Origin of the sequence: Achromobacter sp. 413638, from assembly GCF_043119405.1 — a bacterium.
Taxonomy (GTDB): Bacteria; Pseudomonadota; Gammaproteobacteria; order Burkholderiales; family Burkholderiaceae_B; genus Achromobacter.
On the sequence record NZ_JBICCO010000014.1, the window covers coordinates 56,438 to 101,304 of the forward strand.

44 protein-coding genes and 1 pseudogene (1 of these 45 cut by a window edge) are annotated in these 44,867 nt (G+C 68.7%); 27 read left to right on the plus strand and 18 right to left on the minus strand.

What is annotated here, in order from left to right:
- The 22 genes and pseudogenes from ACEU5R_RS08345 to ACEU5R_RS08450 all read left to right on the plus strand — a co-directional run.
- On the plus strand, positions 1-406 hold the final stretch of the coding sequence (locus ACEU5R_RS08345) for an amidohydrolase family protein (RefSeq protein ID WP_392409803.1). 596 nt of this gene lie to the left of the window's left edge; only the last 406 of its 1,002 coding nucleotides appear in the window; its start codon lies beyond the left edge, outside the window; the stop codon is at positions 404-406.
- Positions 407-457: 51 nt separating this feature from the next.
- Positions 458-1,633: an ABC transporter substrate-binding protein gene (locus ACEU5R_RS08350; RefSeq protein ID WP_392409804.1), complete on the plus strand. Its 1,176-nt coding sequence runs from the start codon at positions 458-460 to the stop codon at positions 1,631-1,633.
- A gap of 34 nt (positions 1,634-1,667) precedes the next feature.
- Positions 1,668-2,588 carry a branched-chain amino acid ABC transporter permease gene (locus ACEU5R_RS08355; protein WP_392409805.1) on the plus strand — a complete coding sequence of 307 codons (921 nt, stop codon included), beginning with the start codon at positions 1,668-1,670 and terminating at the stop codon, positions 2,586-2,588.
- 11 nt (positions 2,589-2,599) lie between these two features.
- Positions 2,600-3,586 (plus strand): branched-chain amino acid ABC transporter permease, encoded by a 987-nt coding sequence (locus tag ACEU5R_RS08360; protein ID WP_392409806.1) that lies wholly within the window; start codon positions 2,600-2,602, stop codon positions 3,584-3,586.
- Between the two features lie 62 nt (positions 3,587-3,648).
- Positions 3,649-4,095, plus strand: a pseudogene (locus tag ACEU5R_RS08365) (ABC transporter ATP-binding protein); the annotation flags it as partial.
- Positions 4,096-4,194: 99 nt separating this feature from the next.
- On the plus strand, positions 4,195-4,362 hold the full coding sequence (locus ACEU5R_RS08370) for a hypothetical protein (RefSeq protein ID WP_392409834.1): 168 nt from the start codon (positions 4,195-4,197) through the stop codon (positions 4,360-4,362).
- Positions 4,359-5,069 carry an ABC transporter ATP-binding protein gene (locus ACEU5R_RS08375; RefSeq protein ID WP_392409808.1) on the plus strand — a complete coding sequence of 237 codons (711 nt, stop codon included), beginning with the start codon at positions 4,359-4,361 and terminating at the stop codon, positions 5,067-5,069. The genes ACEU5R_RS08370 and ACEU5R_RS08375 overlap by 4 nt, the downstream gene beginning before the upstream one ends.
- Before the next feature lie 120 nt (positions 5,070-5,189).
- Positions 5,190-5,567, plus strand: coding sequence for an ArsR/SmtB family transcription factor (locus ACEU5R_RS08380; RefSeq protein ID WP_392409809.1), 378 nt, complete (start codon positions 5,190-5,192; stop codon positions 5,565-5,567).
- Positions 5,568-5,587: 20 nt separating this feature from the next.
- Complete coding sequence (arsH, locus tag ACEU5R_RS08385) at positions 5,588-6,310, plus strand: arsenical resistance protein ArsH (protein ID WP_103275628.1); 723 nt, start codon at positions 5,588-5,590, stop codon at positions 6,308-6,310.
- Between the two features lie 308 nt (positions 6,311-6,618).
- Entirely contained in the window at positions 6,619-8,898 is a 2,280-nt protein-coding gene (nrdA, locus tag ACEU5R_RS08390) for a class 1a ribonucleoside-diphosphate reductase subunit alpha (protein WP_392409810.1), read from the plus strand.
- 16 nt (positions 8,899-8,914) lie between these two features.
- On the plus strand, positions 8,915-10,048 hold the full coding sequence (nrdB, locus tag ACEU5R_RS08395) for a class Ia ribonucleoside-diphosphate reductase subunit beta (protein WP_103275629.1): 1,134 nt from the start codon (positions 8,915-8,917) through the stop codon (positions 10,046-10,048).
- Positions 10,045-10,335: a class I ribonucleotide reductase maintenance protein YfaE gene (gene yfaE / locus ACEU5R_RS08400; RefSeq protein ID WP_392409811.1), complete on the plus strand. Its 291-nt coding sequence runs from the start codon at positions 10,045-10,047 to the stop codon at positions 10,333-10,335. The genes nrdB and yfaE overlap by 4 nt, the downstream gene beginning before the upstream one ends.
- Positions 10,336-10,749: 414 nt before the next feature.
- Positions 10,750-11,721 carry a phytanoyl-CoA dioxygenase family protein gene (locus ACEU5R_RS08405; protein ID WP_158658480.1) on the plus strand — a complete coding sequence of 324 codons (972 nt, stop codon included), beginning with the start codon at positions 10,750-10,752 and terminating at the stop codon, positions 11,719-11,721.
- An 89-nt stretch (positions 11,722-11,810) separates the two neighbouring features.
- Entirely contained in the window at positions 11,811-12,830 is a 1,020-nt protein-coding gene (locus ACEU5R_RS08410) for a 2-ketoarginine methyltransferase (RefSeq protein WP_392409812.1), read from the plus strand.
- A 1-nt stretch (position 12,831) separates the two neighbouring features.
- The gene (locus ACEU5R_RS08415; RefSeq protein WP_158658481.1) at positions 12,832-13,983 is read left to right on the plus strand and encodes an aminotransferase class I/II-fold pyridoxal phosphate-dependent enzyme; all 1,152 of its coding nucleotides are present in this window, start codon (positions 12,832-12,834) and stop codon (positions 13,981-13,983) included.
- A gap of 1 nt (position 13,984) precedes the next feature.
- On the plus strand, positions 13,985-15,190 hold the full coding sequence (gene rocD, locus ACEU5R_RS08420) for an ornithine--oxo-acid transaminase (protein ID WP_103275634.1): 1,206 nt from the start codon (positions 13,985-13,987) through the stop codon (positions 15,188-15,190).
- The gene (locus ACEU5R_RS08425) at positions 15,159-16,091 is read left to right on the plus strand and encodes an arginase (RefSeq protein ID WP_392409813.1); all 933 of its coding nucleotides are present in this window, start codon (positions 15,159-15,161) and stop codon (positions 16,089-16,091) included. Before rocD ends, ACEU5R_RS08425 begins: the two co-directional genes overlap by 32 nt.
- Positions 16,088-17,287, plus strand: coding sequence for an MFS transporter (locus ACEU5R_RS08430; RefSeq protein ID WP_392409814.1), 1,200 nt, complete (start codon positions 16,088-16,090; stop codon positions 17,285-17,287). The genes ACEU5R_RS08425 and ACEU5R_RS08430 overlap by 4 nt, the downstream gene beginning before the upstream one ends.
- Positions 17,271-17,999 carry a class I SAM-dependent methyltransferase gene (locus ACEU5R_RS08435; RefSeq protein ID WP_392409816.1) on the plus strand — a complete coding sequence of 243 codons (729 nt, stop codon included), beginning with the start codon at positions 17,271-17,273 and terminating at the stop codon, positions 17,997-17,999. The genes ACEU5R_RS08430 and ACEU5R_RS08435 overlap by 17 nt, the downstream gene beginning before the upstream one ends.
- Complete coding sequence (locus ACEU5R_RS08440; protein WP_392409817.1) at positions 17,996-19,336, plus strand: NAD(P)/FAD-dependent oxidoreductase; 1,341 nt, start codon at positions 17,996-17,998, stop codon at positions 19,334-19,336. The genes ACEU5R_RS08435 and ACEU5R_RS08440 overlap by 4 nt, the downstream gene beginning before the upstream one ends.
- The gene (locus ACEU5R_RS08445; RefSeq protein WP_392409818.1) at positions 19,326-20,114 is read left to right on the plus strand and encodes a pyrroline-5-carboxylate reductase family protein; all 789 of its coding nucleotides are present in this window, start codon (positions 19,326-19,328) and stop codon (positions 20,112-20,114) included. The genes ACEU5R_RS08440 and ACEU5R_RS08445 overlap by 11 nt, the downstream gene beginning before the upstream one ends.
- Positions 20,115-20,249: 135 nt before the next feature.
- Positions 20,250-20,690 carry a VOC family protein gene (locus tag ACEU5R_RS08450; protein ID WP_103275639.1) on the plus strand — a complete coding sequence of 147 codons (441 nt, stop codon included), beginning with the start codon at positions 20,250-20,252 and terminating at the stop codon, positions 20,688-20,690.
- 67 nt (positions 20,691-20,757) lie between these two features.
- Here the strand turns inward: ACEU5R_RS08450 and ACEU5R_RS08455 are convergent, their stop codons facing one another.
- A complete protein-coding gene (locus tag ACEU5R_RS08455) occupies positions 20,758-21,063 on the minus strand; it encodes a hypothetical protein (RefSeq protein ID WP_392409819.1) in 306 nt (101 codons plus the stop codon).
- Between the two features lie 277 nt (positions 21,064-21,340).
- Here ACEU5R_RS08455 and ACEU5R_RS08460 point away from each other — a divergent pair, with 277 nt between their 5' ends.
- Positions 21,341-23,539 (plus strand): mechanosensitive ion channel family protein, encoded by a 2,199-nt coding sequence (locus ACEU5R_RS08460; protein ID WP_392409820.1) that lies wholly within the window; start codon positions 21,341-21,343, stop codon positions 23,537-23,539.
- A 10-nt stretch (positions 23,540-23,549) separates the two neighbouring features.
- On the opposite strand, the gene ACEU5R_RS08465 is transcribed toward ACEU5R_RS08460, so the two are convergent.
- The 7 genes from ACEU5R_RS08465 to ACEU5R_RS08495 form a co-directional block, all read right to left on the minus strand.
- Positions 23,550-24,242 (minus strand): winged helix-turn-helix domain-containing protein, encoded by a 693-nt coding sequence (locus tag ACEU5R_RS08465; RefSeq protein ID WP_392409821.1) that lies wholly within the window; start codon positions 24,240-24,242, stop codon positions 23,550-23,552.
- Between the two features lie 14 nt (positions 24,243-24,256).
- Positions 24,257-24,889: a hypothetical protein gene (locus tag ACEU5R_RS08470; RefSeq protein ID WP_392409822.1), complete on the minus strand. Its 633-nt coding sequence runs from the start codon at positions 24,887-24,889 to the stop codon at positions 24,257-24,259.
- Position 24,890: 1 nt separating this feature from the next.
- The gene (locus ACEU5R_RS08475) at positions 24,891-25,628 is read right to left on the minus strand and encodes a TetR family transcriptional regulator (RefSeq protein WP_392409823.1); all 738 of its coding nucleotides are present in this window, start codon (positions 25,626-25,628) and stop codon (positions 24,891-24,893) included.
- 16 nt (positions 25,629-25,644) lie between these two features.
- Positions 25,645-27,120 (minus strand): efflux transporter outer membrane subunit, encoded by a 1,476-nt coding sequence (locus ACEU5R_RS08480; protein WP_103275645.1) that lies wholly within the window; start codon positions 27,118-27,120, stop codon positions 25,645-25,647.
- 3 nt (positions 27,121-27,123) lie between these two features.
- Positions 27,124-27,300, minus strand: coding sequence for a hypothetical protein (locus ACEU5R_RS08485; protein ID WP_158658486.1), 177 nt, complete (start codon positions 27,298-27,300; stop codon positions 27,124-27,126).
- Complete coding sequence (locus ACEU5R_RS08490) at positions 27,297-30,431, minus strand: multidrug efflux RND transporter permease subunit (protein WP_103275646.1); 3,135 nt, start codon at positions 30,429-30,431, stop codon at positions 27,297-27,299. Before ACEU5R_RS08490 ends, ACEU5R_RS08485 begins: the two co-directional genes overlap by 4 nt.
- A gap of 68 nt (positions 30,432-30,499) precedes the next feature.
- The gene (locus ACEU5R_RS08495) at positions 30,500-31,633 is read right to left on the minus strand and encodes an efflux RND transporter periplasmic adaptor subunit (protein WP_103276605.1); all 1,134 of its coding nucleotides are present in this window, start codon (positions 31,631-31,633) and stop codon (positions 30,500-30,502) included.
- A 210-nt stretch (positions 31,634-31,843) separates the two neighbouring features.
- On the opposite strand from ACEU5R_RS08495, the gene ACEU5R_RS08500 reads away from it, so the two are divergent.
- The 4 genes from ACEU5R_RS08500 (at position 31,844) to ACEU5R_RS08515 (ending at position 35,890) form a co-directional block, all read left to right on the plus strand.
- Positions 31,844-32,410 (plus strand): TetR/AcrR family transcriptional regulator, encoded by a 567-nt coding sequence (locus ACEU5R_RS08500; protein WP_392409824.1) that lies wholly within the window; start codon positions 31,844-31,846, stop codon positions 32,408-32,410.
- A 134-nt stretch (positions 32,411-32,544) separates the two neighbouring features.
- Positions 32,545-33,921 carry an aspartate aminotransferase family protein gene (locus ACEU5R_RS08505; RefSeq protein WP_103275648.1) on the plus strand — a complete coding sequence of 459 codons (1,377 nt, stop codon included), beginning with the start codon at positions 32,545-32,547 and terminating at the stop codon, positions 33,919-33,921.
- On the plus strand, positions 33,921-34,982 hold the full coding sequence (locus tag ACEU5R_RS08510; protein ID WP_392409825.1) for a peptidogalycan biosysnthesis protein: 1,062 nt from the start codon (positions 33,921-33,923) through the stop codon (positions 34,980-34,982). The genes ACEU5R_RS08505 and ACEU5R_RS08510 overlap by 1 nt, the downstream gene beginning before the upstream one ends.
- Positions 34,967-35,890, plus strand: a complete 924-nt coding sequence (locus tag ACEU5R_RS08515) for a hypothetical protein (protein ID WP_392409826.1) — start codon at positions 34,967-34,969, stop codon at positions 35,888-35,890. The genes ACEU5R_RS08510 and ACEU5R_RS08515 overlap by 16 nt, the downstream gene beginning before the upstream one ends.
- Positions 35,891-35,992: 102 nt before the next feature.
- Here the strand turns inward: ACEU5R_RS08515 and ACEU5R_RS08520 are convergent, their stop codons facing one another.
- From ACEU5R_RS08520 to ACEU5R_RS08565, 10 genes are all read right to left on the minus strand, one after another.
- Positions 35,993-36,409, minus strand: coding sequence for a multidrug efflux SMR transporter (locus ACEU5R_RS08520; RefSeq protein ID WP_103275651.1), 417 nt, complete (start codon positions 36,407-36,409; stop codon positions 35,993-35,995).
- A gap of 4 nt (positions 36,410-36,413) precedes the next feature.
- Positions 36,414-36,773: an EamA family transporter gene (locus ACEU5R_RS08525; protein WP_103275652.1), complete on the minus strand. Its 360-nt coding sequence runs from the start codon at positions 36,771-36,773 to the stop codon at positions 36,414-36,416.
- A 4-nt stretch (positions 36,774-36,777) separates the two neighbouring features.
- The gene (locus ACEU5R_RS08530) at positions 36,778-37,716 is read right to left on the minus strand and encodes an alpha/beta hydrolase (RefSeq protein ID WP_369869710.1); all 939 of its coding nucleotides are present in this window, start codon (positions 37,714-37,716) and stop codon (positions 36,778-36,780) included.
- Complete coding sequence (locus ACEU5R_RS08535; protein ID WP_392409827.1) at positions 37,713-38,432, minus strand: MtnX-like HAD-IB family phosphatase; 720 nt, start codon at positions 38,430-38,432, stop codon at positions 37,713-37,715. The genes ACEU5R_RS08530 and ACEU5R_RS08535 overlap by 4 nt, the downstream gene beginning before the upstream one ends.
- Entirely contained in the window at positions 38,425-39,342 is a 918-nt protein-coding gene (locus ACEU5R_RS08540; RefSeq protein ID WP_103275654.1) for an HlyD family secretion protein, read from the minus strand. The genes ACEU5R_RS08535 and ACEU5R_RS08540 overlap by 8 nt, the downstream gene beginning before the upstream one ends.
- A complete protein-coding gene (locus ACEU5R_RS08545; protein ID WP_392409828.1) occupies positions 39,339-40,094 on the minus strand; it encodes an ABC transporter ATP-binding protein in 756 nt (251 codons plus the stop codon). The genes ACEU5R_RS08540 and ACEU5R_RS08545 overlap by 4 nt, the downstream gene beginning before the upstream one ends.
- Before the next feature lie 11 nt (positions 40,095-40,105).
- Entirely contained in the window at positions 40,106-41,242 is a 1,137-nt protein-coding gene (locus ACEU5R_RS08550) for an ABC transporter permease (RefSeq protein WP_392409829.1), read from the minus strand.
- The gene (locus ACEU5R_RS08555; RefSeq protein WP_392409830.1) at positions 41,239-42,699 is read right to left on the minus strand and encodes a TolC family protein; all 1,461 of its coding nucleotides are present in this window, start codon (positions 42,697-42,699) and stop codon (positions 41,239-41,241) included. Before ACEU5R_RS08555 ends, ACEU5R_RS08550 begins: the two co-directional genes overlap by 4 nt.
- A 126-nt stretch (positions 42,700-42,825) precedes the next feature.
- Positions 42,826-44,022 carry an ATP-binding protein gene (locus tag ACEU5R_RS08560; RefSeq protein ID WP_392409831.1) on the minus strand — a complete coding sequence of 399 codons (1,197 nt, stop codon included), beginning with the start codon at positions 44,020-44,022 and terminating at the stop codon, positions 42,826-42,828.
- Positions 44,007-44,660: a response regulator gene (locus ACEU5R_RS08565; RefSeq protein WP_392409835.1), complete on the minus strand. Its 654-nt coding sequence runs from the start codon at positions 44,658-44,660 to the stop codon at positions 44,007-44,009. Before ACEU5R_RS08565 ends, ACEU5R_RS08560 begins: the two co-directional genes overlap by 16 nt.
- Between the last annotated feature and the right edge of the window lie 207 nt (positions 44,661-44,867).

Genomic DNA, 44,867 nt, shown 5'->3' on the forward strand with positions numbered 1-44,867 from the left:
CGAGACCCAGCTCGGCATCCTGTCGCTGATCCTGTCCGGCGCCTTCGAGCGCATTCCGCGCAGCCTCAAGCTCTGCTTCGCCCATGGCGGCGGCAGCTTCGCCTTCCTGCTGGGCCGGGTCGACAACGCCTGGCGCCACCGCGACATCGTGCGCCAGGACTGCCCCCAGCTGCCTTCGTCCTACACCGACCGCTTCTATGTCGACAGCGCCGTGTTCGATCCGCGTTCGCTGCGCCTCCTGATCGACGTGATGGGCGAGGACCGCGTGCTGCTCGGCTCCGATTACCCCTATCCGCTGGGCGAGCAGGAAGTCGGCCGGCTGGTGTCCAACGCCGACCTGCTGCCCGCCGTGCAGCAGAAGATCCTGTCGGGCAATACGCAAACGTTCTTCGGACTGGACCGCTGACGTCCCGCCGCCAACCATGACCGTGAGACACGGCAACGCAAGGGGATACACATGAAACGCATCTATCTGCTGGCCGCCGCCGCGGCCCTGGGACTGGCCCCCGGCGCCGCCGCCTGGGCCGAGGTCAAGATCGGCCTGCTGACCACGCTGACCGGCCCCGGCTCGGTGCTGGGGCAGGACCAGCTGGACGGCTTCATGCTGGCCGTCGAGCAGGGCGGCGGCAAGCTGGGCGGCGTGCCGGTGCAGGTCATCAAGGAAGACGACCAGTTCAAGCCCGAGGTAGGCGTGCAGGCCGCGCGCAAGCTGGTGCAGAGCGACAAGGTCGCCATCATCACGGGCGTGGTGTATTCCAACGTCATGCTGGCCGTGGCGCGGCCGGTGACCAGCGCGGGCGTGTTCCTGGTGGGCTCGAACGCCGGGCCCACCAACCTGGCCGGCAAGGACTGTACGCCGTTCTTCTTCTCGACTTCGTGGAACAACACCCAGCGCCACGAAGGCAGCGGCGAGATGGCCAACCAGATGGGCTTCAAGAAGGTCTACCTGCTGGCGCCCAACTACCAGGCCGGCAAGGACGCCATGGCCGGCTTCAAGCGCTTCTTCAAGGGCGAGGTGGTCAACGAGGTGTTCACCCAGGTCAACCAGCCCGACTACTCGGTCGAGCTGGCCGCGCTGGCCGACGCCAGGCCCGACGCCGCCTATGTGTTCTTCCCCGGCGGCATGGGCGTGAACTTCGTCAAGCAGTACCGCCAGGCCGGCCTGTTCGACAAGATCCCGCTGCTGTCGGTGGACACCATCGACGGCGCCACCCTGCCGGCCCTGCAGAAGGACGCGCTGGGCGCGGTCACCAACGTGCCGTATTCGCCCGATCTGGACAACGCCGCCAACAAGGCCTTCGCCGCCGCCTTCCGCCAGAAGTACGGCCGCGAGCCGTCCAGCTACGCGGCCCAGTCCTGGGACGCGGCGCAGCTGATCGGCTCGGCGCTCAAGCGCACCGGCGGCAAGGTCGACGACAAGGACGCGCTGCGCAAGGCGCTGGAGGCAGCCGACTTCGCCTCGGTGCGCGGCGAATTCCGCTACCAGCCCAATCACTTCCCGGCGGCCGGCTTCTTCCGCGCCGACGTGGCGGCGGCCGCGGACGGCAAGGTCGGCTTCGTCAACAAGGGGCCGATCTTCGCCGACCTGTCCAAGGTCTCCGACCAATACGCCGCGCAATGCGCGATGAAGTGACGCCGCCCCACAGGCAAGAACGAGGTAAGGCGCCATGTCCGCGACGCTGCTGCTGGTGCAGGCCCTGAACGGCCTGCAGCTGGGTATCCTGCTTTTCCTGCTGGCCGCCGGCCTGACGCTGGTGTTCGGCATCATGAACTTCATCAACCTGGCGCACGGCTCGCTGTACATGATGGGCGCCTTCATCGCGGCCACCGTGTTCCGCCACAGCGGCTCCTTCCTGCTGGCCGCGGCGGCGGTGGTGGCCGGCATGGCGCTGCTCGGGCTGCTGCTGGACCGAGTCGCGCTGGCGCGGCTCTATCCGCGCGAGCACCTGGACCAGGTGCTGGCCACCTTCGGCTTCATCCTGTTCTTCAACGAGCTGACGCGCATCATCTGGGGCCCGGCGCCCATCAGCATGGGGCTGCCGTCCTGGCTGTCCGGCACCATCGACCTGCTCGGCGTGACCTATCCGCTATACCGCTTCCTCATCATCGTGGCGGGACTGGCGGTGGCGGCCGGCTGCTACGCGCTGATCCACCGCACGCGGCTCGGCATGCTGATCCGCGCCGGCTCCACCGACCGCATGATGGTGGGCGCGCTGGGCGTGAACATCGCGCGGCTGAACACGCTGCTGTTCGTGCTGGGCGCGGTGCTGGCCGGCGTGGCGGGGCTGATGGCGGGCCCGATCCTGTCGGCGCAGACCGGCATGGGCGAGCCGATCCTGATCCTGACGCTGGTGGTGATCGTCATCGGCGGCATCGGCTCGGTGCGCGGCGCCTTCCTGGCGGCGCTGATGGTGGGCCTGGTCGACACGCTGGGCCGCGCGCTGCTGCCGGCCCTGCTGCGCGCGGCGCTGCCGCCGGCGGCGGCCAACGCGGCCGGCCCGGCGATCGCCTCGATGCTGATCTATGTCGTCATGGCGCTGGTGCTGGCGCTGCGGCCGCAGGGCCTGTTCCCCGTGCGGCACGGATAGGAGACCTCGGCATGCTTCGATTCTCTCCCCGCGCGCTGGCTGCCGGTTCGCTGCTGCTGGTGCTGGCGCTGGTGCCGCTGTATGCGCAGTGGCAGGGCGAACCCTTCCTGCTGGCGCTGTTCGGCCGGGTGCTGGTGTACGGCATCGCCGCGCTGGCCCTGAACCTGCTGCTCGGTTACGGCGGCATGGTCAGCTTCGGCCATGCGCTGTACCTGGGCCTGGGCGCCTACGCCGTGGGCGTGCTGAGCCACCACGGCATCGAGAACGGCTGGCTGCACCTGGCGGCCGCGCTCGGCGCCTGCGCCCTGGTCGGCCTGGTCAGCGGCTACGTGGCGCTGCGCACCTCCGGCATCGCCTTCATCATGATCACGCTGGCTTTCGCGCAGATGTTCTATTTCCTGGCCACCGGGCTGGAAGGCTACGGCGGCGACGACGGCATGTCGCTGTTCGCCGGCAGCGACTTCAGCCTGTTCCGGCTCGACACGCCGCTGGCGCTGTACTACGCGGCGTTCGGCGTGCTGCTGCTGGCGCTGGCCGCGCTGCACCGGCTGATCCATGCCCCCTTCGGCATGGCGCTGCGCGGCTGCCAGGCCAATGAGCGGCGCATGCGCGCGCTGGGCTACGCCACGCTGCGCTACCGGCTGGCGGCCTATGTGCTGTCGGCGATGCTGTGCGGCGTGGCGGGCGTGCTGCTGGCCAATCTGACGCTGTATGTCTCGCCCTCGTACCTGGCCTGGACCACCTCCGGCGAACTGATCGTGATGGTGGCGCTGGGCGGCATGGGCACGCTGTTCGGCCCGGTCGCCGGCGCCCTGGCCTTCCTGCTGCTGGAGGAAGGGCTCAAGCTGCTGACCGACCACTGGATGCTGCCGATGGGCCTGCTGATCGTGGGCGTGGTGCTGCTGTCGCGGCGCGGCCTGTACGGCGCCTTGCCGGAAACGCCCTGGCGTCCGGCCGCCGCGCGCGCCCTGCCCTGCCCCACCGGAGAACCGCGATGAGCGCGCTGCGCGTCGAACACCTGCTCAAGCGCTACGGCGGCCTGACCGTCACGGACGATCTGTCGCTGGAGGTGCGGCCGGGCGAGCTGCACGCCGTGATCGGCCCCAACGGCGCGGGCAAGACCACGCTGATCGGCCAGCTCAGCGGCGAGCTGCGGCCGGACGGCGGCCGGGTGCTGCTGGACGGCGTGGACGTGACCCGCATGCCCATCGAACGGCGCGTGCGGCGCGGGCTGGCGCGCTCGTACCAGATCACCTCGGTGTTCAAGCCCTTCACCGCGCTGGAGAACGTGGCCATGGCGGTGCAGGCGCGGCGCGGCCACAGCTTCCGCTTCTGGCGGCCGGCGCGCACGACGCCGGCGCTGCGGGAACCGGCCCGCGCGGCGCTGGAACTGGCCGGCCTGGGCCGCCGCGCCGATGTGCCGGCCGGCGCGCTGGCGCATGGCGAGCTGCGCCAGCTGGAGCTGGCCATGGTGCTGGCCTGCCGCCCGACCCTGCTGCTGCTGGATGAACCCATGGCGGGCATGAGCCAGCACGAATCCGAGGCCATGACCGCGCTGCTGCACGGGCTGCGCCGGCAATACAGCATCCTGCTGGTGGAGCACGACATGCAGGCGGTGTTCGCCCTGTCCGACCGCGTCACCGTGCTGGTGTACGGCCGCGTCCTGGCCTGCGGCAGCGCGGACGAGATCCGCAACGATCCCCAGGTGCGCGAATGCTATCTGGGCAGCGAACGCCGGCGCGCGGACCGCCGCCCGCAGGGAGTCGCGGCATGAGCGCGCTGCTGTCGCTGCGCGGCGTCACCGCGCACTATGGCGCCAGCCAGGCGCTGTTCGGGATCGACCTGGAGATCGGAGCTGGCGAATTCGTCTCGCTGCTGGGCCGCAACGGCATGGGCAAGTCCACCACGGTCAAGGCCATCATGGGCCTGAACCGCGCCAGCCGGGGCGAGATCCGCTTCGACGGGCGCGACATCGGCGCGCTGCCGGCCTACCAGGTGGCGCAGTGCGGCATCGGCCTGGTGCCCGAGGGCCGGCATATTTTCCCCAATCTGTCGGTGCGCGAGAACCTGGTCGCCACCGCGCACAACCGCCAGCGGCTGACGCAGCCCTGGACGCTGGAGCGCGTCTACGCGCTGTTCCCCCGGCTGGCCGAACGCGCCCTCCACCTGGGCAGCCACCTGTCCGGCGGCGAGCAGCAGATGCTGGCCATCGGCCGCGCGCTGCTGACCAATCCGCGCCTGCTGATCCTGGACGAGGCCACCGAGGGCCTGGCGCCGGTGGTGCGCGAGGAAATCTGGCGGGCGCTGGAAGGCCTGAAGCGCACGGGGCTGGCGGTGCTGTGCATCGACAAGAACCTCGAACCGCTGCTGGCGGCGGCCGACCGCCACGCCATCATCGAGACGGGCCGGGTGGCCTGGAGCGGCGATTCCCAGGCCTTCATCGACGACGAGGCGCGCCTGCTGCGGTATCTGTCGGTATAGCGGCGCGGCGCCGCACGAGCTATTGACTCTCAGGCACGCCGCCGGACAGGCCGGGACGGCCCGCGCGCCATCGAGCGCCGACCGGGCCAAATAATTCAATAATCGTTGTATGATTGAATAATGAACGAAGACCAGACCGTCGCCGCCCTCGGCGCCCTCGCCCATGCCCAGCGCCTGCGCGTGTTCCGCGCCCTGGTGGTCGCCGGCCCGGACGGCCTCACGCCCAGCGTCATGGCCGGGCAACTCGACGTCGCCCGCAATGCGCTGTCCTTCCACCTGAAGGAGCTGTCGCATGCCGGACTGGTCAGCGTCGAACAGCAGGGCCGCAACCTGATCTACCGCGCCGACTTCGCGCGCATGAGCGGCCTGCTGGGCTATCTGACCGAGCACTGCTGCCAGGGCGCGGTCTGCGAGGTCGCCAGCGTCCCGCCGCCCGGCCCCGCCAAGACGGCGAAACATCCGCTATCGACGGCGCGCAAGTCGCAAGCAAGAAATTGAGCAATAAGTGAGCAAAAAGCATGTCTGAGATCCCCGCCGATCTGCCCAACCTCGATTCCACGCTGTTCCAGCGGCCGGATCCGGCCGCGCTGTTCGCCCCCGCGCGGGCCACGCATCCGCCGCGCTTCCTGCTGCTGTACGGCTCCCTGCGCGAGCGCTCGTACAGCCGCCTGGCCGCCGAGGAAGCCGCGCGCCTGATCCAGGCGCTGGGCGGCGAAACCCGCCTGTACAATCCGTCCGGCCTGCCGCTGGTCGATGACGCTGGCGAGGACCACCCCAAGGTGCGCGAGCTGCACGCGCTGGTGCAATGGGCGGAAGGCATGGTCTGGAGCTCGCCGGAACGCCATGGCGCGATGACCGGCCTGATGAAGACGCAGATCGACTGGATTCCGCTCTCGGTGGGCGCCGTGCGCCCGACGCAGGGCAAGACGCTGGCCGTCATGCAGGTGTCGGGAGGCTCGCAGTCCTTCAACGCCGTCAACCAGATGCGGGTGCTGGGGCGCTGGATGCGCATGCTGACGATCCCCAACCAGTCCTCGGTGGCCAAGGCTTACCAGGAGTTCGACGAGGACGGGCGCATGAAGCCCTCGCCGTACTACGACCGGATCGTCGACGTGGTCGAGGAACTGGTCAAGTTCACCCTGCTCACGCGCGACGCGGCCCCCTATCTGGTGGACCGCTACAGCGAGCGCAAGGAAACCGCCGCCGCCCTGTCGCGGCGGATGCGGCAGGCGGCCCTCTGAATCGCCCGGAACCCCTGCCGGGCGGCCGGAGGGTACGCGTTTCCGGCCCGATCCACCCGTATATCCCTACAAATGCACGGGTCTTGATAAAGCACAAGATCTAGTCGACCCAAACCAGTGATACACTACCTATAGTGTTGTCACTCCAGCCGCCTCGATAGCCCCGCCGCCATCCGGCACGGGCTTCCGAGCGACGGCACATGCCCCGCCAGCCCTGGCGGTCGGCCCCAATCTCGAACCCGAACATTCCGATCACTCGGAAGGACGTCGCTCGTCCTTTCCCAGCCGCAGGAGCTATGCAGTCCGCCATGGAAAAACAAGCAGCAATGATGGTCACCAAGCGTGATGGGCGTATGGAGCCCATCGATCTGGACAAGATCCACCGCGTCATCGACTGGGCCGCCAACGGCCTGGAGAACGTCTCGGTGTCGCAGGTGGAAATGCGTTCGCATATCCAGTTCTACGACGGCATCCGCACCGACGCCATCCACGAGACCATCATCAAGTCCGCCGCGGACCTGATTTCCGAGGAAACGCCCAACTACCAGTACCTGGCCGCGCGCCTGGCGATCTTCCACCTGCGCAAGATCGCCTACGGCCAGTTCGAGCCGCCGCACCTGTACGACCATGTGCGCAACCTGACCGAACAGGGCAAGTACGACGCGCACCTGCTGGCCGACTACAGCCGCGAGGAATTCGACGAGCTGAACGGCTACATCAACCACTGGCGCGACATGAACTTCGCCTACGCCGCTGTCAAGCAGATGGAGGGCAAGTACCTGATCCAGAACCGCGTCACCAAGCGCATCTACGAAAGCCCGCAGTTCCTGTACCTGCTGGTGGCGATGTGCCTGTTCGCGAAGTACCCCGCGCAGACGCGCCTGGGCTACGTCAAGCGTTTCTACGACGCGGTGTCGCGCTTCAAGATCTCGCTGCCCACGCCCATCATGGCGGGCGTGCGCACGCCGATGCGCCAGTTCAGCTCCTGCGTGCTGATCGAATGCGACGACGATCTGGACAGCGTCAACGCCACCACCAGCGCCATCGTCAAGTACGTGTCGCAGCGCGCCGGCATCGGCATCAACGGCGGCCGCATCCGCGCCCTGGGCAGCGAGATCCGTGGCGGCGAAGCGCTGCACACCGGCTGCCTGCCCTTCTTCAAGATGTTCCAGGCGGCGGTCAAGTCGTGCTCGCAAGGCGGCGTGCGCGGCGGCGCGGCCACCCTGTTCTACCCGCTGTGGCACCTGGAAGTCGAATCGCTGCTGGTGCTCAAGAACAACCGCGGCGTCGAGGAAAACCGCATCCGTCACCTGGACTACGGCGTACAGGTCAACCGCCTGCTGTACCAGCGCCTGATCAAGTCGCAGGACATCACGCTGTTCTCGCCGCACGACACCCCGGGCCTGTACGAAGCCTTCTTCGCCGACCAGGACGAGTTCGAGCGCCTGTACCTGCAATACGAGCAGGATCCCGCCATCCGCAAGCGCAGCCTGCCGGCCGTGGAACTGTTCTCGCTGATGATGCAGGAGCGCGCCAGCACCGGCCGCATCTACATCCAGAACGTCGACCACTGCAACACGCACAGCCCGTTCGATCCCCAGGTCGCGCCGGTGCGCCAGTCGAACCTGTGCATGGAAATCGCGCTGCCGACCAAGGCGCTGAGCGATGTCAACGGCCCGGACGGCGAAATCGCGCTGTGCACGCTGTCGGCCTTCAACCTGGGCGCGCTGGAAACGCTGGACGAACTGGAAGGCCTGGCCGACCTGGCCGTGCGCGCGCTCGACGCGCTGCTCGACTACCAGGGCTACCCGATCCCGGCGGCGCGCGCCGCCACCATGAAGCGCCGCCCGCTGGGCGTGGGCGTGATCAACTACGCCTACTACCTGGCCAAGCACAGCACGCGTTATTCCGAACCGGCCGCGCTGGGCCTGACGCACCGCACCTTCGAAGCCATCCAGTACTACCTGCTGAAGGCCTCGTCGCAGCTGGCGCGCGAGTTCGGCCCCTGCTCGGGTTTCAACGAAACCACCTACAGCGCCGGCGTGCTGCCGATCGACAGCTACAAGAAGGACGTGGACGGCATCTGCGCCGAACCGCTGCGCCTGGACTGGGAAGCGCTGCGCGCCGACATCCGCGAGCACGGCCTGCGCAACTCCACGCTGACGGCGCTGATGCCCTCGGAAACGTCCAGCCAGATCGCCAACGCCACCAACGGCATCGAACCGCCGCGCGGCCTGGTGTCGGTCAAGCAGTCCAAGGACGGCATCCTGCGCCAGGTGGTGCCGGAATTCGAGCGCCTGAAGGACAAGTACGAACTGCTGTGGCAGATGTCCGGCAATGAGTCCTACCTGAAGCTGGTCGGCATCATGCAGAAGTTCGTCGACCAGTCGATCTCGGCCAACACCAACTACGACCCGCAGCGCTACGAAGGCGGCCGCGTGCCGATGAAGCAGCTGCTCAAGGACCTGCTGCTGGCCTACAAGTACGGCCTGAAGACCCTGTACTACCACAACACCCGCGACGGCGCCGACGATGCGCACGGCGAAGTGCAGGACGACGGCTGCGCCGGCGGCGCCTGCAAGATCTGACGAAGACATCCGCATCATGGCTTACAGCATTTTTTCCCAGACCAGCAACAACCCGTTGACCGAACCGATGTTCTTCGGCCAGCCGGTCAACGTCGCGCGCTACGACCAGCAGAAATACGCGATCTTCGAGAAGCTGATCGAGAAGCAGCTGTCGTTCTTCTGGCGGCCCGAAGAGGTCGACATCTCGCAGGACCGCCTGGACTACCAGGGTCTGCCCGAGCATGAGAAGCACATCTTCATCAGCAACCTGAAGTACCAGACGCTGCTGGATTCGATCCAAGGCCGCAGCCCCAACGTCGCCTTCCTGCCGCTGGTGTCGCTGCCCGAGCTGGAGACCTGGATCGAGACCTGGGCGTTCTCGGAGACGATCCACTCGCGCTCGTACACGCACATCATCCGCAACATCGTCCCCGATCCCTCGGTGATCTTCGACGACATCGTCAGCAACGAGAACATCCGGCTGCGCGCGGCCGACATCGCCTCGTACTACGACGACCTGATCGGCCCGTCCATGCTGTACGCGCAGCTGGGCGTGGGCGAGCACGTCATCAACGGCAAGACGCATCGCATCTCGGAATACGAGCTGAAGAAGAAGACGTATCTGTGCCTGATGAGCGTGAACATCCTGGAAGCCATCCGCTTCTACGTCAGCTTCGCCTGCTCGTTCGCCTTCGCGGAACGCAAGCTGATGGAAGGCAACGCCAAGATCATCCGCCTGATCGCCCGCGACGAGGCGCTGCACCTGACCGGCACGCAGCACCTGCTGAACATCATGCGCTCGGGCCAGGACGACCCGGACTTCGCCAAGATCGCGCGCGAGACCGAGCAGGAATGCTTCGAGATGTTCAAGCGCGCCGCCACCCAGGAAAAGCTCTGGGCCGAGTACCTGTTCCGCGACGGCTCCATGATCGGCCTGAACAAGGACATCCTGAGCCAGTACGTCGAGTACATCACCAACCTGCGCATGACGGCCGTGGGCCTGGCGCCGGCCTTCGCCCAGGTCAAGCACAACCCGATCCCGTGGATCAACACCTGGCTGTCCTCGGACACCGTGCAGGTCGCGCCGCAGGAAGTGGAACTGAGCTCCTACCTGGTCGGCCAGATCGACGCCCAGGTATCGCCCGACGACCTGAGCGACATCGAGCTGTGACGACCGTCTCCACGTCCGACGCCACGTTCCGCCTGCAAGAGGGCGAGACGCTGCTGGAGGGCCTGGAGCGCACCGGGCACGATGTCGAGTACCAGTGCCGCAGCGGCTACTGCGGCACGTGCCGGCTGAAGCTGGAGGCCGGCAAAGTGTCGTACACGACGGCACCGCTGGCCTTCGTCGCGCCGGGCGAGGTGCTGCCCTGCTGCTGCCGGCCCGACGGCCCCATCGCCGTCGCGTGCTGGTTGCGGCAGGCGGACGAGGTCTTGGATCTCGACCTGTCCTGCTAGTGTGCTGTCCCGTAAGTACGTCCTCATGACGAAATTCATCCATGGATGTCATGGCTAGGCGCAAACCGCAGTGATACCCGCAGGGTCCACGAGGATTTGCAACGACGCCATGGCGGCTAGGTGTGGATTTCGTGCGGGCGCATTTGCGGGACAGCACAATAGGCGCGCGCCAGCGCGCCCCAACCCTCTCAAAGTCCACAATATAGACCAACAAAAATAAATTGTTGACTTTGAGATTAATTGAGCCAGAATTAAGACAAATAGAACAAAAGAATGGTCCACTTAATGGACCTTGATTTCCAACGCGCTACCCGGGACGATCTGCACGACTGGCGGCAGAAGCCGTATGGTGTCAATGCGTGCGGGCCTCCGTTCCTCCTTAATCCGGCTTCAATTAAGAGGAGAGTGGGCACAATGGCTAGTCAAGCTCTGACCTGCAACGGGCATCCGGTGGATGCCCAGGCCAGCTACTTTGGCGAACTGCAGGCATCCAACGATCTCTTGCGCGACCCGATCGCGCTGAAACGGCGGGCCGAGGAAAACGGCTACCTGTTCATCCGGCGACTCATACCGCCTTCCACGGTCCTGGAGGCGCGGCGGGAGATCCTGCTGAAATACGCCACCGTCGGCGAAATCGACAACACCCGCCACGACGTCATGGACGGCGTGCTGCGCGGCTCCAGCTACATCACCCAGATCAACTTGGATGCCTTCGTCACCTCGCTGCGCACCGGCGCGTGCTATGAACGCGTGGTACTCCACCCCAACCTGCTGGCGCTGTATGCCGACCTGATGGGCGGCCCCGTCGTGCCTTTCGACTTCCGCTGGCCCCGCATGATGCGAACCGGTGAAGGCTGTGGCATACATGCCGACATCCCATACATCGGCCGCGGCACGCGGCGCGTCTGGACCTCGTGGATTCCGCTGGGCGACGTGCCGCTGGAGAACGGCCCCCTGATCATCCTGGAAAACAGCCATCGCCACGCGGCGCTGGATGGATACTTCGCCACCGACGCGGCGAAGCAACGCCTGGGCTGGCTGGAACGCGACCCCGTCGCGCTCCAGGCGCGGCTGGGCGGACGCTGGCTCTCGACCCATTTCGAGCCAGGCGACGTCCTGTGCTTCAGCGGCCACATGGTGCATGGCGCGCTGGACAACAACCACCCCGGCGGCCGTTGCCGCCTGAGTTCCGACACCCGCTATCAGCTGCGGGACGACCAGCGCGACGAACGCTGGTTCGGCAGCGTCGCCAATCCCTACGGCGGCGACTACGAACGCGGCAAGCGGGTGTTCTACCCCGGACTCATCTCCTGCGCCGATGGCAATACCGAGCTCAAGGAAGAGTGGAAGCCGGTGGATGAAGACGGCCGCCTGCTCTTGAACTGACCGCGCCGCGCCCTCGGCGCGGCATGCCTGGCACAACGGCGCCTGCGGCGCCTATCCCATCACGTCCCTACCTATCAAGGACCTCCATGATGAACATCGAGCAAGATCTTGTTGCCGCGCTGGAACCCATCCGCCAGATGACGCTGGCCATCTGCGTCAACCACTTCTTCGAGACCGGCGTCTACCGAAAGCTGGAAGCGGGAGAATGCGATCTGGACACGCTGTCGCGCAGCCTGGACCTCGAGCGCGCCCGACTCGGCGGCCTGCTGGGCTACCTGCGCAACGAGAACATCGTCTCGCACGACAAGGGCGTGTATGCCCTGACCGACAAGGCGCGCCTGCTGGGCCGATATTCGGCCTGGTACACCATGCTGGTCGGCGGCTACACCGAGACCTTCGTCCAGGTGGGCGAGTGCCTGAAAGGCCAAGGCAAGTGGGCCACGCGGGACGTCGGCAAGGTCGGCATCGGCAGCTGCGGCATCAGCCATTACGACGCGATTCCACTTACCCAGCGCCTGATGGCAAAGATGGACACGCCAGCCAGGACGCTGCTGGACCTGGGCTGCGGCAACGCCATGTACCTGGTCGAATTCTGCAAGACCATGCCGCAACTGCGCGCCTATGGCGTTGAGCCCAGCCGCGATGCCTGTCTCTCGGCGGAACGCATCATCGCCGCGGAAGGACTGTCCGACCGCATCAAGGTCATCAACAAGAGCGTGCGCGACTTCCTGGAAGGCAAGGAAGACCTGAAGCCGGACGTCATGGTGCTGGGTTTCGTGCTGCATGAGATCCTGGGCCAGGAAGGCAAGGCCGGCGTCATCGACTTCCTGAAGACCGTGACCGCCCGCTATCCGGCGATAAACCTGATCGTCATCGAGGTGGACAACCAGGCCGCCAATCCGACCATCATGGAACACGGGCTGGCCAAGGCCTACTACAACCCGTACTACCTGATCCACGAATTCACCGAGCAGCGGCTCATGACCGATGCCTGGTGGCAAAGCCTGTACGAGGAAGCCGGTCTGAAGATCGTCAACCATGACTATCCGGACGAAGCAGTGGACTCCACCCGGCTCGAGATCGGCTACCTGCTCAAGAGAAGGAGCTGACATGCGGATCACCAGCGAACACTCGCCGCTGTCGTTCCTGTCGCAGCGCCTGGCCTACGCCAGCCGGAACCGGATACGGGCCATCAACCTGGTCGAGAATGTGCCGGTCTGGCCGGCGCGCTTCCGGCCCGAGCTGCACGAACGCGCGCAGCCGGACATCTTCCACTACGCCCCGGCCGAGGGCGACGAAACGCTGCTGCGGCTTCTGCTAGAGCGCGAGAACGCGCGGGCGGGCGAGGAGGACGGCACGCTGACGACCCGGAACATCCTCGTCACCAACGGCGCCACGCAAGGCCTGTCCCTGCTGCTGGGTCTGCTGGATCCTCGGCGGCCAACGATCCTTTGCCAATCGCCGGCCTTCATCGGCATAACCGCCCTGATGCAGGCGCGCGGCTACATCGTCAGGCACTGCCCCGTCGGCACCGACCTGGTCGACTGGATGAGCAGCACGCTGTCGGACGACGTGGCCGCCATCTACGTGAACACCCCTCATAATCCCACCGGCTCGGTCCTGCCGGCCGCCTCCCTGCAGGCGCTCATCGACCGCGCCGGCATGCACGGCGCACGCGTCATCGTCGACGCGGTGTATGAGGATTTCGTCTTTGACGGCCAGTGCTGCCACCTGCCGCGCCAGCCCGACTGCGAGCATGTCGCCGTTCTCAATTCGGTCAGCAAGAATTTCGGCGCCCCCGGCTTGCGGATCGGCTGGATCGTCGCGGCCGCCAAGGACGTCGCCCAGCTGACCGGAGACCTCGAACGCGAATGCGTCGCCGTCTGCTCCGACGCCCAGGTGCGTGCCGCCGAGATCGTATCCCGCAGCAACGGACCGCTAGTCGCCCATGTGGACGCAGCGCGCGGCGCCGTGTTCGACATGCTGCGCGCGATTCCAGGGCTGGAGTTCGAGACCTGCTCGGCCGGCACGCAGGTGATGGCCCACAGCGATGTCGATGACGTCGAGGCCTTCGCCGATTTCGCGCTGGCGCGCTACGGGCTGATCCTGGCCACCTCCCGGAACTACTCCGGCATGCGCTCGCAATCCATCCGCATCCCGCTCGGACAGGAGCGCGACAGGATCGCCCAGGGCCTGGACATGCTGGACAGCAGCATCCGCAGCTACCGCGAGACGGTCCACGCCGTCCGCAGGAGCGCTTGACGTGCGCCGCGCCGATCAATGCATCGCCCAGGAAAAGCGCTGGAGCGCGGACAACTACGCCAGCCTGCCCGTCGTCCTGTCCAGGGGCCTGGGCGCCGAAGCCTGGGACATTGAAGGCAAGCGTTACCTGGACTTCATGGGCGCCTACTCGGCCGCCAATCTCGGGCACTGCCATCCCCGTATCGTGCGAGCCCTGACCGAGCAGGCCTGCACGCTTGGCGTCGTCTCGCGGGCATTCCATAACGACAAGCTCGGGGCGTTCCTGCAGAAGGCCTGCGAAACCACCGGCATGGATCGCGCCCTGCCCATGAACTCCGGCGCCGAAGCGGTGGAAACCGCGTTGAAGGCCGCGCGGAAATGGGCCTACGAGGTCAAGGGCGTGCCCGACGGCAAGGCCGAGATCATCTGCTGCGCGCGCAATTTCCACGGCAGGACCACGGGCGTCATTTCCATGTCCTCTTCCGACCGGGCGCGCGCGGGCTACGGACCGTACCTGGGCGGATTCAGGAACATCCCGTTCGGCGACGCCGATGCGCTGGCGGCGGCCATCGGGCCACACACCGCGGCATTCCTGGTCGAGCCCATCCAGGGCGAGGCCGGCATCATCGTGCCGCCGCCGGGCTATCTGCGGGCATGCGCGGACCTGTGCCGCCGCCACAACGTGCTCTTCATCGCCGACGAGATACAGACCGGACTGGGACGCGCCGGCCACGTGCTCGCGTGCCAGGAGGACGATGCGCGTCCCGACGGCGTTGTGCTTGGCAAGGCGCTGGGCGGCGGCATGGTCCCGGTTTCCCTGTTCCTGGCGCGGCGCGACGTGATGGACGTGTTCCGCCCGGGAGACCACGGCAGCACGTTCGGCGGCTATCCTCTGGCGGCTGCGGTGGGCCACGAAGCGCTCTGTGTGATGGAAGACGAACAGCTTTGCCAACGGTCCCGGGAAACCGGCGGCGCGCTGAAGGCCGGCTTGCAGGCCGTCGCTGGCGACGCGCTGCGCGACGTGCGCGGCCGCGGCCTGATGATCGGCGTGGAGCTGGCCGGCGCCGACGCCCCCGCCGGGCGCCTGGCCCATGCGCTGCTCGAGCGCGGCGTGCTGTGCAAAAACGTGGATGAGCACACCATCCGCCTGGCCCCGCCCCTCAACATCCCCCCTGCCCTGGTCGAGGAATTTCTGCATGTCTTTGCCCATGAACTCACCCGTCTTTGACGCGCCCGCGCTGCGGATGCTGGCCTACGCCTGCGGCATCGCGGGCCAGTTCGCCGGCAGCCGCGATGGCCCATCGGTCTTCCGCGAGGCGCTGTCGACACTGCCGGCGCTCGCCCGCGACATCAGCTGGGACAGCTGGATCGAAGACAGCCGCCCCTTTTCCCAGATCGGCCCCCAGGAGGCCCTACGGGCCGTCACCGGCCTGGCCGCGGGCCTCGCGGCCGATGCTCGCGCCGCAGCCCTGCGCGGAGGCTTTCCAGTGCTGATCGGCGGCGACCACTCAGCCGCGGCCGGCTACTGGTCAGGCATCGCGCAGGCGCATCAGCCGCGCGGCGATATCGGACTGGTGTGGATAGACGCGCACATGGACAGCCACACGCCCTTCACCAGCCCCAATGGCTATGTACACGGCATGCCCCTGGCGGCATTGCTCGGCCATGGCGATCCGGGCCTGACGGGCCTGCTGTCGCCGCGTGCCAAGCTGCGCCCGGATCGCGTCTGCCTGATCGGGACCCGCGATTTCGAGCCGGAGGAAGCGGCCCTGCTGCGCACGCTGGACGTGCGCGTCTTCTATATGGGTGAGGTCCGGTCCCGAGGGCTGGAACGCGTTCTGGACGACGCGCTGGAGATCGTCGGACGCGCGCCCGCCGGCTTCGGCGTCACACTGGACCTGGACGGCATCGAACCCGGCGATGCCCCCGGGGTCAGCACGCCTTCCCCGAACGGGCTGCGCAGCGACGCGCTGCTTCCCGGCCTTCGCCGCCTGCTGCGCGACCGCCGCTGCGTGGGCCTGGAAATTTCGGAGTTCAATCCTTCCGAGGACAAGGATGGACGCACGCTGGACTTCATGCTGGCCGTGGTAGCGAACCTTGTGCGCGACAGAGCGGCGGGCGCGTCATGAAGATCTCGCTTCCGCTGGGCATCGCCCTGGTGATGATGGGCACGCACGGCTATGGCCTGTTTCTGTTCGGCGCCATCTTGCCCACGCTGCAGGCCCGCCATGGTTTTGACTACACCTTTGCCGGCATGGCCTCGGCCACGCTCAATACTGCCTACATGACGGGCGCGTTGCTGCTCGGCGCCTTCGGCCGCCGCCTGCCGGCGAAACGCTGGTTCGTGCTGTCGGTATCGTGCTGCGCGATGCTGCTGGCGCTGCTGCCGCTGGCTCCCGGTCCGTATGCCATGCTGGCGGCGTTCATCCCGCTGGGCATGGCTTCCGCCGTCAGTTGGAGCAGCGCGGTGGGCTTCGTGAACGGGCTGGCGAGGATCCAGCGGCGCGCGCTGATACTGACGCTGGGCGCCAGCGGCGGATCATGGGGCATGCTGACGATCGGCCTGATGACCGGATACGGCACGAAGTTGATGCCGCCGGACTGGTTCTGGAGTGTAGGCGCGGCCTTCACCCTGGTGGGATTGGCTGTGCTGCTGCCGCTGATGAAGGAGGAAGCCGCCAGCGCATCCGCGCGCGCGGCGCCCGCCACGCCCCCCGTGCCACGCTGGGCCGGCAGGCAGCCGCGCGTGGCCAGCCTGGCCATCGCCCTGTCCGGCCTGCTGGGTGCCACGGCCGTGCCGTTCACCACCTACCTGAGCGCCTATCTCACCAATGAAATCGGGCGGCCGGAGGCCGTGTCCAGCGCGGTCTGGCAAGTGCTGGGCATTACCGGCGCGCTGTCAGGCCTCTGCATCGGCAGCTTTGCCGACCGTTACGACTACCGCAAGATCATCGCCGTCATATTCCTGGCGTTCGCCGTGGCCTGCGCCTTCCTTTCCTTCGCACCCAGTTCCTCCTACATCTCGCTGGCCGGCATCGGACACGGCATCGCGCTGAATCCGTTCTGGGGCCTGATCGCGGCGTACATCAGCTTTTTCTTCGCGCCCGCCGAAACGATGCGCATCGACGCGATGGGCCTGGCGGCCTTCGGCCTGGCCAGCGGCCTGGCCAATTGGTCGATCGGCACCTGGGCCGACAACGGCGGCTCGCTGGGCGCGGTATACGCCGTCCTAGCCGCCGGGACCGTGGCCATGGCCGGCCTGCTGACGACCGCTCCCAATCCTGATCGAACCAAGACGGAAGCCTCCCATGAACGAACAGTTTGAGCTGAGCGCCCGCTATTACGACGCCTTCTACAGCCAGCGCCCGTACCGCGACGATGTCGCGGCGCTGCAGGCGCTGATTGCCCGGCACTGCCCGCGGGCGGACCGCGTGCTGGACGTGGCCTGCGGCAGCCACGAGCACGGCCTGCACTTCGATCCGCGCTATCAGGTCGACGGGCTGGACAACAACGCGACCTTCCTGGAGATCGCTCGGCGCAAGACCGCCGGACGCCCCCGGCCCGGCGCCTACCACCTGCACTCCATGGAGGACTTCTCGCTCGACGCCTCCTACGACGCCATCGTCTGCCTGTTCAGCTCCATCGGCTACCTGCCCGACGCGGATGCCCTGCGCCGGACGATGCACACCTTCAGCGATCACCTGGCGCCGGGCGGCGTCATCGTGGTGGAGCCCTGGCTCTCGGCCCAGCAGCTCGGCGCGTTCCAGTCCTCCCAGCTGGTCTGCGCGGACGGCCTGGAAATCGCCCGCATCGCGCGCCACCGCGTGGACGGCGACAAGCTGACCTTGTGGCTGCACTACCTGGCCGGCGGGCCGGACGATGTGCGCTACTTCGTCGAAGAGCATCGGATGAGCCTGTTCTCGAACGAGGACTACCGCGACGCCTTCGAACACGCCGGCCTCGAATGCGTCTTCGATCCGGTCGGTCTGTCGTCACGCCGCGGGCTCTATGTGTGCCGCCAGCGGGACGGCGCATGAGCGCCGTCGTGACGGCCTTGCCCGGCGAAACGGGTCTCAGCGCCTGGGACGCCTGTTTCCGCCCGCAGCGCCTGTTTCCCAGCCTGGAACGGGACGAGTCCTGTGATTTCCTGGTGATCGGAGCGGGCTACGCAGGCCTGTCGGCGGCGCGCGCGCTGCGGCTGGACCAGCCCGGCGCCCGCATCATCGTGCTGGAGGCCTTGCGCGTCGGGCAAGGCGCCGCCGGGCGCAATGCCGGCTTCATGATCGACGTCACCCACGACCTGGGCTCCGACGACTACGCCGGTGAAGCCCATGCCGACCGGCAGACGATGCGCGAGAACCGCCTTGCCATCGATTTCGCCCTGGCGGCGGCGGCCGATTACGACTTCGAGCAAGGCATCATGGTCCGGAGCGGCAAGATCAACGCGGCTTGCTCCGAGCGCAGCCTGGCGCTGGCCAGGCGCTACGCGGCCCATCTGCGCAAGCTGGGTGAACCCTGCACCGAACTGGACGGCGACGATCTCGCCCGGATCACGGGAAGTCCGTACTACACAGGCGGCGTGCATACACCCGGCACGGTCATGATCCAGCCGGCCGCCTACATCAAGAGCCTGGCGCTCGGCCTGTGGCGCGATGGCGTGCGCGTGCTGGAATGCACGCCGGTGCTGGCGCTGGAGTACGTGCCCGGCCTCGCCGCGCGCACGGCGGCGGGGACGATCCGCGCCGGCAGGATCATCCTGGCTACCAACGGTCATGTGCGCGCCTTCGGCCACTACCGACGCCAGCTGATGGACATCACCACCTTCGCGTCCATCACGGCGCCGCTATCCGCCGGCCAGGCGCGCGCGCTGGGCGGCGAGGCGGCCTGGTCCCTCACGCCCGCCGCGCCGCACGGCTCCACCGTGCGGCGGGTGCGCGGCGCCCTCTACGGCGGCGACCGACTCTTTTTCCGCAGCCTGTTCAAGGCCACGGGGCTAGGAGCGGCCTCCGCCAGGCTGCTGGCCCGCGCGCAGCGGGAACACCGCATCGGCATCCAACGCCGCTATCCCGTCCTGAAGGATGTGACGCTGTCACACTCCTGGGCGGGGCGGCTATGCCTGTCCACCAACGCCGGCTCCGCGGTGGCCGAGGTCGAGACCGGGGTCGTCACCGCCTGCTGCCAGAACGGACTGGGTACGGTGCGAGGCACATTCAACGGCATGCTGGCGGCGCGCATCACGCTGGGCCTGCCCACGGACGGGCTGGCGCCGGGCGGTTGGCGCCAGCCCGCCCGCGTCCCGCCGCAGCCGCTGTTGCGGCCGGCGCTGAATGCCTACCTGTCCTGGAAGCGCCATGAGGATGCCCATGAATGCTGACACCGACGCCCCCCTGGGCATCCTGGGCGTGGGCCAGCTCGCCGCCCATCTGGTCAAGGGACTGCGCCGCGCCGGCGTCGACCGCCCCATCCTGCTTCTGCCCAGGAGCCGCGGCATCGCCCTCGAACTGACGCGGGACTGGGGCTGCGAGATCGCGCCCGACAAGGCCGGGCTGGCATCCCGCTGCCGGCAGATCATCCTGGCCTGCCGGCCGGCGGACCTGCCTGGCGCGGCGGCGGACCTGCCGCTGACCGCCCGCCACCTGGTCCTGTCCGCCGTGGCCGCCGCCAGCGTCGCCGACCTTGCCGCCCTGCTAGGCGGCGACGTCTCCGTGCGGCGCTTCATGCCCGGCATTTCGGTCGAGGCCGGCGTGGGCGCGATTCCGCTCTATCCCGGCGACACGCGGGCGCAAGCCTTGCTGTCCGCGCTGGGTCAGGTCATCGTCGCCGCCGATGAGGCCGCGTTCGACGCGTTGACGGCCGCCACCTGCGCGCACGGATGGTTCTACTCGTTGTTCGACAGCCTGATCAGCGGCCTGGAGGCGCAGGGCCTTGCGCCGGAGGCGGCGCGGACCGCCGTGCTGCATCACGCGCGCGGCGCCGCCGAACTGTGCCTGGCCAGGCCGGACCTGCGGCCGCGCGCGATCTCCCGGGACGTCGCCGCGCCGGGCAGCTATACCGCCGCCGGCCTGCGCTACCTGGAAGACGGCGGCGTCCACGCGCGCCTGCGCATCGCGCTAGAATCCGTCCTGCGCGCGCTACGCCGGCCCCGGCCGTGACCGCTGGCCATCCAGATCTTTCCCCCCGATCCGCCGACAAGCCGTCATGAACGGAACGTGACCCGGATGCCTGCGGGGCGGGGTCGACGTCCCCGCGTGGTTCAATGGCAGCGCTGATGCAAGGAGACAGCCGTCATGACCGAACGATGCCGCGCCCGCATGGTGCCCGAACTGCTGGTGAGCGACCTGTCGCGCAGCCTGGCGTTCTGGATGGATCTATGTGGATTTGAAATCGTCTACCGCCGGGAAGATGAAGGCTTCGTCTACCTGGATCTGGAAGGCGCGCAATTCATGCTGGAGGAAGTGCGCGGCGACGACAACTGGATCACCGCGCCGCTGGAAGGGCCGCGCGGCCGTGGCATCAACTTCGAGATCACGGTGCGAGCGGTCGAACCGCTGCTGGAGCGCCTGGCCGCCGCAGGCTGGCCTCTGTATCGGGAACAGCAGGAGCGCTGGTACCGCAGCGATGCGATTGAAATCGGCGTGCGCCAGTTCCTGGTCCAGGATCCGGACGGCTATCTGTTGCGATTCTCGCAGCGGATCGGCGAACGGCCGGCTCACCGGCCGACCAGCTAGCGGCCACGGGAAACCGGCGGCCTGCCTGAAGACGGCGGGGCCAGACCTGTCCCCGCCGCAAGCTCCCTCAGAAGCCTTGCGCCAGCGCCTTGGCGGTATCGCCGGCCGACTTGCCCTGATTGACCGCGTCGGTCAGTTCCGTGACGAACCAGGGCAGCACCAGCTTGGTGCCGCTATCCGACAGCCCGATGCGCAAGCCTTCCCGCGAAGCGGCCGGCGCGGCCGCGCCTTGCGGCGCGTCGTCGGTCCGCACCACGACGGGCTTGGGCGTGTCCGGGGGAACCTCGGGCGCGACGGGCGCGGCCGAGACGGCCGCCGTCGCGCAGAGCAAGGCGGCGACGGCAAGGGTCTGCATACGATGTAAGGTCGGCATGATGGGCATCCTCTGTAAGCGGGAGAAGTCGGCCGCGACCGCCCGCGTTCCCGCGCGCCCCGGCCATGACTGAGCGCATTGTGCGTCCGGCCCCGGCGCATTTGTGCGGGAGACTTGTGTTCATCTGTGAAGATCTGTGGGGCGCGGCGGCGTCGGCCCGCCGCCGCCTTTTTCCAAGCCTGGGCTTGGCATTGTCCGGCGCGCGGGCCGGAGCCGCCCTTGCGGCCCATCCAATACTCCGATAAAACCTGTCCCTATCATCAATACGGAAGCAATCGTGCGCGCCTGGACCCGTTCCGCCCTCTTACACTGCCTGTCGCTGTTCCTGTTCGTCCTGGGCCTGAACCTCGCCACGACCGCCTCCGCCGCCCTGCCCGGCCCGCTGGGCGCGCTGACCGGAGCCAGCGCCGAAAAACCGGTCGACAACGCGCAACTGAAGCAATCGCTCGACCAGGTCATCCAGACGCTGGAAAACGACAAGACGCGCACGGAACTGCTGAACCGCCTGAAGCAATTGCGCGACGCCACCAAGCAGGATACGCAGACAGCCCAGGGCGGCATCCTCGCCTTCATTCGGGAAGCCGCCGAAAGCCTGGAGAAACAGCTCGACGGCCCCAACAGCCCGGTGGCGCGCTGGAGCACGCTGTACCGGCAGGCGCGGACCGAGATCACAACCGGCCTGCCCGCCTGGCGCGAATGGCCGTCGCTGATCCGGGACTTCCTGATCGTCACGGCGATCTGGGCGGGCCTGGCGCTGGGCCTGCGCTGGATCACCCGACGCCTGGGACGCCGCCGCGAGGCAGCCAGTACTCCGCCCAGCCGGTCGCAGCCCAGGCAGCTGCTGTGGATGGCGGCGGTGCAGCTGGCGCCCTGGGCCATCGCCTTCGTGATCACGCTGTACCTGTCCGTCGCCATGCCCGATTCCGTGGGACAGCTCGGCGCGCTGGTGCTGGCCTATGTGCTGCTGGCCGGCGCGCTGTTCTCGTCGCTGTCGCTGATCTGCCTGACGCTGCTGGACGGCCCGCACCGCACCCGGGCGCTGGACATCCTGCACCGGCGCGCGCTGCCGCCGCTGTGGCTGATCGGCAGCCTGGCCGCGCTGGGCGATTCGCTGCACGATCCGGAAATCATGAGCGTGTTCGGGCCCGGCGTCTCGCAATTCGCGGGCCTGCTGGCCAACGTGACGGCGGCGCTCCTGAGCGCGCTGTTCGTGCTGCGCTTTCGACGCCCCATCACCCACCTGATCCGCAACCAGCCGCGCGAGCGCCGCGCCACGCGCCACGGCCTGCAGGAGCTGCTGCGGCTGATCGGACCGCTGTGGTTCGTGCCGTTCCTGCTGCTGGTGGGCATCTCGCTGGTCAGCACGGTGGCGGCCGCCGACGACAGCGGCCAGGTCATGCGCCGGGCCCTGCTGTGCGCGCTGGTGGCGATCGTGGGCATGGCCGTCGGCGGCGTCATCCGCCGCGCCTATGCGCGCGGCGGCCGCGACGGCAACCGGCGCATGGCCTACCGGGGGCAGCTCAGGTATTTCGGCTACACCCTGCTCTACATCGCCAACCTGCTGCTGTTCGTGGAAATCGGCCTGCGCGTGCTGGGCATGTCGCTGGCCGGCCTGATGGAGGGCGGCGGTTCGCAATTCGGCCCGCGCGCGGCCAGCTTCGTCGGCACCATGCTGGTGGCCTGGCTGATCTGGATCCTGACGGACACTGCCTTGCAGCACGCCCTGGGCACCAGCGGCAAGAACCGCGCCAATGTCCGCGCGCTGACCATGCTGCCGCTGATCCGCAACACCATCATGGCGACCATCGCCGTGATCGCCATCATCGTGGCGCTGGCCAACATGGGCATGAACGTCACGCCGCTGCTGGCCGGCGCCGGCGTCATCGGCCTGGCCATCGGCTTCGGCGCGCAGTCGCTGGTCACGGACCTGATCACGGGCCTGTTCATCATCATCGAGAACTCCCTGTCCATCGACGACTACGTGGATGTGGGCAACCACCTGGGCACGGTCGAGGGGCTGACCATCCGCACCGTGCGACTGCGCGACCTGGACGGCGTGGTGCACACGATTCCGTTCAGCCAGATCAAGACCATCAAGAACTACTCGCGCGAGTTCGGCTACGCCATGTTCCGCTGGCCGGTGCCGGCCACCATGCTGATCGACGACGCCGTGGCCCTGGTCCGCGAAGTGGCGGCGGAGCTGCGCGGCGACCCCACGATCTATCCCTTCATCTGGTCGCCCATGGAACTGCAGGGCGTGGAGAGCTTCGACAACGGCCAGGCCGTGCTGCGCTTCCGCTTCAAGACCGCGCCGCTGCGGCAATGGGAAGTGCAGCGCGCCTTCAATCTGCGGCTGCGCCGCCGGCTGGACCAGGCCGGGCTGGAACCGTCGATGCCGCGCCTGAACGTGCAGCTGTCGCGGATGCGCCAGTCCCGCAATCCCGAGCGGGACGAGGCGTCGGACAAGCCGGCCTGACGTCCCGGGCTCAGCCGCCTTCGATCTCCGGCACGAACAGATAGCCCTCGCCCCGGATCGTCTTGATGCGGGACGAGGCATGCCAGTCCGCTTCCAGCTTGCGGCGCAGCCGGCTCACCCAGGCGTCGATGTTGCTGCGCTGGTCGGAATTGCTGATGCCGCGCAGCCGCAGCATCAGCGCTTGCCGGGACAGCACCCTGCCCGCTTCGCTCGCCAGCGCCCAGAGCACCTCGAATTCCATCGTGGTCAGGGCCACCTCGGCGCCGCGCTGCCAGGCCAGGCGTTGCTCGCAGTCGATGACCAGTTCGCCGAATGCCAGCCGATGCGGCGCCAGCGGCGACCGATTGCGCCGGCGCAACAGCGCGCGTATCCGCGCCAGCAGCACATGTGGCGACACGGGCCTCACCACATAGTCGTCGGCGCCCGCGTCCAGGGCCTGGACTTGCGCCTGGCCGTTGCGGATATCGGAGAGCATCAGGATCGGCACGGCCGAGAGGGCGCGCAGATCGCGGCAGACTTTCAGCCCATCCCGGCCGGGCGGCGACGCGTCCAGCACCACGATCTCGGCGCAATGCCGACGAAACGCCTGGACGGCCAGATCGCCGCGCCTGACCTGCGCCGGGTCGAAATCGTGCTGCGCGAGAAACGCCGCCATCCGGTCGGACTGCGTCAGGTCGCCGGCGATGAGCAGGATCTTGGCCATGGGAAAGTCCGTCGTCAGTGCAGGGCGTCGGCCGCCGGCGGGTCGAGCTGCCGCTTGAGCGCGACGCTGGATCCGGCGTCATAACCGGGCCACGGCGCGAAAACCTCGCGATAGTGCCGTCCCAGCAGCACCGACGTGGGGCAGCGATACTCGGCAACGTCGTCATCCAGGCGCACCAGCAGCACATCGCCCACGCAGGCCCGCTGCTCGCCGGCCAGGGCGGGCGCGACCTTGCGCGTGGCGCTCGGGTCGCGGAAGAAGGTCGCATGGTCCACGACGGCCAGGCAGACATAGACGCCGGCGATCGCCCCCAGCCACAAGCGCCCCGTGCCCGGCGCGGCGCGGCGGCGCCCGCCCGCGGCAAAGGTCGGGCGCCGCAGCGAGGCCGCCAGGAGCAGGACGCTCAACGCGCCGGCAACGAAATACGCCAGGGGAGCCCGGTTTCCCGTATCCGGGAGCAGCCCGCCCCAGGCCGGCGGCCCGATCACCTCGGCGCCGAGCAGCAGCCCCGACAGGGCCGCCGCGCCCGCCAGCGCATGGCCGGCTCCCAGGCATATCGAGCGGCGGTCCAGACGCCCGCCCACGTGGCGCACGGCGGCCGCGATGTTCACGTAGATCAGCAGGTAGCTTGCGGTGAGGAACAGCATGTCAGCGCGGCGCCGTGCCGGGCGCCGCCCTGGCGCCGCCAAAGAAGGTACGTCTCACGACCGGCTTGCGCCGGCCCGCGCCCGCGCCATTGGCCGGAGGCGCCGCGTCGTCGGCCGGGTCCGGCCGTGCGATCAGCGCATGCAGCACCCGCAGCGAACGCGCGTACCGCGGCCTGGCGGCCACGCCGCTGCGGTAAGGCGTCGCCACGCAGCTGGCGGCCGCTCCCAGCCACCAGGCGGCCAGCAGCCGGGCGCACTCGTGGCCGTCCAGGCCCTGGCGCAGTTCGCCCGCCGCCTCGGCCCGCCGCAGCAGCCCGCGCAGCAGGCGGAACTCGCGCAGTCCCAGGGCCAGCGTCTCGCGGCGTATGCCCGCGTAGTCATCCGCATAGTCATAGGCCCAGGCCAGGATGCCGAAGACGTTCCGGGCATGCGGGTCGCCCTGCAGCGCCTCCATCCAGCGCTGCGCGCAGGCCAGCAGCGCGGGGACGACGGGTCCCGGCGCCAGCGCGAGACGCCGCAGGTCCTGCAGCAGCGGCAGGCGCCCCCGGGCCAGGACCGCCCTCAGCAGTTCGGCCTTGCCACGGAAGTGATAGCTCGCCGCGCCGCGCGACCAGCCGGCCTGCGCCGCGATCGACTCCACCGAGGCGTGGGCGCCGCCCCGCAGGCGGAAGCCGCTTTCGGCGGCATCGAGCACCGCATCGCGCGTCGCGCCGGCTTCGCCCTGCTTGCGTCTGGCCATGTGCGGCTCCCTTGTCTCAACGCCGAGTTGCGGCCTGCGCCACCACGTCGTCGTTCCCGCCGCGCCAGCCGCCGCCCAGGGCGCGGAACAGCGAGGCCAGCGCGGCCTGGCGTTCCGTGCGGACCTCGATCAGCGCGATCTGGTTGGCGAAGTCGCTGCGCTGCGCGTCCAGGTAGCGCAGATAGTTGTCCACGCCGCCGCGATAGCGCGCCTCGGACAGGGCCAGCGCCGCCTGGCTGCTGGCGGCCTGCGCGCGCTGCGCGTCTTCCTGCCGGCGCAACGTGTCGGTGGCCGCCAGCGCGTCCATGACTTCGCGGAACGCGGTCTGGATGGACTGTTCGTACTCGGCCACCGCCATGTCCTTGCGCAGCTTGGCCAGGTCCAGATTCGCCAGGTTGCGGCCGGCGTCGAAGATCGGCAGCGTGACCTGCGGCGCGAAGGACCAGGCGCGCTGGCCGCCCTTGAACAGATCCGACAGGTCCGAACTGGCGCTGCCGAACATGCCGGTCAGCGAAATGCGCGGGAAGAAGGCGGCGCGCGCGGCGCCGATGTCGGCGTTGCGTGCCTTCAGGCGATGCTCGGCGGCCAGGATGTCCGGCCGGTTGGCCAGCATCTCGGACGGCGTGCCCGCCGCCAGCTGCTGCACCAGCATGGGCGTGGCGCCCTCGTGCGGCGCCAGATACGGGCTCATGTCGCTGACGCCGGCCAGCAGCGTCAGCGCGTTGGTGGACTGGCGGAACTCGCGCTCCATGCGCGCCAGGTCGGCGCGGGCCTGCTCGGTCAGTCCCCTGGCCTGTTCCAGGTCCAGCGCGCTGCCGATGCCTTCGGCGCGGCGCCGCTCGATCAGCTGCAGCGACTGCTCGCGCGAGGCCAGCGTCCGTTCGGTGTGCAGGCCGCGTTCCCTGGCGCTTTCACGCGCGAGGTAGGCATCTATCACTTCCGCGATCAGGCTGATGCGGGCGCTGCGCGCGCCGCTCTCGGTGGCCAGATACTCTTCCAGCGCGGCTTCCGACAGGCTGCGCACGCGCCCGAACAGGTCCAGCTCGAAAGCGGTAACGCCCAGGCCGGCGCGCCACTCGCTCTGCACGCCCGCCCTGCCGCTCGGGTTCAGATCGGCGGGATTGTGCTGGCGCGTGCCGCTGGCCTGCGCGCCGATGGTCGGCAGCCGGTCGGCGCGCTGCACGCGGTACATGGCGCGGGCCGCCTCGACGTTGAGCAGCGTCTTGCGCAGGTCCCGGTTGTTGGCCAGCGCCGTCTCGATCAGCCCGCGCAGCGACGGGTCGGTCACGAAGTCGCGCCATTCCAGCGTGGCGGCCGACGGGCCGGCATCGGACGCGGCGGCCGCCTGGCCGTCCACGCTCCATTGCTGCGCGATGGGCGCGGCCGGGCGTTCGTAGGTGGGCGCCATGGCGCAGCCCGACAGCGCGGCCAGGACCGCCGCCGCCGCGACCAGCGGCTTGAAACGCCGATAAAGATCTTGCAGGGAATTCATCGTTCACTTTCCTTGATTCGTCGTGGGGTGGCCCGCCGTGGCCGGCGCCTCGCGGCGCGCGGTCAGCGCATACCCGCCGGCGCACAGCGCCGCCAGGCCCAGCGCGCTAAGCACGGCGGCCATCGCGAAGCCGCCGGCGTCGCTGGCGTTCAACATGGAGAAGACGCTCATGAACTTCATGCCTTGCCCTCCGTGGCCGCGACCGCGTCCGCCTTGGACTTGCGGCCCTTGGCCAGCGACAGCGTCCAGACGAAGAACACCGGCACGAACAGCACGCCCAGGAAGGTGGCGCTGAGCATGCCGCCCAGCACGCCGGTGCCGATGGCGCGCTGGCTGGTGGCGCCGGCGCCAGTGGCGATGACCAGCGGCACCACGCCCAGGATGAAGGCGACCGAGGTCATCACGATGGGGCGGAAGCGCAGGCGCGCGGCCTCGATCGCGGCTTCCTTCAGCGAACGGCCCTGCTCGTGCAGATCCTTGGCGAACTCGATGATCAGGATCGCGTTCTTGGCGGCCAGGCCGATGATGGTGACCAGGCCCACCTTGAAGTACACGTCGTTGGGCATGCCGGCCACGATCACCGCCGCCACCGCGCCCAGCGCGCCCACCGGCACGATCAGCAGCACGGACGCGGGAATCTTCCAGCTTTCGTACAGCGCGACCAGCACCAGGAACACCACCAGCAGCGCCAGCGCCAGCAGCATGGGCGCCTGCGAGCCCGTGGCCTTTTCCTGGAACGACAGGCCGGTCCATTCGTAGCCGATGCCCGGGGGCAGTTCGCCGATCAGGCGCTCGACTTCCTTCATCGCCACGCCCGTGCTGCCACCGGCCGCCGCATCGCCGATCAGCTTGATGCTGGGGTAGCCGTTGTAGCGGATCAGCTGGATCGGCGCGTGCTTCCAGCCGATTTCACTGAAGGACTCCATCGGCACCAGTTCGCCGGCGCGGTTGCGCACGTTGAGCTTGGCCACCGATTCCGGCGTGGTGCGGCTTTCAGGCTGGGCCTGCACGATCACGCGCTGCATGCGGCCCTTGTTGGGGAACTCGTTGATCAGCGCCGAGCCGAAGGCGGTGGACAGCGCCGAGTTGATGGCGTCGAACGGCACGCCCAGGGCCTCGGCCTTGTTGCGGTCGATGCGCAGGTCCAGCGCCGGCGCGTCGGACAGCCCCTCGACCATCATGTACGAGAAGATCTGCGGGTTCTCGAACACCTTCTTGATCAGGGTTTCGGTGGCCGACAGCAGGGCCTCGCGGCCCAGGCCGGCGCGGTCCTGCAGGCGCAGCGCGAAGCCCGAGGAGTTGCCCATGCCTTCGACCGAGGGCGGCACCACCGAGAACAGCGTGCCATCGGGAACCAGCGCCAGGTTCTGGTTGGCCTGGTCGGCCTCGGCCATGGCCGATTCATTCTTGTCGCGCTTGGCCCAGTCCTTGAACATCACGAAGCCCAGGCCGGCGTTCTGGCCCTGGCCGGAGAAGCTGAAGCCCTGCACCGTCAGCACATCCGAAACGGCCGGGCGCGTGCCCAGGTACTGCTCCAGGTGCTGGGTCGTTTCCAGCGTGCGCGACAGCGTGGCGCCCGGCGGCAGCTGCACGTCGGTGTTCATGTAGCCCTGGTCCTCGGTCGGCAGGAAGGCCGACGGCAGGCTCGTGTAGACATAGCCCAGCCCGCCCACCAGCGCGGCGTACAGCAGCATCATGCGGCCGGTGCGTGCGAGCAGGCGCGCGTTGGTGGCCGAATAGCGGTCGGTCATGCGGGCGAACACGCGGTTGAACCAGCCGAAGAAGCCCTTCTTCTCGTGATGACCCTTTTCAATGGGCTTGAGCAGCAGGATGCTGAGCGCCGGCGTCAGGGTCAGCGCCAGGAAGCCCGAGAACAGGATGGACACAGCCAGCGACACCGAGAACTGGCGGTAGATCACGCCCACCGAGCCGGTCATGAAGGCTAGCGGCAGGAACACGGCGGCCAGCACCAGCGTGATGCCGACGATAGCGCCGCTGATCTGGCCCATGGCCTTGATGGTGGCGTCCTTCGGCGACAGGCCTTCCTCGGCCATGATGCGCTCGACGTTCTCGACCACCACGATGGCGTCGTCCACCAGGATGCCGATCGCCAGCACCATGCCGAACATGGTCATCATGTTGACGGAGAAGCCCAACGGCAGCATCACCGCCAGCGTGCCCAACAGGCAGATCGGCACCACGATGGTGGGAATCAGCGTATAGCGCAGGTTCTGCAGGAACAGCAGCATCACCAGGAACACCAGGACGACGGCCTCGGCCAGCGTCATCAGCACCTTGGAGATGGCCACCTTCACGAAGATGGAGGTGTCGAACGGCACGCTGTACGACACGTCGCTGGGAAAATTCTTCGACAGCTCGGCCAGGCGGGTCTTGATGCCCTGGGCGGTTTCCAGCGCGTTGGCGCCGGGCGCCAACTGCACGCCCATGGCGGCGGCCGGCTGGCCGTTCAGGCGGCTGGACATGCGGTAGTCCTGGCGTCCCATCTCGACGCGGGCGACGTCGCCCAGGCGCACGGTGGAGCCGTCCGGATTGGCGCGCAGCACGATGGCCTCGAATTCCGGAATGCTGCTGAGCTGGCCCTCGACCATGATGCTCGCGGTGATTTCCTGCTCGGACGGGCTGGGCTGCTCGCCGGTGGAGCCGCCGGAAACCTGCATGTTCTGCGCGGCGATGGCCTTGTTGACCTCGTCGACCGACAGGCCGTAACCGACCAGCTTGGCCGGATCGATCCAGATGCGCAACGCGCGCTCGGCCGCGAACATCTGCACCCGGCCCACGCCCGGCACGCGCCGGATTTCATTGTTGATGTTGCGGGCCGCGTAGTCGGCCAGGCCGACCTGGTCCTTGCCCGCGTCCTTGTACGTCAGCGCGTAGATCAGCAGGAAGCTGGAGCTGGCCTGTTCCAGTTGCAGACCCTGCTGGACCACGGCCTGCGGCAGGCGCGATTCCACCCGCTTGATGCGGTTCTGCACATCCACCTGCGCCAGGTCGGGGTTGGTGCCCGGCTCGAAGGTGACGGTGGTTTCGGCGACGCCGGCGCTGTTGCTCTGCGACTCGTAGTAGAGCAGGCCCTTGGCGCCGTTCAGTTCTTCCTCGATGAGGCTGATGACGGTGTTGTTGATGACCTCGGCGGACGCGCCCGGATAGGTCGCCTTGATGATGACCTGGGGCGGCGCGACGCTGGGGTACTGCGCCACCGGCAGCGAGGAAATGGCGAGCAGGCCCGCCAGGGCGATGAAGATCGCGATCACCAACGCGAAGTTGGGCCGCTTGATGAAGAAATTCGGCATGATGGAATCCGTCTGGGCTCAGGGCTGCCGCGGCGCGGGATGCGGGGTGGCGCGCGGGGCGGTCGCGCTCATTGCGCGGCTTGCTGGGCGGGCGCCTGGGCGCCGGCCGCTTGCACGCGCAGCGGCGTGCCGGGCGGGATCTTGGCGGCGCCGTCGACGATGACCTGGTCGCCCGCGGCCAGTCCCTGCGTGATCTGCCATTCCGATCCCTGCATGGCGCCGGTCTGCACCGGACGCTCCTGCGCCTTGCCGTCGGCCGCGACCAGCACCTTGGCCTGTCCGTCGGCGCCGCGCATGACGGCGCGCTGCGGCACGAAGATGGCGTTGCTCTGCACGCCCTGCTCGGCGCTGACGCGCACGTACATGCCCGGCAGCAGCAGTCCGTCGGGATTGCTGAACTGGCCGCGCAGCATCACCTGGCCCGTGCCCGGATCCACCGAAACGTCGGAGAACAGCAGCTTGCCCTTGGCCGTGTAGCCGGTGCCGTCGACGCGCACGCTGACCGCCGGCTCGGCCTGCGCCCCGGCCGCCGCCTCGCGCAGCTTGAGCAGCGCGTTGACGGGCTGGCGGAAGTCGGCATAGACCGGATCGAGCTGCTGGATCAGCGCCATGGGCGTGGATTCGCCCTGGCCCACCAGACTGCCCTCGGTCACCAGGCCCCGGCCGATGCGGCCCGAGATCGGCGCGCGCACGCTGGCATAGCCCAGGTCGAGCTGGGCGGTCTTGACGTCGGCCTGCGCCGACACCTGGTTGGCCTTGGCGGTCTGCAGGGCGGCGACGGCGTCGTCGTATTCCTGGCGGCTGACGGCCGCGATCTTCACCAGCGGCTGGTAGCGGTCGGCCAGCGCCTGGGCCTGGCGGACCTGGGCCTGGGCCCGCGCCAGCGCGCCCTGCGCCCGGGCCAGCGCGGCTTCGAACGGGGCCGGCTCGATCGTGAACAGCAGGTCGCCTTCCTTGACGGTCGCGCCTTCCTCGAAGTGGCGCTTCTGGACGATGCCCGCCACCCGGGCGCGCACCTCGGCCACGCGCACCGGCGAGATCCGGCCCGGCAGGTCGGCCAGGATGGCCTGGGATCGCGGCGCGACGACGAGCGGGGCCACGTCGATGGTCTGGTCTTGCGCCGCCTGGGGGTCCTGGCCGCCGCATCCGGCGAGCAAGGCGGTCAGGCTTAGGGCCGCTGCACTGGCTCTGAACTGGGTCATGTTGTCCTCTGGCATTCCGATGCCGCCCCGGGATTGAGGCGATTCAGGACTGTATGATATTGATCAGAACAAAATGAGTCAACTTAGATTCAAATTAATTTTTGTGAACTCATTTAATTCGTAGTAGACTGGAAACCATCGATTTTTACAGTTAGCTGAATCCAGTCAGATTCATTAGGATCTGACCCTGTTTTTTATCCGGAGAAATCCATGTCCGACCCCCTAGACGACAAGCTGGCGCGCGCGCTGGCGCTGTCGATCGCGCAGCAACCCAGGGCCAGCCTGCAACAGCTGGCGCGCGCCGCCGGGATCAGCAAGGCCACGCTGTACCGCATCTCCCCCACCCGCGAAGACGTCATCGAGCTGTTGATGACCCGGGCCATCCAGCACCTGCAGGACGCGCTGGCCCGCGCCGACCTGCACACGCCGCCCTATCCGGACGCGCTGCAACGGCTGACCGACGTGGTCGTGCAAGGCCGCGAGTACTACGTGTTCTGGAATCACGCCGAATGGGTGCGCATGATCGACGCCAGGACCGAAACGGCCGACCTGCCCCTGCCCTCGTTCTACGGACAGACGCTGGAAACCTTCTTCCTGAACGGCCAGAAGGCCGGCGCCTTCCGGATCGATGTGCCGGCCCTGTGGCTGGTGCGGGCCTACGACTACCTGCTGTACGCGGCGATGGACGCGGTGCAGCGCGGCGAGATCGCGCCGCTGGGCATGGGCGCCATGGTGCAGAAACTGTTCCTGGAAGGGGCCACGGACGTCCGCGGCTGACGCGCATGGTGGAGCGTTCATGACGGTCCGGTTGCAGACCGGGCCGCGCTCCACACTCCTTCCACAATTCCTCGACAGTCGAGCAACCTTGGGCGCGCACACTCGCTCCGCGACTTTTACGGAGATCCGCGTCCATGTCCATCGATACCGCCAGCCTGCTGGCAGATGAAGCCCGCTATTGTTCGTTCGGCGATACGGTGCATTACGTCAACCCGCCCAAGATTTTCACGGGCTGCGAAGGCAGCTACATGTACGACGACGCCGGCACCGCGTATCTGGACCTGCAGATGTGGTACTCGGCCGTGAACTTCGGCTACAAGAACAAGCGCCTCGAACAGAAGATGATCGAGCAGCTGCAGTCCTTGCCGCAGGTCGCCAGCCAGTACCTGCACCCGACCAAGATCGAGCTGGCCAAGTTCATCGCGCAAGATGCGGAAAAGAAGTGGGGCCACACGGGCCGCGTGCACTTCAACGTGGGCGGCGCCCAGGCCATCGAGGATTCGCTCAAGGTCGTGCGCAACGCCAGCGGCGGCAAGAGCCTGATGTTCGCCTTCGAGGGCGGCTACCACGGCCGCACGCTGGGCGCCTCCAGCATCACCTCCAGCTACCGCTATCGCCGCCGCTACGGCCACTTCGGCGACCGCGCGCAGTTCATCCCCTTTCCCTACCCGTTCCGCCGCCCCAAGGGCATGACGGCCGAGGAATACTCGGATTCCATCGTCAAGGAATTCGCGCGCAAGTTCGAGAACGAATACCACGCCATCTGGGACCCCAAGACCAACCAGTGCGAGTACGCGGCCTTCTACGTCGAGCCCATCCAGGGCACGGGCGGCTACGTCGTGCCGCCGCCGAATTTCTTCAAGGGCCTGAAGAAGGTGCTGGACGATCACGGCGTGCTGCTGGTGGTCGATGAGATCCAGATGGGCTTCTGGCGCACCGGCACGCTGTGGTCGGTCGAGAACTTCGGCGTCAAGCCGGACGTGCTGGTCTTCGCCAAGGCGCTGACCAACGGCCTGAACGCGCTGTCGGGCCTGTGGGCGCGCGAAGAACTGATCAACCCGACCCTGTTCCCGCCGGGCTCCACGCACTCCACCTTCGCCTCCAACCCGCTGGGCACGGCCCTGGGCCTGGAAGTCATGAAGATGACGCACGAGATGGACTTCGGCCGCCAGGTGCGCGAGTCGGGCGCCTACTTCCTGGAAGGCCTGCGCGACCTGCAGAAGCGTCACCGCGAAATCGGCGACGTCGACGGCCTGGGCCTGGCGCTGCGCGCCGAGATCTGCACCGAGGACGGCTTCACGCCCAACAAGGCGCTGCTGGACAAGATGGTCGACATCGGCCTGGCCGGCGACCTGGACTTCCAGGGCGGCAAGCGCGGCCTGGTGCTGGACGTGGGCGGCTACTACAAGAACGTGATCACGTTCGCGCCGTCGCTCATGATCAGCCGTTCGGAAATCGACGAGGCCATGGCCCTGCTCGACCAGCTGATCTCGCGGGCCAAGCGGGCCTGATGCCGGGGCAGTCACTGCGCAACGCACTCGAGCCGGCTGCCCTGCTCGAGTGCTTCCTGGCGCATCCCCCGGAAGGCTTCAAGATCATCGAAGGCCTGCCGCTGCCGGCCTTCGCCGCGCCGTTCGATCTGCTGACGACGGCCGACGACGACTTCAAGACGCGTATCCGCGGCCTGCCGGGCCACGGCTGGTGGTCGCGCTGGCTCACGCTGCGCGCCGCCTTCATCGGCACCACGGTCAGCGAGTACGCCTTGCTGCCGGCCGCCGCCGATCCCGATGCGCTGGCGCGGACGCTGCGCCAGGGGCCGGGCAGGCAATACGCCCTGACCATCTTCAAGGATCTGCCGCTGCGCTCGCCGCTGCTGTCCGAGGCCGACAACGCGCTGGCCGACCAGGTCGTCCAGGCCTGCACGGAACAGGGCTTCGTGGTGCTGGACGGCCAGGCGCTGGCCTACGTGCCCATCGACTTCGCCGACGGCGACGCGTATCTGGACCGCCTGCCCAAAGACGCGCGCCGCTACCTGAAGCGCAAGCTGCGCAGCCGCGAGCAGATCGCGGTGCGGCGCGTGCCCACGGGCGAGGCCTACGCCGACGATGCCCGCGTGGACGCGTACTATGCGCTGTACGAGCAGGTCTACGCCCAGAGCGAAATCCATTTCGACCGCCTGACGCGGCCCTACTTCGCGGCGCTGCTGCGCGACGGCGGCAGCGGCGGCATCGTGTTCGAATACCGGCATGCCGAGACCGGCCAGATGCTGGGCTGGAACCTCTGCTTCGACGACGGCGAACGGCTGACCGACAAGTACATCGGTCTCTCGTATCCGGCCTCACGCGAGATGAACCTGTATTTCGTGAGCTGGATGGTCAACCTGGAATACGCGCTGGAACGCGGGCTGCGGCACTACATCGCCGGCTGGACCGATCCCGGCGTCAAGGCGCTGCTGGGCGCCCGCTTCACCGCCACGCGCCACGTGGTCTATGTGCGCAATCCGCTGCTGCGGGCCGTGGCCCGGCGTTTTTCCAGCCGCTTCACCACGGACAGCCAATGGATCACCAAGTAGAACAATCCGCCCTGCGCCACCCGCCCGTCGTGCTGGACACCGACAGTTCCGTCGGCGCCCTGCCCGGCGAGATCCGGCTGGCGCTGAACGACGACTGGCGCGAGGCGATCCGCTTCGGCTGCCGCCAGGGCGTGCTGCGATCCTGCATTCGCAACCTGACCAGCCGCATGCCGGCCCCCGCCGACCACGGCACCGTCTTCATGGGCAGCGGCGACTTCCATCACCTGAGCTGGCCGCTGATCGAGCGCTGCGCGGCGGGGCGCGCCCCCGCCAGCCTGCGCGTGGTGGTGCTGGACAACCATCCCGACAACATGCGCTTTCCCTGGGGCGTGCATTGCGGCTCCTGGGTGCGCCGCGTCGCGCGGCTGCCGCAGGTGGCGCACGTGCACGTCATCGGCATCACTTCCGGCGACCTGGGCGCCGCGCATGCCTGGGAACACAACCTGGGTTCCGTCTGGAGCGGCAAGGTCACGTACTGGAGCACCGGCGTCGATACGCGCTGGTCGCGCTGGCTGGGCCTGGGGCCGCGCTTTCGCAGCTTCCCCGACCGCGCGACGCTGGTGGAGGCGGCCCGCCAGGAGCTGGCGGCCAGGCCGATGGATACCTATTTCAGCATCGACAAGGATGCGTTCTCGGCCGACGAGGTGCGCACCAACTGGGACCAGGGCGTGCTGCTGCGCGCCGACCTGAAGACGCTGGCGCAGGCCTTGCATGGCCAGATCGTCGGCAGCGATGTCACCGGCGATGTCTCGGTCTGGCACTACCGGACCGCGTGGAAGCGCTGGCTCAGCGCCGCCGACGGCCAGGACACCGCGCACCAGGACAGGGAACTGCCGCAATGGCAGGCGCGCCAGAACGCGTTCAACTGGCAGATCGTCGAATTGCTGGACGCGGCGCGCGCGCGCTGAAACCGTCTTGTGTCCGCGCCCGCCATGGGGCGGCGCGGCGCCCGCGGGCCGGACCGCCCGGCCGGGCAAGCGGCGGCGGGCCATGCCCGCCGCGCGCGACCGTCAGGCGCCGTGTTGCGCCGGCTGCCCCGCATGCTCGATCTTCGGCACCGTCGAGGACTCGCTGACCGCCAGGCAGCAGATGCCGCCCAGGATGAGCACCGTGCCGAGGATCTGCGGCCAGCCGATGGGCTCGCCGAACCATACCGCCGAAATCACCAGCACCGCGACGATCTCCAGATACGAGGCGGCGAAGGCCGGCCCGATGGGCGCGTGCTTGAGCAGCACCATCCACGTGAAGAATGCACCCAGGTAGCCGATGAAGGCGCCGTAGATCCAGGGCTGGCCGAACACGCGCAGCAGCCACGCCGGCGAGAATTCCAGCGGCAGCGCATGCTCGCCCGCCACCTTGAAGCTGATCTGCGCCAAGGTGTCGAACGCCATCAGCGCCAGGAAACCGATCAGATAGAAACGCCGCATTGCCTTACCCCTTCAATCCCACGATGCCCACGCCCAGCGACACCAGCAGGATGCCCAGCACCCGCAAGGGCGTGAGCCGCTCGCGGAAGAACACCCGGCCCAGCAGCATGACGACCACGATGCTGATCGATCCCAGCAGCACGCCGTCCGACAGCGGCACCAGGGAGATGAACGCCAGCCACAGGACGAATTCCAGCACGTAGCAGCCTATGCCCAGCCACAGCCAGGGCCGGCGCGCCATCCGGCGCCAGCGGCCCGCGCCCTCGCCCAGCTTCGGATCGACCGCGGCGGCCTTGAAGATCAGCTGGCCCACGCTGTCGAACAGCAGGTTCAGGATCCACAGCGTCACCACCAGCGGTGTCATTGCCTCATTCCACATCGGCGCCGCCCCCTGGCTTCGCGCCCTCGACCAGCTCGGTCACGAAGGCCGCCGCGCGAGCGATGACCACCCGACGCTCGCGGTCGATGGTGATCATGTGATAACTGTCGTCCAGCAGTTGCAGCGTGACGGGCGCGTTGACGGCCCGGCGCTGGATCTCGTAGGCGTTCGACACCGAGGCGATGTCGTCGTTGCGCGCGTGCATGACCAGGCAGGGCGCGCGCAGCGCCGGCATGTTGCGCAGCACCGAGCGCGCCAGCTTGTGCATTTCCACCACCGACCACCAGGGGTTGCCCGGCAGGCCCGAGGCGGCGCTGTCGCCGGCGTGCATCTGCGAAACCACGCGGGCGCGCAGCGCCTCGTCCTTGATGCCGTAGGGCGGCTGTTCCATGAACACGCTGCGCCGGCCGATGCCCAGCGCGCGCATGACGGGCAGCAGGCAGGCCAGCTTGGTATAGCGCGGCATGCTCCAGCCGTCGTGGCGGAACGCCGGCGACAGCGCCAGCACGCCGGCGATGTGCTCGGGACGCTCCTGCGCCAGGGCCAGCGCCAGCACGGCGCCCATCGACAGGCCGCCGACCACCACGCGGTCGACGCGGCGCGACAGCAGGTCCGCGCCGCGCCGCACGCTGGCCAGCCAGTCCAGCCAGCTGGTGCCGACCAGATCGTCCAGCGTGCCACAGTGACCGGCCAGCTTGACGGCGTACACGGTGTAGCCCTGCAGGTGCAGGCCACGCGCCAGCACCCGCATCTCGTTGGGCGTGCCGGTCAGGCCGTGGATCAGCAGGATGCCGGTGCGCGCGCGCTCGCCCTGCCCTTCGAGCAGGTACTCATCGGCCAGCATTTCCAGCGGCTCGGCGCGTTCGCGCGCTTCGCCCCGGAGGTATCCCGCGCCGGGCGGCGCCAGGACGGTGGCGGCCTTGTTCATGCCGTGGACTCCTCGTTCTGGCCGGACAGGATCAGGGGCAGGCGCGACAGCGCCTCGTCGAAGTCGACGAAGGCGGAATGCACGATGCCGTTGGCGCGGCAGTGATCCAGCAGCTTGGCCTTGGCCAGCACGTGCTCGGCCTTGCCCGAAACGCAGAAGTCCGAGCTGCCGTCGCCCACGTACAGCACGCGCTTGCCCGCGGCTTGCTGCCCGGCGAGCTGGCCGCACTTGCAGTTGGCGCTGGCGCAGTCCGGCCGCGACCAGGGCGTTTCCAGCTTCCAGCGGCGCGGCCCGGCCGGCAGCAGCCGGTTGGCCACGATGGGCAGATCGCCCATGCCCTCGCGCGCCAGGATGACCTGGATGGCGTAGTCCAGCCCGTCGCTGACCACCTGCACGCCGATGCCGAGCTGGCGGGCCTGGTCGACGAAGCGGACAAAGCCCGGATCGACATGGACCTGCTCCAGCGCCTCGCGCAGCTCGGCCACGCTCATGTCCAGCAGCGCCACCTGGCCGCTCATGCACTCGCGCGAACCGATCTCGCCGCGCTCCCAGGCCTCTTCCAGGTCTTCCCAGCCCGGCATGCCGTGACGCTGCAGCAGCGTGTCGGTCACGTCCTGCAGGCTGATGGTGCCGTCGAAATCGCACTGGATCGTCCATTCCGGAACGGTCGCCTTGCCACCGTTCCAGCGCACTTGCAGCTCGAAGTTGTCATTCATGGAAAGTCACTCTCACGTTTTGGCCGACGATCGCCTCTGCCGGGCCGTCGAATTCCAGGATGCACTCGACCACGCGCACAGGACCGCGCTGGGCGTCGTCCTGCAGGCGGCCGTTGCCGTAGATGGGGCTGATGCGCACCAGCTTGGCCGAAGGCAGAGCGGGCGCGGCCGCCGCCGAGTCCATGTCGGACGCCACCGTGGCGCGCATGCCCACGCGCACCGAGGCGACGTAGGCGGAGTTGAGTTCGGCGCGCACGATCAGCGGGCGCGCGGGCAACAGCGTCAGGGCCGGGGCGCCCGCTTCCAGGCGTCCGCCCTGCCGGGCCGTCACGCCCACGATCACGCCGTCCTCCGGCGCGCGCAGCTCGAGCTGCTGCAATGCGACCTTGGCCTGTTCCAGGCGCTGCTGCGCGACCGCCGCCTCGGCCGTGGCCACCGCCACGTCGGACTGGGCGTCGCGCAGACGCTGCTGCGCGTCATCGGCCAGCTGGGGCTGCGCGGCCCCGGCGCGCACCGCCTGCGCATAACGCGCGGCGGCCTGCTTCAGCTCGGGCAGGCGGCCCTCGGCGGCCTGCTGCCGCGCGCGGGCCAGCTTCAGCTCGGAAGTGGCGACCGCGACGGCGGCCGAGGACACCTGGCTGGCCTGCGCCAGCAGCAGCTGGCCACGCTGCACGCGGTCGCCCTCGCGCACCGTCAGGCTGGCCACCGTGCCGGCCAGCGCCGGCGCCAGCGCCACCAGCCCGCCGTCGACTTCGATCTTGCCCCGGGCGACCGCCGCCGCGCGCTGGCCGTCCCGCGCCGGCTGCCGTTCCACCGTCTCCTTGGGATCGCTGCGCTCGGAACACGCGCTCAGCGTCAGGACCGCCACGATGAGGAGCGCGCGCCAACGCGCGCCCGACGAATGCTTCATGCTTTTGCTCCTAGTGAATCTGTGGCGATGCGCCGGTCGCTGCGTATGGCCCCGTCCTCCATGCCGACGACGCGGTCGGCATGCCGGACCAGGCGTGGATCATGGCTCACGCACAGGACCGTGGCCCCGTGGTTGCGGGCGAAGCGATGCAGGATGTCCACGACCCGTTGGCCGTTCTCCGCGTCCAGCACGCTGGTGGGTTCGTCGGCGAACAGCAGCTCGGGCTCCTTGGCGATGGCGCGGGCGATCGCGACCCGCTGTTTCTCGCCGCCGGACAGCTGCGCCGGGCGCATGTGCGCCCGATGCGACAGGCCGACCTCGTCCAGCGCACGGCTCGCCAGCCGGGCGCTTTCCTGGTCGCGCATGCCCAGGTAGCCCAGCGGCAGCTGGACCTGTTCCAGCGCCGTGAGCGCCGGAAACAGGTTGAAGCCCTGGAACACGAAGCCCGTATGGTGCAGCCGGAAGCGCTCGAGGTCGCGGCGGCTCATGGCGCCCAGGTCCTGCCCCAGCGCATGGGCCTTGCCGTCATCCGGATGCTGCAGGCCGGACAGCAGCGACAGCAGCGTGCTCTTGCCACAGCCGGACGGACCGGAAATCAGCGTCAGCTCGCCCGGATACACGGCCAGCGACAGGCCTTGCAGCACCTGCACCTTCACCACGCCGGACAGGAAGGCCTTGCCCAGCCTGAAGGCTTCCAGGCTCGGCTCGACCGTGGCCTGGACTTCCGGGGACATCGAAAAATCACGTTTCATGACCGTCTCCATCAGCGCAGCAGCAGGGCCGGATCGGTGCGGATCAGGCCGCGCACCGCCATCACGCTGGACATCAGCGCCATCAGCGCCACCAGCGCCGCGCAGCCCAGGGCCGCCGTCAACGTCATGGCCACCGGCACGTGATAGAACACGGCCACCGCCAGCAGCAGCGCGCTGGCCACGGCCGCCAGCACCATACCCAGGCCGCCCACCAGGCAGGCCTGCTCGATCACGACGCGGGCCAGCGCGCCTCGGCTCGCGCCGAGCGCGTTCAGCGTGGCGTACTCGCGCGCCGACGCCGCCACCACGGCCGCGAAGGACTGGTTGGTGATCACCGCGCCGACCAGGCAGACGATCAGGGCCATGAACAGCACGGCCATGCCCGCGCCGGTATCCAGCAGCCAGTACTGCTGTGAGCGCTGCGCGAATTCCTGGGCCGTCCAGACCTGCAGCGGACCGAAGCTGGCGTCGCTTTGCGCCAGCCGCGCCTGCACCGCCGGCGCCCGCGAAGGATCGGCCAGCCGCGCCACGTAATAGGTGCTGCCCCGGCCGGCCTGCGGTCCGCCAATGACGCGCGCCGAATCCAGCGACGCCAGCACGTTCACGCCGCCCAGGCCGCGCAGCCCCGCGATCGCGGCGACCACGCGCACCGGGTGCCCGTTGATCCAGGCCTTGCCGCCTTCCGCCACGCCCAGCGATTCCAGGTCCGCCGAATCGACGATCACCGCCCCCGGCTCGCGCAGGCGCTTGCGCAGGTCCGGCGGCAGCAGCTTCGAGAACAGCATGGCGTCGGGGCCGACGGCAATGCCGGACAGATAGATTGACACGCTGCCGGCGTCGACGCGCTCGGGCGTCCAGTCGCCATCGACCCACTGGTAGGGCTCGACCGCCACGACCTCGGGATCCATGCGCAGCCGCATTTCGGCGTCGGCGCTGACCGTGCGGCCGAAATTGACGCTTTGCGTGCCGGGATAGCCGGCCCAGAGATCGGCCGAGGACGCGTTCACGTATAGCGCCGAAGCGCCGAAAATGCCCAGCACCAGCGCCGCCTGCACCACCAGCATCAGGCCGGAGAAGCCGACCGCCAGCACCACGGGCACGAAGCGCCGCCATTCGTAGACCAGTGTCTTGCGCGCCAGGGCGATCATGGACGCACCTGCCGGGGTTGTTGCGCCTGCTCTTGCGCCTGCTCTTGCGCCTGCTGTTGCGCCTGCTGTTCCGGCTGAGGCTGCGGCGCCAGCGGGGCGCCGCCCAGCGCCTTGTAGAGCGCGACGAAGGCCAGGGTCCGCGCGCCGCGCGCCAGCGCCACGTCGGACTGCGCCTCGAGCAGCGCGCGCCGGCCCTCCAGCCCGTCGTAGGGGCTGGACAGGCCAAGCGACGCCAGCTTGCGCTGCGAGCCGTTGCGCCGGTCCAGCACCCTCCGCGCCTCGTCCAGCGCGGCGATGCGCTCGCGCTCGCGCGCCAGCGCGGACAGCGATTCCTCGACTTCCGACACGCCGGACAGCACCGCCTTGCGGTAGCCGGCCAGCGCCGCGGCGATGCCCTGCTCGCCGGCCTTGACCTGCGCCTGGCGGGCGCCCCAGTCCCACAGCGGGATATCGATCGTGGGACCGCCGGCCGGAACGAAGTTGTTGTTCGAGCGGCGGTTCTGCGTCATGTTGTAGGCATACAGGACCGAACCGCCCAGGCTCAGGCGCGGATACAGCGCCGAGCGCGCCATGCCCAGCCTTGCGGCGGCCCGAAGCACTTCGGCTTCGGCCTCGCGGATGTCCGGACGGGTGCGCAGCAGGTCGGCCGGCACTTCCCCCAGGGCGAAGCCGGGCAGGCCCTGCGACGGCGCCACCGCGCTCCAGCCGGGATCCGGCGCGTCGCGGCCCAGCAGCAGCGCCAGCGCGCGCGCCGACCGGTCGGCCGCCAGGTGCATCGACGCCAGCGCGGCCAGGGTGCGCTGCCGGCGCACGCTGGCCGTGTCGGCGTCCTGCGGCGTGCCCAGGCGGGTATTCAGCCGCACCTGCGCCAGCCGCTCGGCCTCGCGGTCCAGCTCGGCCATCTGCGTCAGCAGCGCGATCTGACCGTTGGCCACGCCCAGGTCGAGGTAGTTGCGCACCACGGCCGCGACCACCGACACGCGCAGGCCCTGCTCGCGGGCGGCGGCCAGGTCGGCGTCCGCGCCGGCCTGCAGCCTGCTGCTCTCGGCCGCGCCGAACAGGCCCAGCTCCCAGACCATGTCGATGCTGGCGTGGAAATAGGAATCCTTGGCCTGGGCGTCCTGCACCGGGCGGGCGCCGACCCCGAAACCCGGCAGGTAGCGCGAGCGCCAGCGACCGGCGACCTCGCGCTCGCCCTGCAACAGGCGCGCGGATTGCTCCAGGTCCAGGTTGCGCCGCAACGCTTCCTCGACCAGCGCGTTCAGTCGCGGATCGTCCAGCGCCGTCCACCAGGACCGCAGATCGACCGCGCGCGCGCCCTCGCCGGCCGCCTGGGACCAGGCGCCGGGCACCTGCGCCGGCAGCTCCGGCACGGGCACCGACATGCAGCCCGACAGGAGCGCGCTTGCCAGCAGCGCGGCGCAGCGGAGTTTGAACGATTCAGGACAGCGATGCATGGGTATCTATGGCGTAGCGGACGGCGGCAGCCGTCACGGTTGGCTGGATAACATTGCCAGCATGCCCCCGCGACGTTGCGGGGCCATGCAGGGTTTATGGAGAATTGATGGACGCGGCCGGGCGCATCACGCTAGGGACGCCTGCCTGCGCCCCGCGGACGCCTTCGCGTCCCGGCTGATCACGGGAAAGCAGACCTGGATCCGCATGCCGCCGCGCACCGAGCGATCCGCCAGCACCGACCCGCCCTGCTGGTCCACCAGCGCGTGCACGATCGACAGTCCCAGGCCCGAACCGCCATGCATGGCGCTGGGCTGGTGCGGAAAGCGTTCGAACGGACGGTCGCGCATGGACGCCGGCAGCCCCGGCCCCGCGTCGCTCACCGCCAGCACGGCCTGTCCGGCGTGTATGCGCACTTCCACGCCGATCCAGCGCCCGCTGGCCGCGTGGCGCAAGGCGTTTTCCACGAGGTTGGCGAAGATCTGGCGCAACCGGTCCGGGTCGGCCATGATCAGCTTGCCCTGCGCGGAGGCGGGCAGCTGCGTGTCCACCTCGAAACCCTTCTCGGCCAGCCTGGCCTCGAAGCCGGCCAGCGCGTCGCCGACCAGCGCCACCAGATCCACGGGCCGGGTCTGCAGCGACAGCCGGCCGACCGAAGCCAGCGACAGCGTGTGCAGGTCCGCGACCAGGCGGCCCAGGTGCAGGGACTGGTCCAGCAGGCCGCGCATTTCCTCGTCGCTGACCGGGATGACGCCGTCGCAGATCGCGTGCAGGCGGGCGCTGAGCACCGCGATGGGCGTGCGCAGCTCGTGCGAGATGGAGGCCAGCGTCACGCGCTGTTCCCGGTCCAGCGTTTCGAGCGAATCGATCATGTGATTGAAATCCCGCACCATTTCGGCCATTTCGCCGCGTGCCTTGCCCACATGGGCCCTTACCGTGAAATCCCCCAGCGCCACCCGGGTGGCCGCCGCGGCCATCGAATCCAGCGGCAGGGTGATCACCTTCGAGATGAAGAACCCGGACGCCAGGCCCAGCGGCAGCCCGAGCAGCACGGTGAACAGCAGCGCGAGCTTCTCGCCGCGCATGGGATCGACGGCCCAGTATTCGCCGTAGATCTGCATCGCGCGCGGACCGTCTTCCAGCCCGCGGGCCGTGAGATCGTCCAGCTCGGCGCGCACTTCCACGGGCAGGGATTGCTGGAACTCGCGGTGCTCGATCTTCCAGAACATGACCTGGCTGCCGGCGAGCACGGCCAGCATCAGGGTCATGGTGACCGAGACCGCCAGGCCGAAGCGGATCCAGATGCGGTCTAGTTTTCGCGCCATAGACGGTATCCGACGCCGCGCACGGCCTCGATCATGTCGGCCTGCCCGACCGCATGCAGCTTGCGCCGCAGCTTGGAAATATGCGAGTCGATGACCCGCTCAAGCGCGTCGCTTTCCGGCAGGCAGTGCTCGATCAGGAATCCGCGCGAGAAGCAGCGCCGCGGCTGGGATGCCAGGCAGGCCAGCAGGCGGAACTCGGTCAGCGTCAGTTGCAGCGGCACGGAGCGCCCGCCGCCCACGTGCGCGACCGCGACGTGGTCCTGCTCGTCGATCTCAATGCCGCCGACGCGGATGGGCGCGGCGTTCGCATGCGCCCCCGCGCGCCGCAGCACGGCCCGCAGGCGCGCCACGACCTCGGCGGGATTGAAGGGTTTGACGACGTAGTCGTCCGCGCCCAGGCGCAGCCCCAGCAGCTTGTCGACGTCATCGGCCAGCGCCGTGACGATGATGACGGGGGTCTGGCCTTCGTCGCGAATGGCGCGCAATACGTCCAGCCCGTCCATGCCCGGCAGATTCACGTCCAGCAGAACCGCGTCGGGACGCAGCTCGCGGAACAGCCGCATGGCCTCGACGCCGTCCATGGCGGAGCAGGTGCGAAAGCCGTCGCGGCGGAGATAGGCCTCCAGGACGCCGACGATTCCCGGGGGGGGGGGCGGGCCGGGGGGGGGGGCGGGGGGGGGGGGGGGTGGGGGGGGGTGTGGGGTTGGTCTTGGTTTTTTTGCACTCTCGGGGGGGGCTACGCAGGCGTGTCGGCGGCGCGCGCGCTGCGGCTGGACCAGCCCGGCGCCCGCATCATCGTGCTGGTGGCCTTGCGCGTCGGGCAAGGCGCCGCCGGGCGCAATGCC

Coding starts and splice junctions, on each gene's coding strand:
- ACEU5R_RS08450 (WP_103275639.1), top strand. CDS start 20,250: ATGACCGAACGATGCCGCGCCCGCATGGTGCCCGAACTGCTGGTGAGC.
- ACEU5R_RS08495 (WP_103276605.1), bottom strand. CDS start 31,633: ATGACCCAGTTCAGAGCCAGTGCAGCGGCCCTAAGCCTGACCGCCTTG.
- ACEU5R_RS08560 (WP_392409831.1), bottom strand. CDS start 44,022: ATGGCGCGAAAACTAGACCGCATCTGGATCCGCTTCGGCCTGGCGGTC.
- ACEU5R_RS08505 (WP_103275648.1), top strand. CDS start 32,545: ATGTCCATCGATACCGCCAGCCTGCTGGCAGATGAAGCCCGCTATTGT.
- ACEU5R_RS08370 (WP_392409834.1), top strand. CDS start 4,195: ATGCAGGCGGTGTTCGCCCTGTCCGACCGCGTCACCGTGCTGGTGTAC.
- ACEU5R_RS08360 (WP_392409806.1), top strand. CDS start 2,600: ATGCTTCGATTCTCTCCCCGCGCGCTGGCTGCCGGTTCGCTGCTGCTG.
- ACEU5R_RS08485 (WP_158658486.1), bottom strand. CDS start 27,300: ATGAAGTTCATGAGCGTCTTCTCCATGTTGAACGCCAGCGACGCCGGC.
- ACEU5R_RS08445 (WP_392409818.1), top strand. CDS start 19,326: ATGAATGCTGACACCGACGCCCCCCTGGGCATCCTGGGCGTGGGCCAG.
- ACEU5R_RS08415 (WP_158658481.1), top strand. CDS start 12,832: ATGCGGATCACCAGCGAACACTCGCCGCTGTCGTTCCTGTCGCAGCGC.
- ACEU5R_RS08540 (WP_103275654.1), bottom strand. CDS start 39,342: ATGAAGCATTCGTCGGGCGCGCGTTGGCGCGCGCTCCTCATCGTGGCG.
- ACEU5R_RS08470 (WP_392409822.1), bottom strand. CDS start 24,889: ATGCTGTTCCTCACCGCAAGCTACCTGCTGATCTACGTGAACATCGCG.
- ACEU5R_RS08480 (WP_103275645.1), bottom strand. CDS start 27,120: ATGAATTCCCTGCAAGATCTTTATCGGCGTTTCAAGCCGCTGGTCGCG.
- ACEU5R_RS08440 (WP_392409817.1), top strand. CDS start 17,996: ATGAGCGCCGTCGTGACGGCCTTGCCCGGCGAAACGGGTCTCAGCGCC.
- nrdA (WP_392409810.1), top strand. CDS start 6,619: ATGGAAAAACAAGCAGCAATGATGGTCACCAAGCGTGATGGGCGTATG.
- ACEU5R_RS08430 (WP_392409814.1), top strand. CDS start 16,088: ATGAAGATCTCGCTTCCGCTGGGCATCGCCCTGGTGATGATGGGCACG.
- ACEU5R_RS08375 (WP_392409808.1), top strand. CDS start 4,359: ATGAGCGCGCTGCTGTCGCTGCGCGGCGTCACCGCGCACTATGGCGCC.
- ACEU5R_RS08525 (WP_103275652.1), bottom strand. CDS start 36,773: ATGACACCGCTGGTGGTGACGCTGTGGATCCTGAACCTGCTGTTCGAC.
- ACEU5R_RS08515 (WP_392409826.1), top strand. CDS start 34,967: ATGGATCACCAAGTAGAACAATCCGCCCTGCGCCACCCGCCCGTCGTG.
- ACEU5R_RS08520 (WP_103275651.1), bottom strand. CDS start 36,409: ATGCGGCGTTTCTATCTGATCGGTTTCCTGGCGCTGATGGCGTTCGAC.
- ACEU5R_RS08350 (WP_392409804.1), top strand. CDS start 458: ATGAAACGCATCTATCTGCTGGCCGCCGCCGCGGCCCTGGGACTGGCC.
- ACEU5R_RS08465 (WP_392409821.1), bottom strand. CDS start 24,242: ATGGCCAAGATCCTGCTCATCGCCGGCGACCTGACGCAGTCCGACCGG.
- ACEU5R_RS08555 (WP_392409830.1), bottom strand. CDS start 42,699: ATGCATCGCTGTCCTGAATCGTTCAAACTCCGCTGCGCCGCGCTGCTG.
- ACEU5R_RS08500 (WP_392409824.1), top strand. CDS start 31,844: ATGTCCGACCCCCTAGACGACAAGCTGGCGCGCGCGCTGGCGCTGTCG.
- ACEU5R_RS08510 (WP_392409825.1), top strand. CDS start 33,921: ATGCCGGGGCAGTCACTGCGCAACGCACTCGAGCCGGCTGCCCTGCTC.
- ACEU5R_RS08545 (WP_392409828.1), bottom strand. CDS start 40,094: ATGAAACGTGATTTTTCGATGTCCCCGGAAGTCCAGGCCACGGTCGAG.
- ACEU5R_RS08535 (WP_392409827.1), bottom strand. CDS start 38,432: ATGAATGACAACTTCGAGCTGCAAGTGCGCTGGAACGGTGGCAAGGCG.
- ACEU5R_RS08490 (WP_103275646.1), bottom strand. CDS start 30,431: ATGCCGAATTTCTTCATCAAGCGGCCCAACTTCGCGTTGGTGATCGCG.
- ACEU5R_RS08530 (WP_369869710.1), bottom strand. CDS start 37,716: ATGAACAAGGCCGCCACCGTCCTGGCGCCGCCCGGCGCGGGATACCTC.
- ACEU5R_RS08410 (WP_392409812.1), top strand. CDS start 11,811: ATGAACATCGAGCAAGATCTTGTTGCCGCGCTGGAACCCATCCGCCAG.
- ACEU5R_RS08455 (WP_392409819.1), bottom strand. CDS start 21,063: ATGCCGACCTTACATCGTATGCAGACCCTTGCCGTCGCCGCCTTGCTC.
- ACEU5R_RS08405 (WP_158658480.1), top strand. CDS start 10,750: ATGGCTAGTCAAGCTCTGACCTGCAACGGGCATCCGGTGGATGCCCAG.
- nrdB (WP_103275629.1), top strand. CDS start 8,915: ATGGCTTACAGCATTTTTTCCCAGACCAGCAACAACCCGTTGACCGAA.
- ACEU5R_RS08475 (WP_392409823.1), bottom strand. CDS start 25,628: ATGGCCAGACGCAAGCAGGGCGAAGCCGGCGCGACGCGCGATGCGGTG.
- ACEU5R_RS08435 (WP_392409816.1), top strand. CDS start 17,271: ATGAACGAACAGTTTGAGCTGAGCGCCCGCTATTACGACGCCTTCTAC.
- ACEU5R_RS08355 (WP_392409805.1), top strand. CDS start 1,668: ATGTCCGCGACGCTGCTGCTGGTGCAGGCCCTGAACGGCCTGCAGCTG.
- arsH (WP_103275628.1), top strand. CDS start 5,588: ATGTCTGAGATCCCCGCCGATCTGCCCAACCTCGATTCCACGCTGTTC.
- ACEU5R_RS08380 (WP_392409809.1), top strand. CDS start 5,190: ATGAACGAAGACCAGACCGTCGCCGCCCTCGGCGCCCTCGCCCATGCC.
- ACEU5R_RS08425 (WP_392409813.1), top strand. CDS start 15,159: ATGTCTTTGCCCATGAACTCACCCGTCTTTGACGCGCCCGCGCTGCGG.
- ACEU5R_RS08550 (WP_392409829.1), bottom strand. CDS start 41,242: ATGATCGCCCTGGCGCGCAAGACACTGGTCTACGAATGGCGGCGCTTC.